Annotated in this window: 52 protein-coding genes, 1 tRNA gene and 1 pseudogene (1 of these 54 cut by a window edge); 16 read left to right on the forward strand and 38 right to left on the reverse strand. The window is 63.4% G+C overall.

The annotated features are described in order from the left end of the window. The 3 genes in view from ACHIRB_RS07850 to purS are tightly spaced (at most 19 nt apart) and all read right to left on the reverse strand, a layout consistent with a single transcriptional unit that may run on beyond the window. Nucleotides 1–142 carry the start of an MFS transporter gene (locus ACHIRB_RS07850; protein ID WP_395124654.1) on the reverse strand. 1,076 nt of this gene lie to the left of the window's left edge, so the window shows 142 of its 1,218 coding nt (coding positions 1–142); its start codon is at nt 140–142; its stop codon lies off the left edge, out of view. A 19-nt stretch (nt 143–161) separates the two neighbouring features. Continuing rightward, a complete protein-coding gene (purQ, locus tag ACHIRB_RS07855; protein ID WP_199705175.1) occupies nt 162–839 on the reverse strand; it encodes a phosphoribosylformylglycinamidine synthase subunit PurQ in 678 nt (225 codons plus the stop codon). Then, nucleotides 836–1,072, reverse strand: coding sequence for a phosphoribosylformylglycinamidine synthase subunit PurS (purS, locus tag ACHIRB_RS07860; RefSeq protein WP_199705173.1), 237 nt, complete (start codon nt 1,070–1,072; stop codon nt 836–838). Before purS ends, purQ begins: the two co-directional genes overlap by 4 nt. Nucleotides 1,073–1,186: 114 nt before the next feature. Between purS and ACHIRB_RS07865 the strand changes: the two genes are divergently transcribed. Further along, nucleotides 1,187–1,834 carry an MBL fold metallo-hydrolase gene (locus tag ACHIRB_RS07865; RefSeq protein WP_395112413.1) on the forward strand — a complete coding sequence of 216 codons (648 nt, stop codon included), beginning with the start codon at nt 1,187–1,189 and terminating at the stop codon, nt 1,832–1,834. A 7-nt stretch (nt 1,835–1,841) separates the two neighbouring features. Here ACHIRB_RS07865 and ACHIRB_RS07870 read toward each other — a convergent pair whose 3' ends face one another. Together ACHIRB_RS07870 and ACHIRB_RS07875 are read right to left on the reverse strand one after the other, a co-directional pair. Continuing rightward, on the reverse strand, nt 1,842–2,543 hold the full coding sequence (locus tag ACHIRB_RS07870; protein ID WP_395112411.1) for a DUF2334 domain-containing protein: 702 nt from the start codon (nt 2,541–2,543) through the stop codon (nt 1,842–1,844). A 136-nt stretch (nt 2,544–2,679) separates the two neighbouring features. Beyond that, nucleotides 2,680–4,083 carry a cation:dicarboxylate symporter family transporter gene (locus tag ACHIRB_RS07875; protein WP_395112410.1) on the reverse strand — a complete coding sequence of 468 codons (1,404 nt, stop codon included), beginning with the start codon at nt 4,081–4,083 and terminating at the stop codon, nt 2,680–2,682. 172 nt (nt 4,084–4,255) lie between these two features. Here ACHIRB_RS07875 and ACHIRB_RS07880 point away from each other — a divergent pair. Both ACHIRB_RS07880 and ACHIRB_RS07885 read left to right on the forward strand, forming a co-directional pair. Further along, nucleotides 4,256–5,849 (forward strand): annotated as a pseudogene (locus tag ACHIRB_RS07880) (ATP-binding protein). Then, nucleotides 5,846–6,550: a response regulator gene (locus ACHIRB_RS07885; protein WP_395112409.1), complete on the forward strand. Its 705-nt coding sequence runs from the start codon at nt 5,846–5,848 to the stop codon at nt 6,548–6,550. The pseudogene ACHIRB_RS07880 and the gene ACHIRB_RS07885 overlap by 4 nt, the downstream one beginning before the upstream one ends. A gap of 32 nt (nt 6,551–6,582) precedes the next feature. Here ACHIRB_RS07885 and ACHIRB_RS07890 read toward each other — a convergent pair whose 3' ends face one another. The 3 genes from ACHIRB_RS07890 to ACHIRB_RS07900 are packed head-to-tail and all read right to left on the reverse strand — an operon-like array spanning nt 6,583 to nt 9,416. Then, nucleotides 6,583–7,533, reverse strand: a complete 951-nt coding sequence (locus ACHIRB_RS07890) for an NAD-dependent epimerase/dehydratase family protein (RefSeq protein ID WP_395112408.1) — start codon at nt 7,531–7,533, stop codon at nt 6,583–6,585. Further along, nucleotides 7,530–8,603, reverse strand: coding sequence for an NAD(P)H-dependent amine dehydrogenase family protein (locus tag ACHIRB_RS07895; protein WP_395112407.1), 1,074 nt, complete (start codon nt 8,601–8,603; stop codon nt 7,530–7,532). The genes ACHIRB_RS07890 and ACHIRB_RS07895 overlap by 4 nt, the downstream gene beginning before the upstream one ends. Before the next feature lie 30 nt (nt 8,604–8,633). Next, on the reverse strand, nt 8,634–9,416 hold the full coding sequence (locus tag ACHIRB_RS07900; RefSeq protein WP_395112406.1) for an SDR family oxidoreductase: 783 nt from the start codon (nt 9,414–9,416) through the stop codon (nt 8,634–8,636). A 92-nt stretch (nt 9,417–9,508) separates the two neighbouring features. Between ACHIRB_RS07900 and ACHIRB_RS07905 the strand changes: the two genes are divergently transcribed. Then, entirely contained in the window at nt 9,509–10,105 is a 597-nt protein-coding gene (locus tag ACHIRB_RS07905) for a TetR/AcrR family transcriptional regulator (RefSeq protein WP_395124653.1), read from the forward strand. Between the two features lie 22 nt (nt 10,106–10,127). On the opposite strand, the gene ACHIRB_RS07910 is transcribed toward ACHIRB_RS07905, so the two are convergent. Continuing rightward, on the reverse strand, nt 10,128–12,275 hold the full coding sequence (locus ACHIRB_RS07910) for a S9 family peptidase (RefSeq protein ID WP_395124652.1): 2,148 nt from the start codon (nt 12,273–12,275) through the stop codon (nt 10,128–10,130). Nucleotides 12,276–12,298: 23 nt separating this feature from the next. Continuing rightward, complete coding sequence (locus tag ACHIRB_RS07915) at nt 12,299–13,183, reverse strand: phosphoribosylaminoimidazolesuccinocarboxamide synthase (RefSeq protein ID WP_395112402.1); 885 nt, start codon at nt 13,181–13,183, stop codon at nt 12,299–12,301. A gap of 132 nt (nt 13,184–13,315) precedes the next feature. Between ACHIRB_RS07915 and ACHIRB_RS07920 the strand changes: the two genes are divergently transcribed. Beyond that, nucleotides 13,316–14,389, forward strand: a complete 1,074-nt coding sequence (locus ACHIRB_RS07920; protein WP_395124651.1) for a DUF2330 domain-containing protein — start codon at nt 13,316–13,318, stop codon at nt 14,387–14,389. A gap of 32 nt (nt 14,390–14,421) precedes the next feature. Here ACHIRB_RS07920 and ACHIRB_RS07925 read toward each other — a convergent pair whose 3' ends face one another. The 4 genes from ACHIRB_RS07925 to ACHIRB_RS07940 form a co-directional block, all read right to left on the reverse strand. After that, nucleotides 14,422–14,838, reverse strand: a complete 417-nt coding sequence (locus ACHIRB_RS07925; protein ID WP_395112401.1) for an HIT family protein — start codon at nt 14,836–14,838, stop codon at nt 14,422–14,424. A gap of 6 nt (nt 14,839–14,844) precedes the next feature. Further along, nucleotides 14,845–16,266 carry an adenylosuccinate lyase gene (gene purB, locus ACHIRB_RS07930; protein WP_395124650.1) on the reverse strand — a complete coding sequence of 474 codons (1,422 nt, stop codon included), beginning with the start codon at nt 16,264–16,266 and terminating at the stop codon, nt 14,845–14,847. Between the two features lie 42 nt (nt 16,267–16,308). After that, nucleotides 16,309–16,920 (reverse strand): TetR/AcrR family transcriptional regulator, encoded by a 612-nt coding sequence (locus ACHIRB_RS07935; RefSeq protein WP_395112398.1) that lies wholly within the window; start codon nt 16,918–16,920, stop codon nt 16,309–16,311. Nucleotides 16,921–16,994: 74 nt separating this feature from the next. Beyond that, complete coding sequence (locus ACHIRB_RS07940; RefSeq protein ID WP_395112397.1) at nt 16,995–18,146, reverse strand: pyridoxal phosphate-dependent aminotransferase; 1,152 nt, start codon at nt 18,144–18,146, stop codon at nt 16,995–16,997. A 153-nt stretch (nt 18,147–18,299) separates the two neighbouring features. Between ACHIRB_RS07940 and ACHIRB_RS07945 the strand changes: the two genes are divergently transcribed. Continuing rightward, nucleotides 18,300–19,073: a M23 family metallopeptidase gene (locus tag ACHIRB_RS07945; protein ID WP_395112396.1), complete on the forward strand. Its 774-nt coding sequence runs from the start codon at nt 18,300–18,302 to the stop codon at nt 19,071–19,073. A 65-nt stretch (nt 19,074–19,138) separates the two neighbouring features. On the opposite strand, the gene purD is transcribed toward ACHIRB_RS07945, so the two are convergent. Genes purD through ACHIRB_RS07960 form a run of 3 tightly spaced genes read right to left on the reverse strand, consistent with a single transcriptional unit; the run spans nt 19,139 to nt 23,646 of the window. Next, the gene (gene purD / locus ACHIRB_RS07950) at nt 19,139–20,392 is read right to left on the reverse strand and encodes a phosphoribosylamine--glycine ligase (RefSeq protein ID WP_395124649.1); all 1,254 of its coding nucleotides are present in this window, start codon (nt 20,390–20,392) and stop codon (nt 19,139–19,141) included. A gap of 51 nt (nt 20,393–20,443) precedes the next feature. Further along, nucleotides 20,444–22,423: a glycosyltransferase family 39 protein gene (locus tag ACHIRB_RS07955; RefSeq protein WP_395124648.1), complete on the reverse strand. Its 1,980-nt coding sequence runs from the start codon at nt 22,421–22,423 to the stop codon at nt 20,444–20,446. After that, nucleotides 22,420–23,646, reverse strand: a complete 1,227-nt coding sequence (locus tag ACHIRB_RS07960; protein WP_395124647.1) for a bifunctional glycosyltransferase family 2/GtrA family protein — start codon at nt 23,644–23,646, stop codon at nt 22,420–22,422. The genes ACHIRB_RS07955 and ACHIRB_RS07960 overlap by 4 nt, the downstream gene beginning before the upstream one ends. Nucleotides 23,647–23,725: 79 nt before the next feature. Between ACHIRB_RS07960 and ACHIRB_RS07965 the strand changes: the two genes are divergently transcribed. Beyond that, complete coding sequence (locus ACHIRB_RS07965) at nt 23,726–24,151, forward strand: HIT family protein (protein ID WP_395124646.1); 426 nt, start codon at nt 23,726–23,728, stop codon at nt 24,149–24,151. Here ACHIRB_RS07965 and ACHIRB_RS07970 read toward each other — a convergent pair. Together ACHIRB_RS07970 and ACHIRB_RS07975 are read right to left on the reverse strand one after the other, a co-directional pair. Continuing rightward, the gene (locus ACHIRB_RS07970; protein WP_395124682.1) at nt 24,127–25,485 is read right to left on the reverse strand and encodes a sensor histidine kinase; all 1,359 of its coding nucleotides are present in this window, start codon (nt 25,483–25,485) and stop codon (nt 24,127–24,129) included. The two genes, ACHIRB_RS07965 and ACHIRB_RS07970, sit on opposite strands and share 25 nt — an antisense overlap. Nucleotides 25,486–25,538: 53 nt before the next feature. Beyond that, nucleotides 25,539–26,258 (reverse strand): response regulator transcription factor, encoded by a 720-nt coding sequence (locus ACHIRB_RS07975; RefSeq protein WP_307829670.1) that lies wholly within the window; start codon nt 26,256–26,258, stop codon nt 25,539–25,541. A gap of 144 nt (nt 26,259–26,402) precedes the next feature. Between ACHIRB_RS07975 and ACHIRB_RS07980 the strand changes: the two genes are divergently transcribed. Beyond that, the gene (locus ACHIRB_RS07980; protein WP_199705155.1) at nt 26,403–27,116 is read left to right on the forward strand and encodes an ABC transporter; all 714 of its coding nucleotides are present in this window, start codon (nt 26,403–26,405) and stop codon (nt 27,114–27,116) included. On the opposite strand, the gene ACHIRB_RS07985 is transcribed toward ACHIRB_RS07980, so the two are convergent. The 5 genes from ACHIRB_RS07985 to ACHIRB_RS08005 all read right to left on the reverse strand — a co-directional run bounded on the left by ACHIRB_RS07985 (nt 27,107) and on the right by ACHIRB_RS08005 (nt 29,281). Beyond that, nucleotides 27,107–27,808 (reverse strand): dienelactone hydrolase family protein, encoded by a 702-nt coding sequence (locus ACHIRB_RS07985; RefSeq protein ID WP_395112387.1) that lies wholly within the window; start codon nt 27,806–27,808, stop codon nt 27,107–27,109. The genes ACHIRB_RS07980 and ACHIRB_RS07985 overlap by 10 nt on opposite strands. Nucleotides 27,809–27,811: 3 nt before the next feature. Further along, entirely contained in the window at nt 27,812–28,399 is a 588-nt protein-coding gene (locus ACHIRB_RS07990) for a LemA family protein (RefSeq protein WP_395124645.1), read from the reverse strand. Nucleotides 28,400–28,512: 113 nt separating this feature from the next. Continuing rightward, entirely contained in the window at nt 28,513–28,671 is a 159-nt protein-coding gene (locus ACHIRB_RS07995) for a hypothetical protein (protein ID WP_395124644.1), read from the reverse strand. 124 nt (nt 28,672–28,795) lie between these two features. Then, nucleotides 28,796–28,990 (reverse strand): hypothetical protein, encoded by a 195-nt coding sequence (locus tag ACHIRB_RS08000; RefSeq protein WP_395112384.1) that lies wholly within the window; start codon nt 28,988–28,990, stop codon nt 28,796–28,798. Nucleotides 28,991–29,206: 216 nt separating this feature from the next. Next, nucleotides 29,207–29,281, reverse strand: a tRNA-Thr gene (locus ACHIRB_RS08005). A gap of 58 nt (nt 29,282–29,339) precedes the next feature. On the opposite strand from ACHIRB_RS08005, the gene ACHIRB_RS08010 reads away from it, so the two are divergent. Continuing rightward, complete coding sequence (locus ACHIRB_RS08010) at nt 29,340–29,717, forward strand: nuclear transport factor 2 family protein (protein WP_395124643.1); 378 nt, start codon at nt 29,340–29,342, stop codon at nt 29,715–29,717. A gap of 56 nt (nt 29,718–29,773) precedes the next feature. On the opposite strand, the gene ACHIRB_RS08015 is transcribed toward ACHIRB_RS08010, so the two are convergent. Further along, nucleotides 29,774–30,013, reverse strand: a complete 240-nt coding sequence (locus tag ACHIRB_RS08015) for an MbtH family protein (protein ID WP_199705149.1) — start codon at nt 30,011–30,013, stop codon at nt 29,774–29,776. Nucleotides 30,014–30,144: 131 nt separating this feature from the next. Here ACHIRB_RS08015 and ACHIRB_RS08020 point away from each other — a divergent pair, with 131 nt between their 5' ends. Together ACHIRB_RS08020 and ACHIRB_RS08025 are read left to right on the forward strand one after the other, a co-directional pair. Next, nucleotides 30,145–30,936: an alpha/beta fold hydrolase gene (locus ACHIRB_RS08020; RefSeq protein WP_395124642.1), complete on the forward strand. Its 792-nt coding sequence runs from the start codon at nt 30,145–30,147 to the stop codon at nt 30,934–30,936. A gap of 119 nt (nt 30,937–31,055) precedes the next feature. Next, nucleotides 31,056–31,844, forward strand: a complete 789-nt coding sequence (locus ACHIRB_RS08025) for a GGDEF domain-containing protein (RefSeq protein ID WP_395127658.1) — start codon at nt 31,056–31,058, stop codon at nt 31,842–31,844. A 31-nt stretch (nt 31,845–31,875) separates the two neighbouring features. Here ACHIRB_RS08025 and ACHIRB_RS08030 read toward each other — a convergent pair whose 3' ends face one another. Next, nucleotides 31,876–32,679, reverse strand: coding sequence for an alpha/beta fold hydrolase (locus ACHIRB_RS08030; protein WP_395127659.1), 804 nt, complete (start codon nt 32,677–32,679; stop codon nt 31,876–31,878). Nucleotides 32,680–32,839: 160 nt separating this feature from the next. Here ACHIRB_RS08030 and ACHIRB_RS08035 point away from each other — a divergent pair, with 160 nt between their 5' ends. Both ACHIRB_RS08035 and ACHIRB_RS08040 read left to right on the forward strand, forming a co-directional pair. Continuing rightward, complete coding sequence (locus tag ACHIRB_RS08035) at nt 32,840–33,007, forward strand: hypothetical protein (protein ID WP_395112380.1); 168 nt, start codon at nt 32,840–32,842, stop codon at nt 33,005–33,007. Nucleotides 33,008–33,158: 151 nt separating this feature from the next. Then, nucleotides 33,159–34,610, forward strand: a complete 1,452-nt coding sequence (locus ACHIRB_RS08040) for an alpha,alpha-trehalose-phosphate synthase (UDP-forming) (RefSeq protein ID WP_395124640.1) — start codon at nt 33,159–33,161, stop codon at nt 34,608–34,610. On the opposite strand, the gene ACHIRB_RS08045 is transcribed toward ACHIRB_RS08040, so the two are convergent. From ACHIRB_RS08045 to ACHIRB_RS08100, 12 genes are all read right to left on the reverse strand, one after another. Next, entirely contained in the window at nt 34,607–35,113 is a 507-nt protein-coding gene (locus ACHIRB_RS08045; protein WP_395124639.1) for a h domain protein, read from the reverse strand. The genes ACHIRB_RS08040 and ACHIRB_RS08045 overlap by 4 nt on opposite strands. Then, entirely contained in the window at nt 35,110–35,871 is a 762-nt protein-coding gene (locus tag ACHIRB_RS08050; RefSeq protein WP_395124638.1) for a hypothetical protein, read from the reverse strand. The genes ACHIRB_RS08045 and ACHIRB_RS08050 overlap by 4 nt, the downstream gene beginning before the upstream one ends. Next, nucleotides 35,868–37,280, reverse strand: a complete 1,413-nt coding sequence (locus tag ACHIRB_RS08055; protein ID WP_395124637.1) for an MCE family protein — start codon at nt 37,278–37,280, stop codon at nt 35,868–35,870. Before ACHIRB_RS08055 ends, ACHIRB_RS08050 begins: the two co-directional genes overlap by 4 nt. After that, complete coding sequence (locus ACHIRB_RS08060) at nt 37,277–38,500, reverse strand: MCE family protein (RefSeq protein WP_395124636.1); 1,224 nt, start codon at nt 38,498–38,500, stop codon at nt 37,277–37,279. Before ACHIRB_RS08060 ends, ACHIRB_RS08055 begins: the two co-directional genes overlap by 4 nt. Further along, entirely contained in the window at nt 38,497–39,762 is a 1,266-nt protein-coding gene (locus tag ACHIRB_RS08065) for an MCE family protein (RefSeq protein WP_395124635.1), read from the reverse strand. The genes ACHIRB_RS08060 and ACHIRB_RS08065 overlap by 4 nt, the downstream gene beginning before the upstream one ends. Next, complete coding sequence (locus ACHIRB_RS08070) at nt 39,759–40,817, reverse strand: MCE family protein (protein ID WP_395124634.1); 1,059 nt, start codon at nt 40,815–40,817, stop codon at nt 39,759–39,761. The genes ACHIRB_RS08065 and ACHIRB_RS08070 overlap by 4 nt, the downstream gene beginning before the upstream one ends. After that, nucleotides 40,814–41,857, reverse strand: a complete 1,044-nt coding sequence (locus ACHIRB_RS08075; protein WP_395124633.1) for an MCE family protein — start codon at nt 41,855–41,857, stop codon at nt 40,814–40,816. The genes ACHIRB_RS08070 and ACHIRB_RS08075 overlap by 4 nt, the downstream gene beginning before the upstream one ends. Beyond that, nucleotides 41,857–43,023, reverse strand: a complete 1,167-nt coding sequence (locus ACHIRB_RS08080; RefSeq protein ID WP_395112369.1) for an MCE family protein — start codon at nt 43,021–43,023, stop codon at nt 41,857–41,859. Before ACHIRB_RS08080 ends, ACHIRB_RS08075 begins: the two co-directional genes overlap by 1 nt. A 9-nt stretch (nt 43,024–43,032) precedes the next feature. Further along, a complete protein-coding gene (locus ACHIRB_RS08085; protein ID WP_199705137.1) occupies nt 43,033–43,887 on the reverse strand; it encodes an MlaE family ABC transporter permease in 855 nt (284 codons plus the stop codon). Between the two features lies 1 nt (nt 43,888). Next, nucleotides 43,889–44,653, reverse strand: a complete 765-nt coding sequence (locus ACHIRB_RS08090; RefSeq protein ID WP_199705136.1) for an MlaE family ABC transporter permease — start codon at nt 44,651–44,653, stop codon at nt 43,889–43,891. A 480-nt stretch (nt 44,654–45,133) separates the two neighbouring features. Continuing rightward, nucleotides 45,134–46,054: a 3-oxoacyl-ACP reductase gene (locus ACHIRB_RS08095; RefSeq protein WP_395112368.1), complete on the reverse strand. Its 921-nt coding sequence runs from the start codon at nt 46,052–46,054 to the stop codon at nt 45,134–45,136. Between the two features lie 43 nt (nt 46,055–46,097). Further along, nucleotides 46,098–46,289 carry a ferredoxin gene (locus tag ACHIRB_RS08100; RefSeq protein WP_199705134.1) on the reverse strand — a complete coding sequence of 64 codons (192 nt, stop codon included), beginning with the start codon at nt 46,287–46,289 and terminating at the stop codon, nt 46,098–46,100. Between the two features lie 143 nt (nt 46,290–46,432). Here ACHIRB_RS08100 and ACHIRB_RS08105 point away from each other — a divergent pair, with 143 nt between their 5' ends. The 3 genes from ACHIRB_RS08105 to ACHIRB_RS08115 all read left to right on the forward strand — a co-directional run. Then, entirely contained in the window at nt 46,433–47,614 is a 1,182-nt protein-coding gene (locus ACHIRB_RS08105) for an acyl-CoA dehydrogenase family protein (protein ID WP_395112367.1), read from the forward strand. A gap of 28 nt (nt 47,615–47,642) precedes the next feature. Next, nucleotides 47,643–48,761, forward strand: coding sequence for an acyl-CoA dehydrogenase family protein (locus tag ACHIRB_RS08110; RefSeq protein WP_395124632.1), 1,119 nt, complete (start codon nt 47,643–47,645; stop codon nt 48,759–48,761). 186 nt (nt 48,762–48,947) lie between these two features. Beyond that, a partial coding sequence (locus ACHIRB_RS08115; RefSeq protein WP_395127663.1) for a transposase family protein occupies nt 48,948–49,331 on the forward strand: 384 nt, incomplete at its 3' end.

Below are 49,331 nucleotides of genomic sequence, written 5' to 3' on the forward strand. Positions count from 1 at the left end.
ATGTGCCCTCCAGGTGCACGAGCAGCGCAACCAGACCGAGCGATTCACCGAGATACGACGTCGCGCGTGACGACCACAGCAAACGGAACGACGCGTTCCGTCGAAGCAACGAGCCGCGGGCGGGCGGCGTCGACTCAGTCAATCCGCGACACGACCATCTGTTATGCGGACACCAGCGAGTCGAGCACCGAAAGGAACAACCCGAGCCCGTCGTCGCTCGGTCCGGTCAATGCTTCGGTTGCATGTTCCGGGTGCGGCATCAGTCCGACGATCCGACCGTTCGCCGAGGCGATACCGGCGATTCCGCGCTGCGAGCCGTTCGGGTTGTCGCCCGAGTACCGGAATACGACGCGACCTTCGCCCTCCAACTCGTCCAGCACCTGCTCGGATGCCTGGAAGCGGCCTTCGCCCGACTTGAGTGGCACCAGGATCTCGGCACCGACCTCGTACCGCGACGACCAGGCCGTCGAGTTCGAGTCGACGCGCAGCCATTGGTCACGGCAGATGAAGTGCAGACCTTCGTTGCGGGTCAATGCGCCTGGCAGCAATCCGGCTTCGCAGAGCACCTGGAAGCCGTTGCAGATTCCCAACACCGGCAGGCCCGTGCCTGCCGCCCGGATCACTTCGCCCATCACCGGGGCGAAGCGTGCAATTGCTCCCGCGCGGAGGTAGTCACCGTAGGAGAAGCCACCCGGCACGACAACTGCGTCGACACCCTTGAGGTCGGCGTCCGCGTGCCACAGTGCGACGGGTTCGGCACCGGCGAGCGTGACAGCGCGTGCTGCATCGACGTCGTCCAGGGTTCCCGGAAATGTGATGACACCGATCTTGGCGGTCATGGCAGACGTGTCACTTTCCAGTCCTCGATCACCGTGTTGCACAGCAGTGATTCGGCGATCTTCTCCAACTCGGTGTCGTCGACATTGTCGTCGACTTCGAGTTCGAAACGTTTGCCCTGACGCACGTCGGACACACCATCGAATCCGAGGCGTGGCAGTGCGCCGACTATGGCCTGCCCCTGCGGATCCAGGATCTCAGCCTTCGGCATGACATCGACCACGACTCGGGCCACGTGAAACTCCTCGCTCGATATTGCGGTTCTTCGGCGCTGGAGAACCTTGAAAGGTTCGACGACCATGGAGTTTACCGGTCCACCACAGCGACGATCCGGCGCATACTCGTACGTATGCGAATGAGTCACTTCAGGCACTCCTGCATCCTCGTCGAGGACAACGACACGAAGATCCTCTTCGACCCCGGATCGTTCTCTCACGGTTTCGAAGGCATCGACGGCCTCGACGCCATCCTCATCACCCACCAGCACGCCGATCACGCCGACACCGATCGACTGCCCGCGCTTGTCGAGGCGAATCCCGGCGCCAAGTTGTACGCCGATCCGCAGACCGCGGCGAAACTCGGTCCGGCGTGGACAGCCGTGCGTGCGGGAGACGTCTTCGACATCGGCGGCATCCAAGTCACGGGGGCGGGCGGAACTCACGCCGTCATCCATCCGGACATCCCGTTGGTCGACAACATCGCGTATCTGCTCGGCACGAAGGACGAACCCGGCAGGTTGCTGCATCCAGGGGATTCACTGTTCGTCCCGAACGTCGCAGTCGACATCCTCGCGCTCCCCGCTGCGGCTCCGTGGATGAAGCTCAGCGAGACGATCGACTACCTCCGTGCTGTCGCACCACGTTTCGCGTTTCCGATCCACCAGGAGGTCGTCTCCGACGCCGGCCGCGGCATCTACTACGCGCGGCTGAAGGAAATGGCCTCCGAGGGCACGGAATTCCGGGTACTACCGGAAGAGGAAGCACTGCAATTGCGCTGATGTCAGGTCAGGCAGCGCGGGACTGCGGCTCCGACATCGACCGGTAGACCTCGGAATTCGCGCCGTGGTACAACCCGAGATCGACCGCGTCCAGCAATGCTTGGCGCGGTCCCGATCGCCCGAGCTGCTTCGCCGAGATCGCAAGCCGGAGTGTGCCTTCCTTTCGCGCAATCCGGCCGGCACCCATGACCAACGCTCGGCACCACCACGGCTCCGCTCGAAACCCCTCACCGATTCCGAGAACCCGCGCGCGCACGGAGTCGCCGCGGTCCAGGTCGTGGATCGCACTCAGACCGGCAGCGACGCGGAAACCCGCACCGGGTAGCGCTGCCATCGCTCCGTCCGATGCGGACCACTGTGGTGCAGCGAAAATCCTTGTCCGCAAACCGGTTTCTTCGAGGACACGGTCAGCGGCGATGAGCCGTAGCCGAGCCTCGTGCGCGGGCAGTGCCGCGAACTCCGCTCGACGGCGCTTCGTCGCTGCCTGGTCGTAGCCGTGCAACACGATGGCGTCGCCACCATCACGCCTGGCGCGCAACCAGTCCTGCGTGTGCTCGTCACGCACGAGCCTGTACTTGTCGGGCAGCCGCGGCGCGACCAGGAGGGAAAGCCGAACACCGCGACCATCCATCGCATCGGCGAAGTCGGTCGCGGCGGAAAGGGTTTCGGTCCTGATACCGGAGATCGAAACGATCAGTTCACCGCTCATGGGTTTCACTGTCGCAGCCGAAGGTGTACAGGTCGTTCCCCGAGAATGAACTCGGCCCTACAAACTGGCCGTACACACGAGTGAGTCCTTCCGGAGGACTGGACACCCCGGAAGGACTCACGTGTAGCGCGGGACCCTATACCAGCGCTTTCTCTTTCGCTGGTCCCTCGTTCGAGGGCCTCGCGTCATCCTCGGGGGTCGGACCGTGGTCGTCGACCATGGTCTCCTCGTCGAATGGATCGTTGCCAGCGAAGACTTCCTTGACCTTGTCGTTGTCGATCGTCTTCGTCCAGGTGCCGACCAACATCGTGGCGACTGCGTTGCCCGAGAAGTTGGTCACTGCACGAGCTTCCGACATGAACCGGTCGATTCCGACGATCAGGCCGACACCGTCGAGGAGTTCCGGACGGTGGCTCTGCAGTCCGCCTGCGAGTGTCGCAAGGCCTGCACCGCTGACGCCGGCGGCGCCCTTGGAGGCGATGATCATAAAGGCGAGCAACCCGAGCTGCTCAGACAGTGCAAGCGGCTGTCCCATGGCGTCGGCGATGAAGATCGACGCCATCGTGAGGTAGATCGCGGTGCCGTCGAGGTTGAACGAATATCCGGTCGGGACAACAACTCCGACGGTGGTGCGCTCCACGCCGAGGTGCTCCATCTTGGCGATCAAGCGGGGCAGCGCAGACTCCGACGACGAAGTGGCGACGATGAGCAGGTACTCCCTCGCCAAGTAGCGAACCAGGCGGAAGATCGAGAAGCCGGACACGAACTTCAGGATGAGGCCGAGGATGCCGAAGACGAAGATTGCACAGGTGATGTAGAACGCCAGCATCAAGGTGCCGAGTTGGACGACCGCGTCGAGTCCGGTTTGGCCGACGACGTTCGCAATGGCACCGAAGGCGCCGATCGGTGCGAGCCACAGGATCATCGCAAGGATGCGGAAGACCAGCTTCTGCAGATGGCCGACGCCACGGACGATCGGCTCGCCTGCCTTACCCATCGCCTGCAGACCGAAGCCGACGAGGAGGGCAACGAAGAGGGTTTGCAGCACACTGCCTGCCGTGAGCGAGGACAGCAGCGACGTCGGAATGATGCTCTGGAAGAAGTCCATCGTTCCGCCCGCGCCGTGCGCTGTCTCGGCGTAGTCGGCGCCGGCCCCTGCATTTTCGGGGATGTCGAGACCGCTGCCCGGCTGCAGGAGGTTGCCGACCAGAAGGCCGATTCCAAGTGCGGCGGTCGACATGGCGATGAAGTAGGCGAGTGCAAGGCCACCGACCTTGCCGACGCTTGCCGCGGCCTTCACCGATCCGATGCCGAGCACGATCGTGCAGAAGATCACCGGGCTGATAATCATTTTGATCAGGCTGATGAACATCGTGCCGAGCACGCCGAAGGATTTGCCGGTGTCGGGCGCTAGCCAGCCGACCAGGATGCCCGCGAACACGGCGACGATGACCGCCATGTAGAGCCAGTGGGTCTTGTCCCTCTTCTTGGGCTTCTCAGTTACTGGGTTGTCATCAGGGCGAATATTGCGAGTAGTCATCTGGTGTCCACTCCCGTGTCGGGTGGTGAAGTGAGGTGAATCACTTCGCCTCAGTAAGAATGTTGGCCTGCGGACGTGATGTGAGTCACGATTGCGTTCATTACGTTCACAAAGGCTCGGTTACTCGAACCGGAACCAGCGTGTCGAAGGAGGCCGAGTGACCCGAGGACGTGTGACGGCGGGGCGCGTTTCGCTCGCGCGACAGGTCCTCGTCCTGCAGCTTTTGGTCCTGACGATCGTCATCGCCGCAGGTACCGTCCTTGCGATCGTCGACGCCCGGCGTGACAGCGACTCGGCAACGAGGGAAGAGGTCGTCGGGATCGCCGTGAGCTTGGCGCAGGCACGCTCGACCGCGGACGCGTTGCGTTCACCGGACCCGACCGCGATATTGCAACCGGAGACCGAACGCATCCGACTCGCGACGGGAATGGACTTCATCGTCGTCATGGCGCCGGATGGCACGCGCTACACGCACGCGAACCCCGAGCTGATCGGCCAACTCTTCTCCGGCAACATCGACCAGGCACTCGCGGGTGAAACCTTCACCGAGACGTACGCGGGTTCGCTCGGTCCATCCATTCGGTCCGTCACGCCCGTGTACGACGATGCAGGCACTGTCGTCGGATTGGTGTCGGCGGGCGTGACGCGGGCGCGTATCGGCGGGCGTGACGCGGGCGCGTATCGGCGAGCAGGTGACGCGTGGCCTGCCGATCATTCTCGGCATCACGGCAGCCGGCCTCGCGATGGCCGTTGTCAGTTCGTGGTTGCTGAGTCGCCGGCTGCGACGCCAAACGCACGGTATGGCGCCGGACGAACTTCGCACCATGTACGAGCACAACGACGCCGTACTGCATTCGATTCACGAGGGCCTTGTTGTGTTCGGCGTCGACTCGCCCGATGTCGCCGACGTCGTCAACGACGAGGCACGACGGTTGCTCGACCTGCCCGCCGGTCCGGTGCACCGCACCGACCTGCCCGAATCCATGCGGGACCTGTCACCATTGTCGGTGCACGACGAGATGCACGTGACGACCAACCGAGTGCTCGTCGTCAACACCGACCCGGTCGAATTCGACGGCCGAGTCGTCGCGACTGTGTTGACAATCCGCGATCACACCGAATTACAAAGTGTCATGGGCGAATTGGACTCGGTCCGCGGGTTCGCCGAATCGTTGCGATCCCAGGCCCACGAGTCGGCCAATCGGTTACATACCGTCATCACCATGGTCGAACTCGGCCGCTACGACGATGCCGTTCAGTTCGCCACGTCGGAACTTGCACTGTCGCAACACCTCATCGACCGGTTGATGGGGTCGGTACACGAACCTGCACTGGCGGCACTGTTGCTCGGCAAGATCGGCCAGGCCGCCGAACGCGGAGTCGAATTGTCGGTCAGCGAGGAGACGGCCTTGGCGTCGTCTGCTCCCCTATCGACCACCGAGGCGGTCACCTTGATCGGCAACCTGACCGACAACGCGATCGACGCCGCCCTCTCCTCCGCCGATGCCTGGGTCGAAGTGACTGTCCACGAGGTAGATTCGCAACTCGTGGTCAGAGTCGCCGACAATGGTCCGGGCCTGAGCACCGAACAGTTCGCCAAGGCGACCGGTCGCGGATATTCGACCAAGGACGATCACCGAGGGTTGGGGCTTGCCCTGGTCAGCCAGTTGGTCGTTCGGCACGGCGGCACGATAGTTGCCGAGCAGGAGCCCGAAGCAGCTGTCGTGGTGTCGATTCCACGCGCCGGAACACGAGGCCGACGATGATTCGAGTGCTCATCGTCGAAGACGAAATCTTGATCGCCGAAGCACACCGAACGTACGTGGATCGCGTCGCCGGATTCGAGGTCGCCGGCGTCGCCCACACGGGTCGCGATGCGATGCGCGCAGCAGCCTCAGCCGCGGCGGCAGGTACCCCGATCGATCTGGTGCTTATGGACATCGGTCTTCCTGACATCAGTGGACTCGATGTTGCTGCAGCACTTACCAGTACCCGGCCGAGCCCCGATGTCATTGCAATAACGTCCGCGCGCGACCTCGCGATGGTGCGGTCGGCGGTCGCGCACGGAGTTGTGCTCTATCTGCTCAAGCCGTTCACGTTCTCCGCGTTCCGAGACAAACTCGATCGCTACGTCGAGTATCGAAAAGCGTTGACAGCGGGCGAATCCGCTGTCAGTCAACGCGACATCGACCGTGCGATGGGCGTCTTGCGATCGCCGGAAGAGCGCTCGGCATCACCTAAAGGTGTTGCACCACAGACCCTGGACGAAATCGCCCGAGCGGTACGGGATTCGACGGACGGACTCGGTGCGGCTGAGGTCGGGGCGGCGGTCGGGGTATCGAGAGTGACCGCGTGGCGGTACCTCGAAAAGCTCGCCGACGACAGCATCGTCGAGAGGCAGACCGAATACGGTCGGGCAGGTCGTCCGCAGGTTCGATATATCTGGAAGGCCGCAAGCGGCTCGTGAGTCTTTTCGGAGGGCCTACGCACCAAAAGGACTCACGAGGCCGAAGGCCAATAGGGCGACATTTTCAACATCGAGCGCCGCGCCAGCGGGCGGGCGACGGGCATCAGATACCGCTTCCACCCCAATGTCGCGGCGATGTCGGCCGTGATCGAGTCGAAGTCGTAACGCTGATAGCGCAACAGCCGCTGACTCTCGTCGGTGTCGACCCAATCGGTCGCGTAGGCCTTGTCACTGAACGCCTTCGCCGGCAACGGTGACAGCCCCATAGCGGTGAGAATCCGCGTCAGAAACTCCTGGTAGGTGACCTGACAACTCGCACCACCACCGATGAACAGCGTTGTGCCCCAGACTTCGTCGGTCTCCAGCGCGTTCGCCATGGCCAGTGCAGCATCGCGTGGATGCAGGACTTCGATTCGGTTGTGCAGTCCGATCTCGAACATGATCGGTTCGGCGGGCCTGATCCCGATGATCGGCACATCGACGAAGCGTGGGATGAACCAGTCCAGACCCGAATTCCGCACCAGCGCTTCGCATTCGATCTTGTGGCCGCTGTAGCTGTCGATGGCCTGCAGTGGATCGGCGACTCGTCGCGGGGTCGGCTTGTCGAGGGTGTTGCCGTGGACGTCGAAGGTCGACGCGAAGATCAGTCTGGGCGGCGTGGCCTGACGCTGACACGCAGCGATGACGTTGGCGGTGCCGTCGACGTTGATCTGCCGAGCGAGGGTCGGTGCCGCTTCGCTGGCGGGCGGAATCATCGCGGCGAAATGCAGCACCACGTCGACGCCCGCCACTGCACCCGCCACCGCATCGGGATCACGGATGTCTGCCCATCGAACATCGTCGACGGACGAAAAGGCCCTGGCTCGCTTCCTGTCGGCACGAGTGTCTTTGGCAAAGCACCGAACCCGGTGACCGCGAGACAACAGTTCCGCAAGTACGGCGGATCCGATGTTGCCGAATGCGCCGGTCAACAGAATGTTCACGAGCGTGCCCTGATGGTGCCGCGGCCTGGGATCAGCGGAAGATCCAGTGCCGAAACGAGTCCCGGTGCGATGCCGTCGAGGGCCGGTATCGCATTGATCGCCCGCATTCCCGTTGCGAGGCAGCCGCCGGCGATCGGATCGTTGTCGGGGCCACCCCGAAAAGCGGTCTCCTGCGTGATGTTCGGACTTCCTTCGATGATGACGCGGTAGACGTCGTTCTCGACCGAGGTCGCGCGCGGCCAATGCGGCGCCGCGGCATTGGTGATTCGGTTGACGTGTTCGATCACGATCTTCGCCTCGCCAGCGACCCAACCACGAATCTCGAATCGAACGGCCGCCGTCTGCCCCGGCTCGATGACCCCGTACGGATAGACGATCGCCTCCGTCGCAGGCCATTTTTCGTAGACGGTGTCGATTCGGTCCAGCTCAACTCCGACCGCGTCGGCGATCATCGGAATCGTGTGGCCCCACGCGAAGATCAGGATCTCTGGAATCTGCAATATCGCCTGCGTCTCGACCGGCGCACCGATACCCATCGTGGCCTTGTAGTCACCTGCGTAGTTGGCATAGTCGAGCAGTTCCTGAACCCGCACACTGTCGACCCGACCGCACACGCCGAGCAGCGTCATCGGGAACAGGTCGTTCGCGAAGCCCGGATCGATTCCTGTTGTGAAACAGGCTTTTCCGCTCTCGACGCAGGCTTGCTCCAACGCCGACCTCAACTCGCGCGGGCACGGCTTCGGATACACGAGCGGTGTCATCGAGGTCGATACGACGTGCTTGCCCGACCGCAGCGATCGACACATGTTGTCGATGTTCTGGACCGCATATGCGGCTGTCGGACCGAAGTACGCAACCGCATCCGCGTCGATTGCCAACGCAGCATCGATGTCGGTTGTTGCCCTCAGTCCGCACTTCTCGGCTCCGACGAGTTCGCCGACGTCGACGCCGTACTTCACAGTGTCGTGCACGATCACGGCGACAAGTTCGAACTCGGGGTGGTCGAGAAGTTCGCGTATCACCAGCTTGCCTACAACTCCGGTCCCCCACACGATCACTTTGTGCGACACAGTAAGTCAGCCTCTCTGGAGTCTGCCTGGCTAGCGGAAGTACTCGCCTGCGTTGACGAAGATCGTCTGACCGGTGACCATGCGCGCGTAGTCGGATGCGAAGAAGACGGCCGCGTTTGCGACGTCGCCGTCTTCGGGAATTTCACCGAGCGGCATGTTCTTGGTGATCTTCGCCTTGACGTCGGCTTCGGGCACCTTGCGATGTTTCGCCGTCATCTGCACGTACAACTCGACGTTGGGACCCCACATCCACGTCGGCACAACCATGTTCACGCGAATCTTCTTCGGGCCGAGCTCACGGGCGAGTGAGAACATCGCCGCGTGCAGCGCGCCCTTGGATGTTGCGTAGGCCGCCTGTGGGATCTGCGGATGAAACGACGATTGCGTACCGATGAATACCACCGATCCGCCACCCTGTTCGAGTGCGGGCAGCGCCTCCTGAACAAGCTGCAGCGTTCCGATCACGTTGGCGTCCAACATGGCTCGCCACCCTTCGAGGTCGGCACCGGCGAGACCGCCGAACACGTCCTCCTTGGCGGCAACGTTGAAAAGTGCATCCACGCCACCGAATTCGTCGACGGCTTTGGCAATCAGAGCCGCGCAGGCCTGTCGATCCATGATGTCGGTGACGACGTACCGAACGTGCGTGCCGCTCGGATCCAACTCGTCGGCGACGGCCGCCAAGTTGGCTTCGGTGCGTGCGCCGAGCACGACGTTGGCGCCGTCGCGGCGCGCAGCGACAGCAATTTCGCGGCCGAGTCCGGTACCGACGCCGGAGACGACAACCGTCTTGCCTTCGAGCAGGTGGGACATACGATTCTCTTCTGTCGAGGTGCGGTCGGAGACCATAACGTAACGCGATGTAACGATACATTCAACGTAACGCCGCGTTACGATATTCGGCAATGGTCGACTCACTTTCTCCCGACGACACTTCCCGCGACCGCCGCCCCGGACGGCCGCGCGACACCGCCATCGACGACGCCGCGCTCGCCGCTGCCCGCACGCTCCTGGCGGAGGTCGGTTGGGATAGGACGACCATGGTCGCGATCGCCGAACGCGCCGACGTCGGCAAACCCGCCCTCTACCGGCGCTGGCCGTCCAAGACGCATCTGATCTTCGAAGCCGTCTTCGGCTGGGTACCCGACCACGTACCCGTCGCCGAGGCACAGAGCGCCGACGACTGGGTCGAGAGGTCGTTCGACTACACCCTCGACATGTTCGGACGTCCCGACGTGCGAGCGGCACTGCCCGGACTGCTCGCGACCTTGCGCGACAACCCCGACCTACAGTCGAATCTGTGGCGGCAGTTCGGCTCACCAGCGGTCGACATGCTGTCCGACACGCTCGACAACGACGGTGCGACAACGGATTCCGCGCTCGACGCGCAGGCGACCATGCTGCTGATCATCGGGTCGAGCATGCTGGTTCGACTCTTGCTCAGAGGTGACGCCGCCGACGCGGTCTCTGCCCGGCTACCCGGCATCCTTCGCGCCAGGTAGCCGTCGGACCCAAACCCCGAAACTACTTCGCCGCACCCGACGTCGTCAGGATCCACGCGTACTCGAAGGCTGCTTCCTTCCACCGCGCATACCGACCGCTGACTCCCCCGTGCCCCGCCGTCATCTCGGTCTTCAGCAGCAGCGGCGAATCTCCGGTCTTGGTGGCGCGCAGCTTCGCGACCCACTTCGCGGGCTCGACGTAGAGCACCCGGGTGTCGTTGATGCTGGTGATCGCCAGGATTGCGGGATAGTCCTTGGCTTCCACATTTTCGTATGGGCTGTAGGACTTCATGTAGTCGTAGACCTCTTTGTCCGCCAACGGGTTTCCCCACTCGTCCCATTCGATGACGGTCAGCGGCAACGACGGATCGAGGATCGACGTCAGCGGATCCACGAACGGCACGTTGGCGAGGACACCGGCGAACAACTCGGGTGCGAGGTTGGTGATGGCACCCATCAGCAGTCCGCCTGCACTGCCACCGGTCGCGACCATACGGTCCGGCGTCGTTGCGCCGGAGTCGACGAGATGCTGTGCGCAATCGACGAAGTCGGTGAACGTATTTCGCTTGGTGAGCTTCTTGCCGTTCTCGTACCAGAGTCGACCCATCTCGCCGCCGCCGCGAACATGGGCGATCGCAATCACCATGCCGCGGTCGAGCAGCGACAATCGCGCCACCGAGAAACCTGGGTCCTGACTTGCCTCGTAGGAGCCGTAGCCGCCCAACAGCAGTGGCGCCACGCCCGAACCTACGATGCCCTTGCGCGCGACCAGGGAGATGGGGATCTTCGTCCCATCGGCAGCCGTCGCCCAATCACGATGCTGCTCATAGTCGTTCCTGTCGAACTCACCGAGAACCGGCTGCTCCTTGAGGAGTACGAGCTCGCCGGTTGCGAGGGTGTAATCGAACACCTGCGTGGGCGTGATGAACGACGTCAACCCGATGCGCAGGGTCGGCTGCACCCATTCCGGATTGCTCGACAGCCCGACCGAGTACAGCTCGAGCGGGAACTCCAACTCGCGCCGCTCGCCGTAGCCATCGGCGGTCAGCGGCCAAATGGCAAGTCGGGTAAGCGCTTCCCTGCGGTAGCTCAGAACGAGGTGCCCTTCGAACGCGTCGACTTCTTCGAGCCTGACGTCGTCGCGATGAGAAATCAACATCGTCGTGTTCGCCACGTCGTCGACGGGCGCCTCGACCAAGACGAAGTTCTCGGCTTTGACGCCGTCGACAACATCGTTGTGCAGGATCAGGAAACGATCCCGACCTCCTACGACGGCATGCTCGACGCTGTATTCGACACCCTCGCGACGGGGCATGATGACGGTGAATTCGCCTTCGGGATCGGCGGATTCGAGCACCCACCCCTCCGTGGTGATCTTCGATCCGACCCAGATCATCAGATACTTCTCGCTGCGAGTCGAACCGATGCCGACCCAAAAGCGTTCGTCGGGTTCGTGAAACACCTTGACGTCGCTGGCTTTTTCGGTGCCGAGCTTGTGCCGCCACACCGTGTCGGGACGCCACGCATCGTCGACCGTCATATAAAAGACGTGCGCTCGGTCGAGCGACCACGTCGCACCCGGAGCAGCACCACTCACCTCGTCGGGCAACAACTCGCCGGTGGTGAGGTCGAGGAAACGCAGGGTGTATCGCTCGTCGCCGACGATGTCGAAGGAGTAGGCGAGCAGCGTGCCGTCATGACTGATCGAGAACGCACCCAACGCGAAGAACTCGTGGCCCTCCGCGAGGACATTGCTGTCGAGCAGGACCTGCTCGTTCGGCACAGCCACCGAGGCCGTCAGCTGCGGTGGCGTCCAGTCGTCCGGACCGGAGATCGGGCACCGGCAATGCACGCCGTACTGCTTGCCCGCGAAGCTACGCGAGTAGTACCAAAAATCGCCCATCCGCGTCGGCACCGACAGGTCGGTCTCCTGGGTGCGCGACTTGATCTCACCGAAGATGGCGTCGCGCAGCGGTTGCAGCTGACGCGTCTCCTGATCGGTGTACGCATTCTCCGCCTCGAGATAGGCGACTAACTCGGCGTTCTCCTTCTCGCGCAGCCACTCGTACTCGTCGACGAACACGTCGCCGTGATGGACGCGCTCCTTGGGCACCTTCTTGGCGATCGGCGGGTCGAGAGCGAATTCTCCTTGTGAAGCATCTGCGGACATGGCGTCAACCGTAGCGGACGACCTCAGTGCACCCAGTCGGCGAACGAGAGTCCGGAGATCCGCTCGTAAGCCTCGATGTACCGGGTGCGCGTCGCCGCGACGATGTCGTCGGGAAGCGGTGGCGGCGGTCCGTCGGCTGCACGATCCCAGCCGGAATCGGCACTGGTCAGCCAGTTGCGTACGAACTGCTTGTCGAAGCTGGCCTGTCCCTTGCCCTCCGCGTAACCGTCAGCAGGCCAGTAGCGCGACGAATCCGGCGTGAGAACCTCGTCGGCAAGGATCAGGTTGTTGTTCTTGTCGAGGCCGAATTCGAACTTCGTGTCCGCAAGGATCAATCCCGTGCCCTCCGCGTAGTTCGACGCCCGGAAGTAGATGTCCAGAGTGTCTTCACGCAGTTTGAACGCCAGCTCCGGGCCGAGCTGATCGACGACGGTCTGGAAGTCGATGTTCATATCGTGCTGACCGAGGTCGGCCTTGGTGGCCGGTGTGAAAATGGGGTCGTCGAGTTTGCTGCCCTCGACCAGGCCCTTCGGCAACGGGATCCCGCATACGCCGCCCGTCTTCTGGTAGTCGACCAAGCCGGACCCGACCAGATATCCGCGGGCGACGCATTCGATCTCGATCATTTTCAGCCGCTTGACCACCATGGCCTGACCGACCAGCTCGGCCGGGATGCGCTGATCCTCCGGATCGCCCGCAAGATGATTCGCCGCGCCGAGTAGATCGAAGAAGAAGAAACTCATCGCGGTCAGCACGCGTCCCTTGTCGGGAATCGGCGTGGTCAAGACATGGTCGTAGGCAGATATGCGGTCGGTCGCGACGAGCAACATGTAGTCGTCGTCGATGGCGTAGAGCTCGCGGACCTTCCCACGAGAGAGGTACTTGTACGAAGACAATGATGGGCGCACGAAGGCACCCTATCGGGATCACGTGCGTCCGCGGTGATTAGTGAGAACTTCACCGGTCTTCGACACGGTGTTGTCGGAATCCGTACCACTTTCTCGGCCGTCGACGAGGCTCGCGATCGCTAATGTCGTCCCATGCGTGTCCTCGCCCTGCTCGGTCGACCTGCGACAGTCCTAGCCATCGTGCTTGCCGGCTTCTTTGTGACCACTGCTGCACCGGCGTCGGCGTGTGCTTGCGGCGGCGTCGTGAGCACCGACCCTGCCGCTGCAGTGAACGGCGAAGCGGCGCTTGTGCATTGGGACGGTTCGATCGAGACCATCGTCATGCGTCTGACGCTGCAATCCAGTGGCGACAACGCCGCCCTCGTCATCCCGACGCCTGCGCCGGCCATGGTGACCGCTGGAAAGGCGTCGACTTTCGACGAATTGGAAGAACTGACCGCGACGCGCGTCCGAACCGAGTTGCAGTGGTGGGAAAGTCGCGAAACAAGCGGCGGGAGTGGCGAATACGACACCGCAGGCGCAAGTCCACCCGGCGGCGGACCCACGGTCCTGACGCAGGTGCAACTCGGTCCGCTCGAAGCAACGACACTTGCGGGCGGCGATGCGCCCGGCCTACAGAGCTGGCTGGCCACGAACGGTTACACGATGAAGCCCGAGGTGACGGCCTCGCTTGCGCCGTACATCGAGGAAGGCTGGGCTTTCGTCGCGATGCGGCTCACGAGCGACGTCCCGCTCGCCGGTGGCCTCGACCCCGTCACCTTGACGTTTCCGTCGACGCGCATGGTCTATCCGATGCGAATGTCCGTCGCGGCAGGCCGATCTCAGGAAGTCACCGTCTACACACTGTCCGAGCACCGTCAGCGGCGCAGCGACGCCGACGCTGACACCCAGAGTGTCGACACCGAGTTCGCCGGCCGAGTCGATGGCGTAAGCGATCCTGGGCTCGCCGAACTCGTCGGATCGGGTGCGTATTTGACCCGGTTGTCAACGTTCATCGGAGACCCGAAGCGGATCAGCTCCGATTTCGAGTTCTCGAACGCTGCGAGCGACGATGAATACGTTCGCTACCGCTACATCTCGCAGGACGTGCGGATATTCGGGTTCATGGGCGGACCGTTCCTGGTCGCGGTCGGCACGTTCGTCCTGGTCGGTCTCGCGGTTCTCGGGTTCGCGCTCGTGCGAACAGGCCGGCTACGCCGGTCGTGAGTCCTTTCGGAGGGTGGAACCTCCGAAAGGACTCACGAGGCGCGCAGCGCCCTACTGATCGACCCGGCGAGATAGTCCAGATCGGCACGACGCGGACTCGTCGGGCGGCCCCGCAGACCGAACCCGTCGCCACCTGTGCGGGGTATGACGTGCAGATGTACGTGAAATACCTCTTGACCTGCGGCGACCCCATCGGCGAGGAAGAAGTTGACGCCGTCACATGCGACTTCACTGGCCCGTAACGCAGCCGCCAGCCGCTGACCCACCTGAAACAGCTTGCCGCCGACCGCAGGATCGAGCTCTGCGAGGCTGCGCGCGGGCACCTTCGGGATCACCAGCAGATGGCCGGGTGTGAACGGCCGGATGTCCATAAACGCGAAGACGTCGTCGTCCTCGTACAGCGGACTCACCGGCGCTCGACCAGCGAGGATGTCGTCGAATACGGTCACTGTCGCCTACAGAATCGGACTCGGCACGTATGCCGCTGCCGCCGGGTACTGCTCGGCCAGCTTCTGCACCGCCGCGACAACGGCCGAGACCTGCGCATCTGCCCCGCCGATGAACGCCGACTTGTCGGCCAGCGCGGCGTCGAGCCCGGCGCGGTCGAGCGGCAAACGATCGTCGCCGGCCAACCTGTCGAGTAGATCGGGTTCCCTACCCTGCTCACGCATCGCAAGCGCGACCGCGACGGCGTGTTCCTTGATCACTTCGTGCGCGGTCTCTCGACCGACACCGGTGCGGACCGCTGCCATGAGGATCCGGGTCGTTGCAAGGAACGGCAGGTACCGGTCCAGCTCACGCGAGATCACCGCGGGGTAGGCACCGAATTCGGCAAGGACGGTCAGGAACGTCTCCATCAGACCGTCGATCGCGAAGAACGAGTCCGGCAGCGCAACCCGCCGCACGACCGAGCAAAATACGTCGCCTTCGTTCCACTGCGCGCCTGCGAGTTCGGCTGCCATCGAGCCGTAACCGCGCAGAATTACCTGCAGACCGTTGACGCGCTCGCACGAACGGGTGTTCATCTTGTGCGGCATCGCCGACGACCCGACCTGACCCGGCTGGAAGCCTTCGGTCACCAGCTCGTGGCCTGCCATCAGGCGAATCGTGTGTGCAAGCGACGACGGACCCGCGGCGACCTGAACCAGCGCGGAGACGACGTCATGATCGAGCGAGCGCGGATAGACCTGTCCGACGCTGGTGAACACGTGGGAGAACCCGAGGTGCGTCGCAATCTTCTGCTCCAGCGCATCCAGTTTCGCGGCGTCGCCTCCGACGAGGTCGAGCATGTCTTGCGAGGTACCCATCGGGCCCTTGATGCCACGAAGCGGGTACCGAGCGATGAGCTCTTCCAACCGCGTCAACGCGACCAGCAATTCGTCGGCAGCGGATGCGAAGCGCTTACCGAGTGTGGTCGCCTGGGCAGCGACGTTGTGCGAGCGGCCAGCCATGACGAGCGGCGAATACTCGGCCGCACGTTCGGCCAGACGCGCTGCAACGGCGACACCGTGCGCGTGGACATGCTCGAGCGAGAGCCGAATTTGGAGTTGCTCGACGTTCTCTGTCAGGTCGCGGCTGGTCATGCCTTTGTGGACCTGCTCGTGTCCGGCGAGAGCGTTGAACTCCTCGATCCGCGCCTTCACATCGTGGCGCGTCACCCGCTCGCGCGCGGCGATGGACGCGAGGTCGACATTTTCGAGCACCCGTTCGTAATCCGCGATCGCGTCGGCAGGCACATCGACGCCGAGGTCGGCCTGCGCGCGCAGAACTTCGAGCCAGAGGCGACGCTCCAGAACGATTTTGTATTCGGGCGACCACAGCCGCACCAATTCGGGGCTGGCGTACCGGTTGGCTAAAACGTTCGGGATGTTGCTCACGAAAGGCCAGTCTACGGACTCGCAGCCGACGCTCGACGCGCTCTACCGCTGTACAGGCGGCGCGACGATATCGATCACGTCGAGGAGCGCGCTCCGAGCCATCACACGCGGGTCCGGGTCGGGTTCGCTGAACGCACAGACAACAGCGCCGTCGACGATGGCGACCAGTCGCCGCAACTGCTCCTGCCGACACGCGCGCCCGGACCGGCGGAGAACGTCGGCGAGCAGATCGTCGAGTTGCGCACGTAGCCGAACCTGAACGTCGCGCACCTCGGGATGACGTGCCGATGCCACGGATCGTTCGTATCGAACGATCAACTGTTCGCGCGAGCTCGGATCGGGCCCCTCCGGGCCGACGAGCAGGTCGACGATCAGATCAACGGTCGATTCGGCTCCCCTGCGACGATGGGAAACCTCGGCGACTCGGTCGCGCATCAGCGACAACTCGGCGCTACCGGTGTGTTCCACCGCCCGCGCGATGAGGTCTTCGAGCGATGCGAAGTAGTACGTCGTCGATGCGAGCGGGAGGTCGGCGCGCGTGGCTACCGATCGGTGCCTGACCGCATCGAAACCACCCTCGAGCAAAAGCTCAGCAGCGGCCGCGACCAACGCCTGGCGACGACGTTCGCCTTTGGGTGTCGTCGCTGTGGTCACCTGGCTATGGTGCCAGCACGGCACGTTCCATCCATACGAAATGAGCAAGGCCGACTGGAACGCGTTCTGCGTTTCTACAGGCTCTGCAACCGCTGCAACGCTTCCGCTATCTCCGCCGTCGCGCCTGCAAACGAAAACCGAACGGTACGAGTACCTCTCGCTGTGTCGAAGTCGACGCCGGGGGCCAGCGCAACGCCGGTTTCGGCGAGCACGTCGCGACACCACGTCGTCGAATCGTCGGTGAGATGGCCGATGTGGGCGTAGACGTAGAACGCGCCGTCGGCCGGTGCCAGTTCGGTGATGCCGAGCTGTGGCAATCCGGTCAGAAGGAGCTCACGGTTGACGCTGTAGCGCCGCACGTGGGAGTCCAACTCCGCCTTCGATTCTGCAGTGAAGGCCGGTATGGCCGCGTACTGCGATATCGCGGGCGGGCAGACGGTCATGTTCGACGCCAATCGCTGCAACGCGCGGCGCAGACCCGGCGGCACCAACATCCAGCCGAGCCGCCAGCCCGTCATCGAGAAGTACTTCGACACCGATCCGATAACCACCGATTCGCGCGAGGTCTCCCATGCCGACGACGTCGTCACGTCGTCGCCGTAGGTGATGCCGTGGTAGATCTCGTCGGAAATCAGCAGGGTGCCGTGTTCATCGCACCAGCGGGCGATCAGAGCGAGTTCGAGCGGATCGATCACGGTGCCGGTCGGATTCGCTGGACTCGCGACGATCAGACCGGCGGGCGGTGACGGGAGCGCCTCGAGCATCGCCACCGTCGGCTGGAATCTCACTTCGGGTCCGCAGTCGAGTTCGACAACTCGACAGCCAAGTGCGGCAAGGGTATTCCGATACGCGGGGTAACCAGGACTGGCTACGACGACGGTGTCGCCGAGGTCGAAGGCAGCGAGAAAGATGAGCGTGAACGCGCCCGACGATCCGGTTGTCACCACGACGTCCTCTGCGTCGACGGTGACGCCGGAAACCTGACGATGGTGTGCGGCGATGGCGGATCGAAGCGGCTCGATGCCGAATGTCTCGGTGTAGCCGAGCAACTCGGCGTCCAACGCCGCGCGAGTCGCGCGCAACACCGGCGCAGGAGCCGACGTGGACGGTTGTCCCGCGGCAAGCGATAGCACATCGCCGTGAGTCCGAGCCCGTTCGGTCGCGGCCTTCAAGACATCCATGACGTGAAACGGTTCGACTTGGGACCGCAGCGATTCGGAGCGCACCTCCACGACGCTAGCTGGCCTTGCACTACAACCCGGTATCGACTTGGACCGAACCTCTCTTGGGGTATTTCACGACTGTTATGGTCGCGTACAGATGCCCGGGTCGGTCAAAGCCGCACGGGCACACGAACACGTACGACCGAAGGACGATGGTTGCTGGGCTTGGTGGGCCGAACCCGCGCGCTTGTCGTGGTATTGGCTGCCGCGGCACTATTCGTCGCCTCCGATACGTCCCATCTCGACGTCACCCCCCGCTCCACGACCTCGCCCGATGTGGCACCTGCGGTGTTTGCGCGTAGCGCCGAGGTCGAACCACTCGACCTCGATCACGACATCGAATTGCTGTCCACACCAGGCTCCGACCTGTCGTACCTGAAGCAGATCGCAAAAGGTGAACGGATCCGCGAGCAGAAGGTTGTCGCCATCGCAGCGGCGGCAACGCTCGAACGAGCAAAGCGTGAAGCAGCTGCTGCAGTTGCAGGCGAATACCAGCCGTGGATGTCCGGTTCGGGTGGAACCGGTTCGGTACTGCCCGGCGTCGGTGGGTACACCCTGCCTGCGCGTGGGGTGTTCACATCGGGATTCGGCGCCCGCTGGGGCGCCATGCACGCAGGCATCGACATCGCCGGACCGATCGGCACGCCGATCTACTCGGTCTCCAACGGCACGGTCATCGACGCAGGTCCGGCCGCGGGATTCGGGCTGTGGGTGCGCATTCGCCACGACGACGGTGCCGTCACCGTCTACGGCCACCTGTACGACTTCTTCGTGTCCGTCGGCGAGCGGGTGCCCGCCGGGATGCAGATCGCGCGGATGGGCAACCGCGGCGATTCGACCGGGCCGCACCTGCACTTCGAAGTGATCATGGACGGCCAACACGTGGACCCGCAGCGCTGGTTGGCCTTGCACGGGATGCGGGTCGGCTAGCAGGTACGGCGTCAGGGGCACCCTGACCTCGCTCGACGGTGTGAGTGGACCACCCACACCACGGATCAGATGCTGATGCGGCCCTCGACGGCAGCCAAACCGATGTCGGTCCGGAAATGCCCGCCCGCCAGCCTGATGGCTGCCAACGTCTCGTAAGCATAAGCACGCGCGCCTGCAAGGTCGGTCCCGACACCGACAACACTGAGCACCCGGCCACCCGACGAAATCAACGCACCGTCGTCCCGCTTGGCAGTCCCTGCATGCAGCACCTCGTCGCCGTCGGCGCCGGTGATCACGTCGCCGGAGCGTGGGCGCCCCGGATAGTTCTCTGCCGCAAGCACAACCGTCACCGCGGCCCCGTCCCGCCACTGCAGCGGACCGACAGAATCCAACGTTCCCGTCGCGGTCGCCTTCAGCAACTCACCGAACGGACTTTCCAGTAGTGCCAGCACGGCCTGCGTTTCCGGATCGCCGAAGCGGCAGTTGAATTCGATCACGGTCGGGCCTTCGGAATCGATCGCAAGACCCGCGTAGAGCAGCCCGGAGAACGGGCAGCCGCGCCGCACCATTTCCGAGGCGACCGGACGAGCGACCTCGTCGACGATGCGCGCGACCATCGCTGCGGGCAACCACGGCAGGGGTGTGTAGGCGCCCATACCGCCGGTGTTGGGCCCGGTATCGCCGTCGCCGACGCGTTTGTGGTCTTGCGCGGGTAGCAACGGGACGACGGTCTCCCCGTCGACCAGGCAGAACAGCGACACCTCGGGGCCGGACAGAAACGATTCGAGCAGTACCGGATGCCCACGCTCGAGGAGTTCGGCGGCGTGATCCCGTGCGGCGCGGCGGTCGGCGGTGACGACGACACCCTTGCCAGCGGCGAGGCCGTCGTCCTTCACGACCCACGTCGGCCCGAACCGGTCGAGGGCAGCGTCGAGCTCCGCCGGGGTGTCGACGATCTCGCTGAGGGCGGTCCGCACGCCGGCCGCGGCCATCACGTCCTTGGCAAATGCCTTCGAACCTTCGATACGAGCGGCCGCTGCCGATGGTCCGAAGGTTGCAATACCAGCAGCACGGACGGCATCCGCAACGCCGAGCACAAGGGGAACCTCGGGACCGATGACGACGAGGTCCGCAGCGATCTTCGTTACCAGCGCAACGACGTCCTCCGCGGACGACGCGTTCACCTGATGCAGGGTCGCGGCAGACGCGATACCAGCGTTGCCGGGTGCACAGTGGACCTCGGACACACCAGGGTCGCGCCCGAGGGCAAGTGCCAAGGCATGTTCACGAGCTCCGGAGCCGATGACGAGTACGCGCACGATCAGTCAGCCTAATCTGCGCGCACCCGGTGCGTCGAAACGCTCGGATCGTCAGCTGCCCGCTTTGGGCTTGGTCAGGTCGTAGACGGTCACGCCGTCCACCTGTGCCGAGGCGAAGTTCGATTCGACCCAGTCCGAGATCAGCGCCGATCCGCCGGACCCCGACCCACGCATTCTCTCCATGCCGCTCGCGATGAAGTAGTGCACTTTCCCGTCGGTCACGTCCCGCTCGAACTGCTGCAAGGTCGGCGAAGGATCCGTCCCGTTGAAACCACCGATCGGCATGACAGGAAAGCCCGTTGCCAGTTGATATCCCGCGGCACTGTTGGCACCGATGGTCGCGGCCATCCAGGTGTAGGACTCCGCTCCCCGTTCCAGCAGTTCGACCACCTCGGGGCCGGGCGTGCTGCCCTTCAACAGACCACCGCCAGGTCCGCCTCCCATCGCCTCGACAGCGTTGGCCAGCCATTCGGGTATCCCTCCGCCGAGTTGCCCCGCTTCGCCCGGCCCCTGACCACGATGGCGGCCACCGAACATGTCGCCCCCACTCGGTGACGGGCCCGCGGATACCAGCGAACCCACCCTCGGCCGCGATATCGTCTCCGCCGCATACGCCGCCGGACCCGCAAGAGCGACGAACAACGCTGCGACGACGCCGACGACCGCAATCCGACGCGACAGCGCGATCGGGACGAGCAGCGCGACGGCCGCAAGAATCGCAGTGGCGGCAATCGCCCAACGCAGCCACGGTAGGAAATCCTCTGTACGGCCGAGCAAGATCCAGGCCGTGACCGCCGTAGCCACGACCACGATTCCGAGAGCTGTTCGTACCCAGATCTTTTCACGACTTCGCCAGGCAACCACCGCTCCCGACCCGACCAAGGCGGCAACCGCAGGTGCTAGCGCGACCGTGTAGTACGAGTGGAAGATCCCCGCCATATAGCTGAAGACACCACCCGTCACCACAAGCCAGCCACCCCAGACGATGAACGACGCGCGCTGCGGATCCATCCGAGCTGCTCTGCCCCGCAGTGCAATTCCCACGACGAGCAGCAATAGGGCGGCGGGGAGCAACCAGGCGATCTGGCCACCCTGAGCGGGACCGAACATCCGAGTCAACCCGGACGAGCCCCACATCTTGCCGCCACCGTGCTCGGCGAATTCCTCGGCGAACTGCCCGCCGGCCGGGCCGCCGCCGACGCTGCCACGCTCGTTGCCGTCGATCCGGCCGAGGCCGTTGTAGCCGAGCGTCAACTCGACGATCGAATTGTTCTGCGAGCCACCGATCCACGGTCGCGACGAAGCAGGCCACAATTCGACAAGTAACAACCATGACCCAGCCGTGGCAACCAACGCTCCACCCGCAGCGAGCAAGTGAACGATCCGTTTGCCGAGCTTCGGCGGCCCTGCGAGCAAGTACGTCAACGCAAGTGGCGGCACCACCAACATCACCGCCAACTGCTTCGTCAAAAAGCCGAGGCCGACCAACACTCCCGTCGCAACGAGCCACCGCATCCTGCCGTCTTCGACTCCACGCAGCAATGCCCACACCGCTGCGATCATCAGGAACACCAGCAGCGCATCGGGATTGTTGAAGCGGAACATCAGCACGACAACCGGTGTCACCGCTAGTACCAACCCGGCAAGCAGGCCTGCCGCAGCGCCGAAATACTTGCGCACGGTCGCCCACAACAGCGCGACCGAGGCGACGCCGAGAAGGGCCTGTGGCACCAGGATCGACCAGCTACTCAACCCGAAGATGCGGATCGACAACGCCATCAACCACAGCGACGCAGGCGGTTTGTCGACGGTGATCGAGTTCGCCGCATCCGACGATCCGAACAGAAATGCCTTCCACGACACCGAGCCTGCTTGCGCCGCAGCAGAATAGAAGGAGTTCGCCCAGCCTGCAGCCCCGAGCCCCCACACGTAGGCGATCAGGGTGGCCACCAGTAGCGCAGCGAGTGCCCCTAGCTCCCAAGGCTTCCGAGAGTCCGGCTGCGCGACGGGACTAGTTTCAGTCGCTCTCATCGAACCTGCTCTACACCGGCGCGGAACACCCACCGCAGCCCGACGAACCGCACGACGGTCGCGACCAGATTCGCTGCCACCAACACCGCCAGATCAACGTGTTTGGTTGCGGCAGGAGCCCATTCGTGCAGCAGGAACAGCGAACCACTTGTCAGGGCGAGCGCGAGACCGAAAACGACGAGGCCCTGCACCTGCTGCTTGGCCGCACCGCCCGACCCGCGAACACCGAAGGTGAAGGCGCGGTTGGCGGCGGTGTTCGCGATCGCGGTGATCAGCAATGCGGTGAAGTTGGCAGCCTGAGCACCCATCACAGGGTGCAGCAGGAGGTACAGCAGCGCGTAAGCGAGAGTGCTTGCCACACCGACGATTCCGAATCGCACGAGCTGACCGACCATTCCCCTCGGCACGCCATGCACCAGCGGCTCACGACCGAGGCTACGTCGCAGTTCGTTCACCGGAAGCGTTCCAACGAACAGGGCCCGGCTCAACCGAGCGACGCCGAGCAGATCCTTGCGGATGGTATCGACGATGTCGACGCGCGAATCCGGATCGTCGACCCAGTCGACAGGCACCTCGTGGATCCGCAGACCGATGCGTTCGGCAAGCACGAGCAGTTCGGTATCGAAGAACCACTCGCCATCTTCGATCAGCGGAAGTAACTGCTGCGCCACAGTTCTCCGCATCGCCTTGAAGCCGCACTGGGCATCGGAGAACTTCGCGTGCAGCGACGCACGAAGCACGAGGTTGTACCCGCGGGAGATGAGCTCGCGCTTCGGTCCGCGGACGACGCGCGCCGACCTGTTCAGCCGAGAGCCGATCGCAACATCCGAGTGTCCGGATACCAGCGGCGCAACCAGCGGCATCAGCGCATTCAGATCGGTCGACAGGTCGACGTCCATGTACGCGACGACCTCGGCGTCCGATGCGGTCCACACCGACCGCAGGGCGCGACCGCGTCCTTTCGCATCCAGATGCACCACCCGGACCCCGTCCAACTCCAACGCGACACGATAGGCGACGGACAGCGTCTCGTCGGTGCTCGCGTTGTCGGCAATGGTGATGCGGGCCGTGTACGGCACTTCGCTCTTCAGATACCGATGCAGCCTTCGCACACACCGCTCGAGGTCGGCCTCCTCGTTGTACACGGGCACAACGATGTCGAGCGTTGGGGCGCCGATCGTGCGGGTCGAAGCTCGCTCGGGCCGCGTCAGTGGTTCGGTCATGAGGTGAACTCTTGTGCTGCAAGCTTCGCCGATCCTGGGTCGAGGCTGTGAGTTACCTGGCAGCGCTAGGGTCGAACCCATGCCTTCCGTTTTTTCCATGATCATCGCCGGCGACATACCTGGACGATTCGTCTGGGAAGACGACGACGTCGTCGCATTCCTCACGATTGCCCCGGTCACTCCCGGCCACACGCTTGTGGTGCCACGCAAAGAGATCGACCAGTGGCAGGACGTCTCCCCCGCCGAATTCGCGCAGCTGACGACCGTCGCGCAGAAGATCGGGCAGGCGGTTCGCAAAGGCTGGGATGCTCCCCGCGCCGGTCTCCTGATTGCCGGTCTCGAAGTACCGCACCTGCATCTGCACGTCTTCCCGGCATTCGACATGGGCAACTTCGACATCTCGAGTGCTGACACCGAAGCGTCGGGCGAGTCGCTCGACGAGGCAGCGGCGACCATCAAAGCCGCACTTCGCGACCTCGGCTACGGCGGAAACGTCCCGGACTGACGCGGCAGGGCGACGGTGAAGGTCGCGCCTTCGCCTGCGATGCTGTCGACCTGCACAGTGCCGCCGTGTGCCGCCACCAGCGCGGCCACGATCGACAGCCCGAGTCCGGTGCCGCCACTACCGCGGGTTCGGGACGAGTCGGTTCGATAGAAGCGCTCGAAGACCTTGTCGACGTCGGCCTCGGGCAGACCGCGTCCGGTGTCGGCGACCTGCAGGATCGCGTCGTTCTCGGTCGTCGTCACCCGCACGGTGACAGTCGCTTCTGGCGGAGTGTGGGTGAGCGCGTTGCCCACCAGGTTCGACAACACCTGTCGCAGCCGTGCCGAGTCGCCGATCGTTTCCGGCGTCCCGGGTCCGTCGAGTACCACCAGATCGATCGTGCGTCCCGGAGCAATCGCTCGGGCATCGTGGACGGCGTCACTTGCCAACGCGAGTAGGTCGACCGGCTTGCGCTCGAGTGGGCGCTGCGCGTCGAGCCGAGCGAGCAGCAGCAGATCCTCGACGAGGAGACCCATACGTGACGATTCGCTCTCGATTCGATTCATCAACATTTTTGTGTCGGTGGCAGCGCCCTGACGGAACAGTTCGGCGAAACCGCGAATCGTCGTCAGCGGCGTCCGCAATTCATGACTCGCATCGGCGACGAATCTGCGCATCTTCTCCTCTGAGCGCTTCGCCGCAGCTTCGGACGCCGCGGATACGGCAAACGCGTGCTGAATCTGCGACAGCATTCCGTTCAGCGCAACCGACAGCCGATCCACCTCGGTGTTGTTGCCCTGCACGGGCACTCGACGATGCAGGTCGCCTGCCGCGATGGCCGCGGCGGTGCCCTCGACAGCGACGAGCGGACGCAGACTACGCCGGATGACGAAGTAGGCGCCGACCCCCAGCAGGAGCAACACCGCGGCGCCGATGCCTACTTGTAGCCCGATCAGCCGGTCGACGGTCTCCTGATTTTCGTCCAGTTTGATCGCGACGGTGGTTGTCCCCTCCGGCGACGTGGTGCTGAGAACTCGCCACTGGACCGACGAGTCGCCGACGGACCCGACAGTCACCGGAACTCGGGTCGGTGAACCCGGCAACGCGGGTTCGACCGGGCCGTCGTTGATCGTCAACACCCGCTGATCCGCGGTCTGCAACCGTACGTAGAACAGGCTCGGCGGCCGGCCTGGACTTGGCATACCGGGCGGACCCGGTGGGGACGCACGAATCATGCGTGGCTTCGCCCAACCGTCGGCTGCTTCACGCAGTTGCTGATCGGTCCGATGCAGCAGCGAGTTCTCGATTGCCGACGTCACCGCGATTCCCGACGCAACGAGCCCGAGCGCAGCCATGACAACCAGCGCGGCAACCAGCGTGACGCGCAGCGGGATGCCGGCAAGTCGTCTCACCGTGGTTCGCGCATCACATAACCCACACCGCGGAGCGTGTGGATCAGCCGCCGATCGCCGGTGTCGACCTTGCGTCGCAGATAGGAGACGTAGGACTCGACGACGCCGACCTCGCCACCGAAGTCGTAGCGCCACACGTGATCCAGAATCCGCGGCTTGCTCAGCACCGTTCCGGCGTTGACCATGAAGTACCGCAGCAAGGTGAATTCGGTCGGCGAGAGCGCAACCGGCTCACCGTCTTTCCACACCTCGTGGGTGTCGTCGTCCAGTTCGATGTCGGCGAACGTCAGTCGTGACGACCGCACCTCCCCGGCGCCCTTGCCTGCTCTGCGCAGAATGACTCGAAGCCTGGCGACCACTTCTTCGAGGCTGAACGGCTTGGTGACGTAGTCGTCGGCACCGAGCGTGAGTCCCGTTATCTTGTCGTCGAGTTCGTCTCGCGCAGTCAGGAACAGGACGGGAGCATCGATACCGTCGGCGTGCAGTCTGCGGAGCAGCCCGAAACCGTCCATCCCCGGCATCATCACGTCGAGGATCATCGCGTCGGGCCGAAACGACCGAGCCTTGTCGAGCCCCTCGGCACCGTTCGCCGCCGACGACACCTCGAAGCCCTGGAAGCGCAAGCTCACCGACAGCAACTCGACGATCATCGGTTCGTCGTCGACGACCAGCACACGCGCCTCGGCGTTCTTCGGTGTTGGAGTCGAAAGGGTCACCCATACAGCTTTACCCCCATCGCTAGGCCCGACCTGGGTGATTCCTGCGAATTCCCTGTGAATGCCGTCGCACGGCGGGTGGGACTTTTCACATGCAGGTCGTCGGACCGAGCAGATCGACCGACGCGCCCATAGGGTTGGGGCGTGGATGTCGGTTCGTTCGTGCTTTTCCCGGTGAAAGTGACGCTCGCAGCGGCAGACTCGGCGTTGGTGGTTGCCGAGGGATCGATCGGCGTCGCGCGGTCAGCGCTGGCCACACCGTTCGGTAAGCCCGCGGTCGCCGATCAGCTCGAATTCGCAGGCCGGATGGCATCGCTGCTGGAAGACGACCGAGCACTCGGCCAGACCCTGCGACCAGGCGGACCGGTCGATCGCTTTCTGCAGCGCGGTGGCGTCGCCGATCGGTTGACCGTCCGCGACGGCCCGCTCGACAGGTTGCTCGCCGAGGGCGGCGCCGTCGAGCGATTGTTCGAACCCGGCGGGATCCTCGATCGGGCGCTCGAACCGGGTGGGCTCATAGACCGACTCGTTGCACCCGACGGTCCACTGGAACGGGTGACTGCCAAGGGCGGCATTGCCGAGCGCCTGCTCGAAGAGGGTGGCTTGCTCGACACCCTTGTCGCTGAGGAGAGCGCTATCGAGCGGCTCGTGACCCCTGGCGGTGCGCTCGATCAGCTTGCGACGGTTTCCTCTGCGCTGTCGTCGTTGGCACCGAATCTGGACCAACTCGGCCGCAGCATCGACCTGCTGCAGGACACGACGAACCGGCTCGGATCGGCGGTCGGGTCGCTCACCGATCTCGCCGCGCGGCTACCCGGACGCTGGCGTCGGCGCCCTGCGGTCGACGATCAGGTCTGATCCGCGGTGAGATGGGTGCCGAAGAATGCGAAAACTCGACGCCACGCGTCTTCGGTCGCCGCATCGTCGTAACCGAAACCGACGATGCGCAGTAGCGGGGCGGCCGGGTACTTGTTTGCGAAACTGTGCCCCGCGCCCTGATAAACCTTGACATCGTGTGGAATGTTCTTGCGCTGCAACGCTTTTTCCATCTTGGGACCGGCCCCGATGTTCACGACGTCACGGCTGCCGAGACTCGCAACGACGGGGCAGGCGCCCTCGAACACCTTCTCGTAGCTCTGGGCGAGGGACGGATAGAACGGCGCGGAAGCGTCGAATCCCTGCGATGCCATCACCAGTGCGAATCCGCCGCCCATGCAGAACCCGGCGATGCCGACCGATCCCGTGCAGTCCTCCCGGGCGATCAGATGATCTTTCGCCGCCTGCAGGTCGTCGATCGCTCGGCCTTTGTGGGCGTACAGGTCCGACATCACCTGCTTCACACAACGGACGACGCCGCCGCGTGAGTAGAGGTTCGGAGCGATCGCGATAAATCCCGCGTCGGCAATCCGGCGGGCGATCTCTTTGATGTCACTGCCGTAGGTCGCCATGTCGTGAACGACGACGACACCCGGCCACGGGCCGGCGCCCTCAGGGATTTCGAGCACGCCGTCGATCGGGCCGGCCGGGGTTTCGATCGTGATCTCGCTCATGGTTCACGAATGTAGCGGTTCGGGCTGCCCGGCTCCCGGTCTGGCTCGATCGGGCACCTCGAACAGCTCGACACGCGTGAATCCGAAGGCGTGGGCCAGCAGGTTCCTCGGCGCGGACGCTATCGAGCGGTTGTATGCCTGGGCAGCGCTGTTGAAGGTCTGGCGTGAATACGCGATTCGATTCTCGGTGGCGATGAGTTCGGTCTGCAGCTCGGCGAAACGGCGATTCGATCGGGACTGCGGGCTTCCTTCCGCGGAGGCCATCACGTGGCGAAGCGCGAGCGTCAGCTGTTCTTCGATCTCGGCCTGCACGCCGGGTTCACTCGGGGCGTCGGCACTTGCACGGGCTGCCTCGACCACGTCGAGAAGTCGCGTTCGGTCTTCGTCGAGCCCGTCGACAGCTCGAACGAGACCCGGCACGATTCCGTACCGTCGACGTAAGACCACGCCAACCTGAGACCACATGTCCGAGACTGACTTTCGTTGTCTCTCCAGTGCATTGCGAACTGCGAACACAAGTCCCGCGACGACGACGATCGCCACGACCGGCCCGAGTACGGCGAGAACGCCCACTACTACCCCTACCTGCATTCGCCAGCCACGTTTTGGATCGGCCAGACAAGTGTCGAGGTAGGACGCACAGCAAAGTAGCCACCCTCGGGTGGCAAATACCCACCCTAGGTGTCTGGAATCCGAGAGCCGGTTCAGTCTCGGTTGGGAGGCCGCAGTATTCGCAGCAGTAATCGGGTCATCATGCGGGTGTCGGCGTTCCCGAGTTCGATTCGGCGACGCAGTTCGGCGAGCTCGACGTCGTTGCTGATCAGCCGCTCGTCTGCTTCGGAAAACTTCGAACGGGCGATCATCTCGACCTCCTGCCAACCCGCAGCGTGTGTGTCATCTCAAGGTAGGCAGGGCTGCGGACGAGTACACGAGTAGTCAGCTACCTGTATCGCCGGTCACTACTACTTTCGGCGGGCCGTAGTTCCTTCAGGGCGTCGATCCGGCAGCAACGAGCAATCCCGTCGCAATCGTCGCGACGACGGTCAAGTAAGGCGAGGCCGCGGCGATCGCGCGATAGCCGCGGCGGCCGAGCGTTGCCAATGCTGCAGCGCGGATCGGGCGGGCACGAAAGTGCGGCACGGTCGAGCGAGCGGACAGCTCACCTGCAGTGATTGTGGCCATCGGTGAGAACCTTCTACTGGATCGGGTTGGCCTGTTCGGCTGATCGAGTAATCATTACTCATGCGAAGCACTCTGCGGAAGTCTCATGAGATGGACGACACAGTAAACATCCAGCAAACAGGAGATATCGACGTCGCGATTCCAACGAACGGGCTGTCAGTGTCCAGTTTCGGCGCGAAATGTGGCACTGGTGGCCCGTTCGCGGACGAATCGAAGTGGAGCCTCCTAACGGGATTGAACCGTTGACCGCTCGCTTACAAGGCGAGTGCTCTACCGCTGAGCTAAGGAGGCGGGAAGCGTTGCAATCATACCGGCAGCACGGATGCGACCGAACACGTAGGTTTCAAGTGTGAGCACATCGGAGATCGCGACGGTCTTGGCGTGGCATGACGCACTCAACTCTTCCGACGTGGAAACACTTCTGGATTTGTCGAGTGACGACATCGAAATCGGCGGCCCGAGGGGCGCTACGCAGGGGTTGAATGCCTTGCGGGACTGGGCAACCACTGCGGGGATCACCTTGGAACCACAGCGGATGTATGCCCACGACGGCATCGTCGTCGTCGAGCAGACTGCGGCTTGGGCGTCGGATCCGGGAAACACCTCGACGGTCGCGACAGCGTTTCACGTTTCGCGCGATCGGGTCGTGTCGGTGTTCCGACACGGCGATCTCGAAACGGCGCTCGGGGCGACCGATCTCAGCGAAGCCGACCTGGTCGACTCCTAGAACCGATTCACGCCGCCGCCGACCGAAGTCGACGGCGTCGCAATTCGACGTGACTCTCAGGCGTTCTTCGCGCGTGCAGCTTCGTCGGCAGCCATCGCTTCGCGAAGGCTCTTCGGACGCATGTCGGTCCAGTTCTGCTCGACGTACTCGACGCACGCCGGACGGCTTTCCTCACCGAAGACAACCCGCCAACCAGCGGGAACCTCTGCGAAGGTCGGCCAAATGGAATGCTGGTCCTCATCGTTCACCAGAACGTAGAACCGGCCGTCTTCGTCATCGAAAGGATTGGTGCTCATCTCACCTCATTGGTTGCAAACGCTGTGTTGTTCGAGTCTTTCACCCCGCACGGACGACCCTAGCAAGGATGCCCTGATCACCGCGACGAGCTGCCGATCTGCACTACTTCGCCGAGCGAGGAGCTGACCTGTTGGACATTGTCGAAGGAACGCTCGAACACGATCTTCCTTACTACGCATTCGGAGCCGGTGAGCCTCTGGTGGTGTTGCGCTGGTTCACACCCGACCATGCCAATCCGACGGGGCTGGAACGCCGTAGCGAACTGAAGGCTCTCGAAGACCTCGGGAAATCGTTCCGTGTCTACGCCGTCAACCGGGCACCGCACATGCCAGCGGGTACCACGATGGCCGATATCGCCAACGATCATGCCGATGCCATCCGCACGCAGTTCGGCGAGGCCGTGTTCGTGCTCGGCATGTCATCGGGCGGGTCGCTTGCTCTGCAACTTGCCGTCGACCACCCCGACGTCGTCCGCAAACTTGTGATCGCGGGCTCTGCCTACACACTCACCGAGAAAACGCGCGCGGTGCAGCGCGACTACACCGAAGCCGTCGCGGCAGGCAAGCGCGGCGCGCATCTGCAGGCGCCCGTCACCGTCGGCTCGAAGCTCGAGCAGGCTCTGCTGGTTCCGGTGTTGTGGCTCACCGACCCCTTCCTACGCCCCGAGGACCCTCAGGACATGCTGCATTTCGCACAGGCCGAGGATTCGTTCGACGTCGGAGATCGCCTCGGCGACATATCGATGCCGACCCTTGTCATCGGCGGCGATCGAGATCTCGCGTATTCGACCGAGCTTTTCCGCGCGACCGCGGCGGGCATCCCTGGCGCCGAACTGATCATCTACCCGAAGGCCGGGCACATCGGAACCTTCACAAACAAGCGCTACGTCGACGACGTGACGACCTTCTTGCGTGCGGGCTGAAAGTTATGCCGGCGGGCTTCCACTCCGGCGTCCCTGCATCGGTCTTGCATCGCGCGTACCTTGAAGCCCGAGGGAACCATACTTTTGTTATGTAGCCACCAACTTTTCCGGGGTCTGAGATGGATTCACCTGACGAGCCGGCTCGGCAGCGCAAGCACAACCCCAGCCTCACCTCGCGCGAACGCCCTGGTGATGTACGCGATGCTGCGGCCGCCGAGCTTGATGCGCAGGCCACCTCCGGGGACATGGCTGCTATCGAACGCGACGCCGCTGCTGTCGCGCGCGATGACGTCGGTATCGCTCGCGAAGTGGACGGTGGTGGCGTTGAAGCTGTGGCGGCACACGCTAGGTATTGGGCATTGCGAGATCGCCTCGGCGCCGCTTCTGATCGACTTTTCGCAGCCAACATGCGTAGCCATGCTCAAACAGATCGCTCGAACGCTGCCGAGGACCGACACGACACATCGATCGATGAACTCACTGGCTCGTACCGGCGAGATTCTGGCCTGATCGAGATTGCGCGCGACCTCGGCGCCGCGCGACGTACCGGCCAATCCATGGTGCTCGGATTCCTCGACGTCGATGGCCTCAAACAAGTCAACGATCGACATGGGCACGCGGCCGGCGACAATACGTTGCAGGCTGTTTCGGTAACACTGAGGTCGATGCTGCGTGAGTACGATCTGACGGTTCGCTACGGAGGCGACGAGTTCCTCTTTTCCGTCGTCGGCGCGACCGAACAGGATGCTCGCATGCGAATCGAGGCGGTGAACGCTGCTCTGTCCGCGGCGGGACAAAACTCCGTCACCTGCGGCCTTGTCACCATCGGCGTCGACGAGACCCTTGCCGCTGCCATCGACCGAGCAGACCACCTGCTCTACGAAGGCCGGCCCCACGATGGACCATGAGTAGTGCAGCCGCGCTTCACATTTCAGTGCTTCAGCTGGCGAAGAAGTCGATCAGCGCCTTGTTTACGGCATCCGGCTGCTCGAGGTAGCCGAAATGCCCCGCATCCGGAATCTCTTTGTAGACACCACCGGGGATCACGTCGGCGACCTCGCGCGACAAGTAGGGCGGAATCATCCGATCGTCGGCGAAGCCGATGGACAGACACGGCACCCGGATAGCTCGGTACGCCTCGACCCGGTTGAAGTCGTGATCCATCTTACGTTGCGCCCGAATACCCGGCGACACAGCACCGCCGGTGAACTCGAAAAGGTCTAGCCAGTCGGCCGCCGACCGCGGATCTGCCAGCGTTGCCGGTGAGAGGTTCATCACGGCGGTCAGGGCAGCTTCGTACTTCGCCGGCAGTGTCACGCCGCTTGCATCGAGTTCGTGTTCGCCGAGCGAGAGAGTCTTCTGAAACTGATCCAACCTGCCGTGCCCGGCCATGAAGACCGCCTTCCGGACCAGTTCCGGCCTGGCGAGGGCCAATTCCTGAGCGACTCGCGAGCCCATCGACGTGCCTGCGACGAACGCCGGACCCTCGTTCAAGTGCGTGATGAGGCCGGCCGTATCTGCAACCAAGTCGCTGATCTGCATGCCGTTGGCGCTCTCGGTCGAGGGAGCAATGCCACGGTTGTCGAACGTGCACACGCGATAACCGGCACTGACCAGCGCGGGCACCTGATGCAGACCCCACACGCGGCCAGGGCTTCCGGTCCCCATGATGAGGACGACCAGTTGCCCGGTCCCTTTGACCTGATAGTTCAGCGAAATACCGTTTACAGACGCCGCCGGCATCGACTCACCCTCCTGAAAGATCTTGGACGCACGCGAGCGCAGTCCGCAGGCAACGGTAATGCAAGTGCGCAGCAAGTGGCGTCGAGGCAACCAGTTCTCCTAGAGTCGTCTGCAAAGAAGCTGCGGCCCCTGATCGGGCCGCTATCCGGGAGGAGCCACGATGGCCACCAAAACTGCAGCCGAAATCGCCGAAGAAGATCTCGAGCCCGTCGCCGACGAGACCGCGCGTCAGGCACAGCGTGTCGTCGCTGCCTACGCAACCGACGCCGACGAATGCCGCATGCTGCTGTCGATGCTCGGAATCGTCGCCAGCGGTCGCACCGAGTAGTCGAGCCGCCCTTACGACCGGTGACCAGGCGATGGTTGGGCACCGCTCGTAACGGGAATAGCCGACATAACGCGCACACTCGAGGGAACATGGTCTCGAACACCGGCGCGTACAACAGCGTCTACAAAGAGCGCATACCAACAGGAGAAACGTGACAGGGTCGGATTTTGTCGTTGTCGCGAACCGACTTCCGGTAGATCTCGAAACCCTTCCTGACGGCAGTACCCGGTGGAAACGCAGTCCCGGTGGACTTGTCACCGCCCTCGAGCCCATCCTTCGCGGAACACAAGGTGCGTGGGTCGGGTGGCCGGGTGTTCCCGATGTGGAACCAGAGCCGCTCATCGAGGACGGCGTCGAACTGCATTCCGTGCCGTTGAGCGCGAAAGAGGTCTCCGACTACTACGAGGGCTTCTCGAACGCCACACTGTGGCCGCTTTACCACGATGTCATCGTCAAACCCGAGTACGACCGCAAGTGGTGGAGCGCGTACGTCGAGGTCAATCGCCGATTTGCCGAGGCGACCGCCAAGGTTGCCGCCGACGGTGCGACTGTCTGGATCCAGGACTACCAGCTACAACTGGTGCCGAAGATGCTGCGGATGCTGCGCCCCGACCTCACCATCGGCTTCTTCCTGCACATTCCGTTCCCACCGGTCGAGCTTTTTATGCAGATGCCGTGGCGGACCGAGATAGTCGAGGGTCTCCTCGGCGCCGACCTGATCGGCTTCCATCTGCCCGGCGGCGCGCAGAACTTCCTGTATCTGGCGAGACGCCTTGCGGGACAATCGACATCCCGCGGCAGCATCGGTGTGCGCTCGAAACTCGGTGTCGTTCAAGTGGGTTTCCGTACGGTTCGCGTCGGCGCATTCCCGATTTCGATCGATTCCGGACAACTCGACGAGGCATCGAAGAGCAAGTCGATTCGCGACCGCGCCAAGCAGATTCGCAAAGACCTCGGCAGCCCGAAGCACATCATGCTCGGCGTCGACCGACTCGATTACACGAAGGGCATCGACGTTCGGCTCAACGCCCTGCGCGAACTGCTCGACGAGGGACGTGTCGATCCTGAGGAGACCGCGCTCGTCCAGCTCGCTACGCCAAGCCGCGAACGTGTCGACAGCTACGTCAAGATGCGCGGTGATATCGAGCAGCAGGTCGGCAGGATCAACGGCGAGTACGCCAGAGTCGGCCATCCCGTCGTGCACTACTTGCATCGGCCAGTCCCCCGCGACGAACTGATCGCCTTCTTCGTCGCCGCCGACGTCATGCTGGTGACACCGCTGCGCGACGGTATGAACCTGGTCGCCAAGGAGTACATCGCGTGTCACAGCGATCTCGACGGCGCCCTCGTCCTGAGCGAGTTCACCGGTGCCGCAGCCGAATTGCGCCAGGCGTACCTGTGCAATCCGCACGATCTCGACAGCGTGAAGGACGCGATGATGTCTGCGATCGATCAGGATCGTGAGACGCGTCGACGCCTCATGCGAGCGCTACGCCGCCAGGTTCTGACACACGACGTCGATCGCTGGGCCAAGTCGTTCCTCAGCGCGCTCGGCAACGGCGAAGTCGGCGGGTCGGCCTTGATGTCGAACGACGAGAGTTAGATCTTTTCCAGTCCCGAGATGAGCCACTCGCCGTCGGAGCGGTCGAGGCTGACCCGCAGGCGGCTCGCTGTGATCGGGTTGTTCGGGAACTCCGGACCGGTCGTCAGTTGGTTGAGATAGACGAGCACTACAGCGTCGTCTTCACCCGCTGACGTCACACCCGCGGCCTCGACCGTTGCAGAGACGTTGACCTGCTTACCCTTGACCGCAGGGATGATCGCGGTCTCGATGACGGTCTTGTACTGCTCCTTGAAATCGCCCGTCAACCTGTTGAGCGCATCGTGCAGCTTGGCGTCGGCCGTATCGCCGTCGTAGGCGAACATCTGGACGACGAGTTCCCTTGCCGCGGTTGTCGCGTCGGCTCTTGTTTGTTCGATCTGCGCGTCTTCGCGGTGATCCATGAAGAGTCGGACAACCGCGAAGGTCAGTGCGACAATCACGACGACCGTTACGGACGCGACCGCAATCCTGACGTAATTCCGCTGTGCATCGGTATTGGTCATGGCACGAACTCCACCTTCGATGCTGTCATTCGGCCGTCTGCGTCGGTCACTGTCACACGAAGTCGGAACGTGCGGTTCTGCATCTCGGTCGTCCCCGCGTTGGTGAATTGCATGCCTGCGACGACGAGCACGGTAGCGGTGTCGCCGTCGTCGCTCTCCAGCGCGGATTCGATGATGTCGCCCTCCGCGTCGATCTGCAGACGTTGGACGATATCGGCGAGCGGGTCAGATTTGCTCCCGAAGTCCTGCATGAACTCGCCGCTCGATTGATCGAGCAGCGCCTTGACGTCGTCGCTCGCCGAATCCTTCTTGAAACTCGTCATATTGAGGACGACTTGGCGAGCCGTCTTCACAAACTCGCCGCGCCGCGCGTCGCGCGAATCGTCGTTGCGCTTGGCGATCGCGAGAACGACCGTCGCAGCGACGAGTGCGACGATCACGAGTGCGGCGGCGCCCGCCAGCACCATGCTGCGCACACTCCGCTTGGTCCGCGGCTGCTTCGACTCGGCCTCGGCGGGGGTGGAAACCACAGCTGTCGGGGTCGGCGCCGGGGCACTTTTGGTACTCGAATCAGACTTTGCAGCAACGGGTTTGCTCAGTTCGACAGGCTTGCTCGTTGTCGACTTCGTCACCAGCGTTGCGTGGGCTTCACCGGGCGGCGGGCCCGCCGGCCGACTCGACCGACGGCGACCGCGGGGCGCGGCGCCTACTGCTTCGTCCGGCTTTTTCTCTGCGTCCTGCTCGTTATCGCTACTCATAATCCCAATTGCTCGGTCATCACTGTTTGCCATCCGGTCGATGGCTTCTCTCCACTATCCTGCGCCAGGCTGGGTTCTTGATAGGTCTGGCCATCCGGACCGATGAAGATTCCATTCTGCGGATCGTATGGCCGCGCGGTCGCACCGGGTGCAGGAGCACCCTGCTCATAGCTGCTCGGCGTGAAGCCCTCGTAAGGTTGCGGCGGTCCGATCGCCGGGTTGTTGCCGAGTGGGACGTATCCCTCGGCGCTGCGGCATATTTCGGGGCTCGGCGCGCGCTTCCCTGGAACTTCCATACAAGGGGTGTTGCGCGCACCACGGACTGCCTCAGGACCTTCCGGGGCAACCTTGCAGAACAATCCGGGCGGCGTCGGCGGCACGCTGTAATCGGTGAAGGCGCGACGCTGATCGGGCGGCAGAAAGCCGGTTGTGCATGCCGGTGGATCGTTGAGTTCCAGATGGAAGTCCACCAGCGCGCCTTCGTCGAGCGGCCCGCTCGTCACCGCTGTGTAGAGCGCGGCGATGAGCGGCGGATAAACCACGAGGATCTGTTCGATGCCCGAGTGATAGATCGCGCTAACCTCACCAACGCTCACCAGGTTGGCGAGGAAGATCGGCAATGTCGGCCGCAGGTCCTGGAACAGCTGGTTCGCCTCGTTCGCGGCGCCGGGGCCACGTTCGATCACCGATCGAAGAACAGGATCGCTCACGCGCAGTTGATCGGTGAACGTCATCAGATCTTGGGTCCAGCTGCGGATCGCGTCGCTCGTATCGACCTGGGTGTCCAACAGCGGACCGACCTGGTCGATGAGGGTCTTCGTCTGTTCCGAGTTCGCGTCCGCTTCCTGGATGAAGAGGTAGGCGGAATCGAGGAATTTCTGCAGGTCCGGCCCTGCACCGTTGAACGCTTTGAACGCCTCGTCGACGACGGTCGCAAGGCGCGTATCGGCGATACCGCGGAGCAGTCGGTCCATCTGATCGAGCATCGGACCGACGTCCTGCGGGAGGGCGGTATTGCTGACCGCGACCGTGTCGCCGTCGCGGAAGTCGGGCCCCTCGTCGGAATTGGGAATCAGGTCGACGTACTGCTCGCCGACCGCCGAGACGCTTTTGACGACGGCTCGCGAATCCGCGGGGATCTTGTAGTCGCTGCCGATCGACAGTTCCGCGTCGACACCCGTCGGGGTCAGCCGAACAGCTTCTACCTCACCGACATTCGTGCCGCGGTAGGACACGTTGGCGTGCGAGTACAGACCGCCGGTCGACTCGAGCTGCACGGTGATCTTGTAGCGTCCGATGCCGAGCATCGCAGGCGCCTTGACGTAGATCGTCGCCATGGCGACGACGCCTATCACGGTCAGTACCGAGAAGATGATCAATTGCCAGCGAACGAATCTCGAAAGCATCATGGTGTCGGCACCCCCGGCAACGGAACCGTGATGCCCGGGATCGCAGGCAACCCGGGGATCGGTGGGAGACCAGGGATCGTCGGCGCCGCCGCCGGACCGGCGGGTGGCGGCGGTCGGAGCGGATCCGCATACGGATCACCCTGTTGCGCTGCGGTTCCCGCACTCGTACCCAATACTCCCTCAGGGCCACCGAGCGAGCCACCGAGCGGTGTGCCGGTGAGGAAGTTCGCGTCCAGGCGCGGGCCAGTGAGGTCGAGCATCATCATCAGGTTCGCGTAGTCGCCCTTGATCGCGTGATCCATGGTCTTCATCGGGAACGGGAAAGTGATGAGCAGGCTGAGCACATTTGTAAGGTCGTCACCGGTGTCGGCAAGCGATTTGAGCACTGGTGCAAGACTTTTGAGATTCGCCTTGAGATCTTCCCCGCTGCTGTCGATCAACCGTGTTGCCGTGTCGCTCAATACACCGAGGGCGACGAGAGCATTCGTGAGGTTCGGTCGCTGTTCGACGAGAACCTGTAGCGCAGGGTGGATCTGCTCGAGCGCTGCGGCGAGCGTGTCCTTCTCCTGGGCAAAGGTGACGGCCACCCGGTCGAGGCCTGACAGCGCGGCAACGATGTCGCCCTTCTGCGCATCGAGCTTCGTCACCAGCTCGGTGATCTGTGGGAGCAGATCGTGCACCGCTCCCTCGCGTCCGTCCAGCGCAATGTTCAGTTCGCGTGTGATGTCCTGCAGCTGAGCCAATCCGCCACCGTTGAGCACGACCGACAGCGACGACAGCGTCTGCTCCGTTGTCGGGTACGCGCCTGCCCGATCGAGCGGTATGACGTCGCCGCCCTTCAGTACACCCTCGGGCTTCTGATCCGTCGGTGGCGCAAGCTCCAAGTGGTTGGAGCCGAGCAGGCTGGTCTGCCCGATCTTCGCCACAGCGTTGGCGGGCAATTCGACACCGGGATTGATCGACACCGTCACCAGCGCGTGCCAACCTTCGACCGTGATGTCCTGCACCGACCCGACCGTCACGTCGTCCACTCGCACAGGCGAATTAGGCGACAGAGTCGTCACGTTCGGCATCTGGATTCGGACTTGGTACGACCCGTCACCTGTTCCTTCGGCGCCCGGCAGCGGCAGCGAGTTCAAGCTTTCCCAGCCGCATCCGGACGCTCCGATGCCTACGGTCGCGACAACTGTCGCAATGATCAACCGCTGACGACGCTTCACCGGCCACCACCAGGCAGCAGTAGCGAGCCGAGGTCGAGCGGCGCGGGCGCGGTCACGGGACCGACAGGAGGTCCGCGCTTGGGAATCTCCGCTTCGAGTGACGGCGGGCTGTATTCGATCTGATTCGGGAACGCGTGCACGCCGGACGCCGGATTCAGCAGCAGCGGTGGGTAATTCAGCGCCAACGTATTCATCACCGGCGCAAGCAGCTGTGCACAGAGGTCGGCGCTGCGCTGCGACTCGTTGCTTTCCAAGCTCTGGATGGAGCCGCAGATGAAATTGATCGGATTCGCGAAGTTGCCCAAAGCGATTGCGCCGGTGAGTGTTCCCTGGGCCGGCTTGTAGATCTGATAGAAATTCGCCAGCGCCGTCGGGCCGACGTGGAGGACCTGTTCGAGTTCCGGGCGCTTCTCGGCAAGCACAGCCGTCGCATCCGCGAGCCTGCCGACGCTCTCGCTCAGCGATTCCCGGTTGTCGGTGACGAACCGCTGCACATCGCCGAGCGCCGCATCGAGATCGCTCAGGGCAGTGCCGAGTGCATCCGAACTCGACGCAAGCACGTCGGACACCGAGGCGAGCCGATTGCCGAATTGGACAATCTCCACATTGCTGTTGGACAGCGCGGATACAAACGCCTGCAGATTCCGAACGGTGGCGAAGAGGTCGGTCCGGCCGTCGGACAGGATCCTGATCGTGTCCGACAACTCGTGCAGCGTCTCCCGCAACTTCTGGCCGTTGCCGTCCAAGTTGTCCGCCGCTGTGTTCACGAAGCGGCCGAACGAGCCCTGTTCGTCGTTTTCTACCGGGCCCAAAGCTGTGGACAGTTTGGTCAGTTCGGCTTTGATGTCGTCCCATTCGACAGGCACGGCAACGCGATCCAACGGTATGACCCCGTCGTCCGACATGGCCGGACCGCCGTCGTACACCGGCGTCAGCTGGACGAACCTGGCCGAAACCAGCGACGCCGCGATGATGACGGCACGAGCGTCTGCAGGTATCTCGACGGCGGAGTCGACCGACATCGTCACTTTCGCGGAGTCGGCGCCCGGTTCGATCGAGTCGATTTTTCCGACGTTCACGCCGAGAACGCGTACATCGTCGCCCGCGTACAGACCAGTCGTTGACGGGAAGTACGCGACGATCCTGGTCTTGCTCACGCGGGTCAGGTAGACGTAGGCGGCGACGGCAACGAGGGCAAGTACCAATGCCGCAGCAGTGGCGATGAGCCACTTGCGATTGGGGCGCGTAGCTGTCGTGGTCATCGGTTCGGATCCCTCAGCTCGATGGACGGCAACGGATCGAGGTACGCCCGCAGATCGTCCGGCACGTGCTGCGGCCACACCAACGCGTCGACCATCGTGCGAATCACTTCGCCCGATCCGAAGTTCGACACGTAGGCCTGGAAGTACGGACCGCTGCCGACCTGCTCACCGAGCGCGAGCGCATAGGGACCGAGCCCTTCGAGTGCCTGCGCGAGGTTGTCCTTGTTCTGCTGCAGCAGTGCGAGGACCGAATTCAGCTTGTCGAGGGTCGGCTTCATCTGCGCTTCGTTGTCCGCGACCAGACCCGTCAGCTGTTGCGAAACCGCCGAAATGTTGGTGATCAGTTCGCTGATCGCCGTGCGACGCAAATCGAGCTCGCCGAGCAGTTGATTGCCGTCGACGAGCAACGCGTTGACCTGCTCGCCACGGTCGGCGAGTACCTGGGTGACGCCCTTCGCCTTGGTGAGCAGCTCGCGCAAGCTCTCGTCGCGCGCGTTGATGCTCTGCGAAAGCCGGGTGACGCCGTCGAGCGCTTCGCGCAGCGGCGCCGGGGTGTCCTTGAACGCCGCGGTGAGGGTGTCGAGTGTGGTGTTCAGCTGATCGGTGTCGAGATCGCGAATCGTGTTGCTGAGATCGCCGAGGGCATCGTTGAGCGAGTACGGCGACGTCGTCCGATCGAGCGGAATCGTGTCGTCCGCGTCGATCGCACCGGAACCGTCCGGCGTCACGAACAGCGATTTGCGGCCGAGCACGGTGTTGGTCTTGATTGCCGCGGTCGTCCGATCGCCGAGCTCGATGCCTTCCGAGACGGTGAATTCGACGAGCACCGCGGTGCCGTCGAGTTCGATGTTCTCCACCTTGCCGACGTTCACGCCTGCAACTTCCACCTGATCACCGGTGACCAGACCGCCGGCATCGGCGAAGTTCGCGGTGTAGGCGATTCCGGAGTGGATGAACGGCAGCTTCTCGTACTGCAGCGTCGCAACGACGATCGCGAGACCGACGACTATGCCGACGATTCCGCTCTGCACGAGGCGCGAGGGTTGTGTGTTCACGATGGCGCACACCTACCGTTCGTCTGACCGTCTGGCAGGTTGATGACGAGGTCCTTACCGTCGGGTCCGGTGACTTTCAACTTCGTCGAGCAGACATAGAGCTGCAGGAACGAGCCGTAGGTGCCGAGCCGGATCAACTTCCGATAGGTGTCGGGGAGTCGTTCGAGCACCCATTGAATGTCGTCGCGGCCCAGGTCGAGCTGATTCGCTGTGCGTCCGGTCTGCTCGATCGTGGCCTGCAGATCGGGTCGGGCCGCTTCGAGCAACTCGGCGAGATCCCCTGTCGCGCCAGCGATTCGAGGAATAGCGTCGCCGATCGGTTCACGATCCTGCGCCAGCCCACTGATCAGCTGCTGCAATTTGTCGATCGTCGTCGAGAACTGATCCCCTCGATCGTCGATCGTCTTCAACACGATGTTGAGATTGGTGATCACGCTGCCGATCAAATCGTCGCGATCGGCAAGTGTTTTGGTGAACGATCCGGCCCCACCGAGCAGTGCGACAAGCGTCTGACCCTGACCCTGGAACACCTGAATCAGCGCGGCTGTCAGATCGTTGACCTGATCGGGATCCAGTGCACGCAGTAGCGGTTTGAAGCCACCGAGCAGCATGTCGAGATCGAGAGCGGGCGCCGTCTGTTCCTTCGGAATCGTCGCGCCCTCCGGCAGTTCCTCCCCGGATCCCGGCGCGTCGAGCAATTCGAGATAGCGATCGCCGACGAGGTTCTCGTATCGCACAGTCGCTTTGGTGCTGCGCAGCAGCGGGTACTTCGATTCGACGTCGAATTCGACGTGAGCAAGGTTGTCCCGCCCGACCTCGACGCTGCTCACCGAGCCGACCGGCACACCTGCGATCCGGACCTTGTCACCCGACCCCAGACCCGACGCGTTGACGAAAGTCGCGTGATAGTCCTTGGTACTCGCAAACCGAACCTGGCTGAAAACGATTGCGAGACCGGCGAAGATGAGCGCCATCACGAGAGCGAAGATGGTGAGTTTGACAGTGGTCGCCCGCTGGCCGCGCCTTCTCCTACCTTTCATCAGTTCACCCCCGGCATTCCACCGAAGAGAATCTGAAACACTTTGGGCGCGTTGACCGTCAGTCGACTGTTTGGCACGTATGGGGTCTCGCCCGTATCCAGGACGACGTAGGGCGCGTGTTCGCCGGGCACGGGGTGCGGCAGTCCGTAACAATTCGGTCCGCCGGTCGCGTTCACCACGGGGAGATCACGCGGGTAGACGTAGGGGTCCACGCCGTACATGAAGCTCGAATTCAGTGCGATGCCTTCTTGATTGCCGCCGAACACAGCTTCGGCCAACGGCAGGGCGTCGCTGATTCCGACGATCAGGCAGTTGAGCACGGGCGCGTACATCTCCAACAGTCCGGTGGTCGGTCGCAGCAGATCGAGCGCGGATACCAGGCTCGCCTCGTTCTCGGTCAGCACCCCGTTCGCCGTATCCGACAGTCCGATCACGCTGAGCAGCAACGAATCCAGGTTGCGTTCCTCGGCGACGATGGTGTCGCTGGTGCCGGTGACGTTGGAGAGGGTCTTCAGCAGTTCGGGCGAAACGTCCGCGTAGAGATTGGTGACCTCGGCCGCCGCTGCGAAATCTCGTTGCAGCGCAGGCAAACTCGGATTCATCTTCTTCAGATACGAATCCGTCTGCGCGAGCAGCTCACCGACCTTTTCACCGCGCCCCTGCAGAGCAGTCGCCAACGCGCCGAGGGTTGCGTTGAGCTTCTCCGGCTCGAGGGTGCGCAGCACATCGGACAGGTGCTGGAACAGCGTGTTGAACTCGACGGTCACCGAATCCGCGGCGATGGTAGTGCCCGCCTTCAATGGCGTCGACGACGGATCCTGTGGCACAACGAAGTTGACGTACTTCGCGCCGAACACAGTTGTCGATTTGATATCGACCGTCGCATTCGACGGGATCATCTTCAGCATGTCCGGCCTGATGTCGAGCGTCAGCTCGGAGCCGTCGGCGGTCAGATCGATCGAGGCGACCCGACCGACTTCGACGCCGCGCATCTTGACCTTGGCATCGGGATCCATGACCAACCCGGAGCGTGGTGCGGTGACCTTGACGGGAACGGTTTCGGTGAATCCGCCCGCGAACATCACCATGGAGACGACGACGATCACCGCGAGTGCGGCGACCATGCCGAACCCGACAAGCTTCTTGAACCATCCCGATTCCAGCATCGCCATCACCTAACCCGACAGGTTGAAATTGCCGGAGGAACCGTAAATGGCGAGCGAGATGAGCAGGGTGACGGTGACGACCGCAATCAGCGACGTTCTGACGGCGTTGCCGACCGCCACGCCGACGCCGACCGGACCGCCCGATGCGTTGTAGCCGTAGTAGGTGTGGATCATCATCACGGCAATGGCCATCACGATGGCTTGCGCGAACGACCACAGAATGTCGGTCGGTATCAGGAACGTCGAGAAGTAGTGGTCGTACACACCCGGCGACTGCCCGTAGATGAAGACAGTCGCGAACCTGCTCGCGAGGAACGACGCGATGACAGCCAGTGAATACAGCGGGATGATCGCAATCATTCCGGCCATCACCCGGGTGCTGACGAGATACGGGATCGACGGCACGGCCATCACCTCGAGCGCGTCGATCTCCTCGGAGACCCGCATGGCGCCGAGTTGCGCGGTGGATCCCGCCCCGATCGTGGCTGCCAAGCCGATGCCCGCGATGACGGGGGCTGCGATTCGGACGTTGATGAAGGCCGCGAAGAAGCCCGTCAGAGCTTCGACGCCGATATTGCCGAGCGAGCTGTAGCCCTGCACCGCAATTGTTCCGCCCGCAAACAGCGTCAGGAATCCGACGATCACTACGGTGCCGCCGATGACGGCCAGTGCGCCGCTGCCCATGCTGATCTCGGCGATCAGGCGGATCGTTTCGCGGCGATAATGGGTGAGCGCCATCGGTGCGTAGGCAATGGCCTTGCCGTAGAAGATCGCGTGTTCGCCGAGTGAATCCAACGATTTCGATGCGCGTTTCGCGCGGATCTTCGTCCGCGGAAACCGCTGGGAGAGAACAACTACGGCCATGTCAGCCCGCCGTCAATTTGATGCCGACGGCGGTGACGACAACGTTGACGACGAACAACGCCATAAACGCGAACACGACTGTCTGGTTGACCGCGTCGCCGACGCTCTTGGGTCCACCTTTGACGCCGAGTCCGAGGTAACACGCCATCAGCCCGGCGATCATGCCGAACAGTCCCGCCTTGACTTGAGAAATGATCAGTTCGCCGAACCCGGTGAGCAGCGTGATCCCGTTGACGAAGGCGCCGGGATTGACGTCCTGCAGAAATACGGAGAAGAGGAAGCCGCCAAGGATGCCGATCGTGCAGACCAGACCGTTGAGGAGCAGGGCGACGAACGTCGACGCAAGCACTCGCGGCACAACGAGGCGCTGAATGGGATCGATGCCGAGTACGCGCATCGCGTCGATCTCTTCGCGGATCGTGCGGGCGGCGAGGTCGGCACAGACAGCGGTAGCGCCCGCACCCGCGACGATCAGAACGGTGACGATCGGTCCGACCTGTGTGATCGAGCCGAGGGCAGCGCCGGCGCCACTGAGGTCGGCGGCGCCGATCTCGCGCAGCAGAATGTTGATCGTGAAGCTGACGAGCACGGTGAAAGGGACTGCAACCAGGATCGTCGGAATGATCGACACCCTGGCGATGAACCAGGACTGGTCGATGAATTCGCGGGTTTGAAACGGCCGACGGACAGACGCTCGGGCCGTATTGGCGACAAGTTCGAAGAATCCGCCGACGGCGCGCAAGGGCACAGTAAGGAGGTCGTTCAACACAGCACCTCGACTCACTCCTGTCGTCCCGAACTCGGGTTAGCGTAACTAGAACGTGTTCACGTGTCAAAGCCCTGACCAGCATCGACGCTTACTTGCAATATATACACACTCGGTTCGGCGAACTGCCGAATACTTCCACAGTCCCGAGTCCGTTCACAACTCACCCCGCACGAAGGCCGCCATACCGATCGGCGATCTCCGACTTCGACTGAACAGTACTGCGCTGCAACACAATTGCTGCATCGATTCCTGCGTCCCAACCGGCTGGTGACCTCGGGCCGCGACCAAACCAAGACCACGCGCCCTTGCTGCGATCGGGAAGAAATCCAGGCGACGAGCAATGGGTACAGAGAGATCGCCGTGTCCAGATTTACACCGTATATTGAAACACGTTGCACCTAAGTTCCCACTTGCGCCTAGCCCCTCTGCGCACCCCTCAGCCCATCTTGACCCCCCAGCCGAGGAAATGGGCCGGATTCAGACCTTAATCTTCGGCTCCAGTCGCAGCGCCTGCGACGCCGAGAAGGTCAGCGTTGCGTCCCGATCGGCAAAGTAGTCACCGAGGCCGCCTGCAAGTTCGCCCGCCGACCAAGCCGACCCGACCGCATCGAAGCGTTGCTCGACGGTCGGAGCAGCCATCAGCGCAACCATCGGACCGTACACAACGAACACCTGCCCACTGATCGCGGCTGCGGCCGGCGATGCCAGATAGGCGACGAGTTCCGCGACATGTTCGGGCGATAGCGGATCGTCACCGCCGTCGGGTGCCGCACCGAACACACCTTCGGTCATCGAGGTCCGCGCTCGAGGGCAGATCGCATTCGCTCGGACCCCGTACCGCGACAATCCGCGGGCAGCAGAAAGGGTCAATGCCGTGATGCCCGCCTTGGCCGCACCGTAGTTCGCCTGACCCTCCGGACCGAGTAGACCCGCTTCGGACGAGGTGTTGACCAGACGTCCGTAGATCGGCGCTCCGGCATCCTTCGACTTCGCGCGCCAGTACTGAGCAGCATTGCGACTCAGCAGAAAGTGGCCACGCAGGTGCACCTTGAGAACAAGATCCCAGTCGTCGTCGGACATGTTGAACAACATCCGATCACGCACGACACCCGCGTTGTTGACGACGATGTCGACGCTGCCGAACCGCTCCTGCGCGGTGGACATCAAGGCATCGGCCGTCACCCGCTCGCTGACGTCACCACCGACGAATGCCGCGTCCGCCCCCACCGCCCGTAACTGATCGAGGGTGTCGTCGACCGCGTCGCTTGGTCCGAGGTCGTTGATCACCACCGCGGCACCTGCACGCGCAAGTGCGATCGCCTCCGAACGTCCGAGACCCGCACCCGCTCCGGTCACGATCGCCACCAGGCCTTCGAGACTCACTTCCGATTCGCTCACACGCCGAACTTTAGAACGTGTTCTCGTTCCGAGCAACCATGGGTCATGGCTGCTCGCGCAACGCGACCTTCGGGCACTGCGCTATCGCATCGCGGACATCTTCTTCACGACCGGCAGGCACAGGTCCACTAGCCACCTGAAGCTCGTCGTTATCGTCGAGATCGAAGATATCGGGCGCGATTCCAACGCAAATGCCGTTCGCCTCGCATTGATCGAAGTCGACCTTGATCTCCATGACAGCACCCCTCAGCGAATCGGAAAGCGACGACGAAGGGCGTCGAAACCGGGCTGCGGTTACTCGCCTTCGAGGTTCAACACTAGAACCTGTTCCACCTCCTGTGCAATGATTCGAACAAGTGGGATGAGAGGCAAAGAGACGTGCGAATCGCGTACACCGCGGAGCAACAGCAGCTGCGCGACGAATTGCGGGAATACTTCGCTCGATTGGTCACGCCGGAGCGCCGCGAGGCACTGAGCTCGCAATCAGGCGAAGTCGGCTCGGGCACCGTCTACCGCGACATCGTCGCGCAGATGGGCCACGACGGTTGGCTCACGCTCGGCTGGCCCAAGGAATACGGCGGCCAGGAACGCTCGATGATCGACCAACTCATCTTCACCGACGAGGCCGCGATCGCGGGCGCGCCAGTCCCGTTCCTCACGATCAACTCCGTCGCGCCGACGATCATGCACTACGGCTCCGAGGAACAGAAGAACTACTTCCTGCCGAAGATCTCGGCCGGTGAACTGCACTTCTCGATCGGCTACTCCGAACCCGGCGCCGGCACCGACCTCGCAAGCCTGCGAACGACGGCCGTCCGCGACGGTGACGACTGGATCATCAACGGCCAGAAGATGTGGACGAGCCTCATCGCCTACGCCGACTACGTCTGGCTGGCCTGTCGGACCGATCAGGACGCCAAGAAGCACAAGGGCATCAGCATGTTCATCGTGCCGACCGATGCCGAAGGCTTCTCGTGGACTCCGGTCCACACGATGGCAGGTCCAGACACCAGCGCCACCTACTACCAGGACGTTCGAGTGCCTGCCACTGCGTTGGTCGGCGAGGTCAACGGCGGCTGGCCGCTCATGACCAATCAGCTGAACCACGAGCGTGTGGCCCTCACGTCCGCCGCCCCGCTGCAGACCTCGCTGGCCGAGGTCCTCGAGTGGGCGCAGAACACCAAGGCCACCGACGGTTCCCGCATCATCGACCGCGAATGGGTTCAGATCAATCTCGCCCGAGTCCACGCCAAGGTCGAGTACCTCAAGCTGATGAACTGGGAGATCGCCTGGACGGTCGGCGCTGCGCCGAACAAGTACGACGCGTCGGCGTGCAAGGTCTACGGCACAGAACTCGCGACCGAGGCCTACCGACTGCTGATGGAAGTGCTCGGCGCGTCCGCGTATCTGCGCCAGGGCTCCCCCGGCGCCGCGATCCGCGGTCGCATCGAACGATGGCACCGGTCGGCGTTGATTCTCACGTTCGGCGGCGGGACCAACGAGGTCCAGCGCGACATCATTGCAATGACAGCCCTCCGCCAGCCACCTGCGAAGCGTTGAAGGCTTCGTCGTAGATATAGAGGCAACAATGGATTTCACTCGCACCGAGGCACAGGACGACCTCGGACAGCTCACCCGCAGCATCACCGAGAAGCTCGTTACGTCGGATCGACTACGCGCGCTCGATGGAGCCGAGGACCGCTTCGACGACGTCACCTGGCGTTCGCTTGCCGAATCCGGTGTGCTGTCGGCGGCACTTCCCGAGACGGTCGGCGGTAGCGGCTTCGGCATCCTCGAACAATGCAGCGTGCTGCAAGAGCTCGGGCGGACCCTCGCGGCAGTCCCCTACCTGCCATCGATCACGCTCGCGGCAAGCGCACTCGCCCAATTCGGCTCCGCTGAGCAGCGCGACTTGGCACGCAAAGCCGCACTGGGCGAGACGATTCTGACCGTTGCTCTGGCCGAGGAATACAACGACGAGCCTGCGCGACCGGCAACTCGAGCAGAGCCGGACGGTGCAGGCTGGGTGCTGTCGGGAACGAAAACGACTGTGCCCGTTGCGACATTGGCCGCTCGCCTCCTGATTCCCGCGTCGACCCCCAACGGGACGGCGGTGTTTCTCATCGATCCGGCGGCGCCCGGTGTGACGATCACCCGCCAGCAGGTCGTTGATCTGAGTGCCGAAGCGATCGTCGAGTTGGACGACGTACGCGTCGCTGCCTCCGATCTTGTTGGCACCGAAGAACGCGGACCCGAGATCATCGACTGGCTGCTGACCCGAGCAGCCGTCGGTATCAGCGCACTACAGCTGGGCTCGCTGGAGCGAGCGCTGGAAATGGTGAGCGACTACGCCCGTGAGCGCACCCAGTTCGATCGCCCGATCGGCAGCTTTCAGGCTGTCGCACAACGCCTTTCCGATGCCTACATCGACGTGAAGGGCGTGCGGCTAGCGGTCACACAAGCGGCGTGGCAACTCGACGACGGATCGGCAACCGAGGCGTCGATCAGGACCGCGAAGTTCTGGGCCGCCGATGCCGGCCATCGCGTAGCGCATACGGTCATCCACGTGCACGGCGGCGTAGGCCTCGACCGCGATCATCCGGTGCACCGCTACTTCCTTGCCGCGAAGCACAACGAGTTCGCACTCGGGTCCGCGACGGATCAGCTGCGCAGGCTCGGGCGCCACCTCATGCTCGTCCGCAGCTAATGGAACTCCCGCCGAGCGCAGAGGCGGCTTCGCCGCTCGTGAGTCTTTTCGGAGGGCGGGACCACCGAAAAGAGGCTCTTGTGCTCTATCCGTGGGTGGTTGTGGTGCTGATGTGAGCGCACGCCGTTGTCCCAGTAGCGTTCTGGCTTGTCTAAGGTCGGTCGGCTACTTGTGCGGGAGAACGGCGTGCGCGATTCCAGGATATGGCGTCTGGTGTTGGGTGTCCAAGACACGGTGATCGAACGAGTTGTCTTCGATGAGGACGCCGGTGCGGTGATCGTGTCGGTGCGTCCGCAGGCGAAGGCAAAGTATCGGTGCGGTCTGTGTCGGGCACGGTGTCCGCGCTACGACGGTGGGGTGGGTCGGCGCCGGTGGCGCTCGACGGACTGGGGCGAGGTCGCGGTCTACCTCGAGGCGCCGGCGCCGCGGGTGTCGTGTCGCGAGCATGCGGTGGTGGTGGCGGCAGTGCCGTGGGCCCGCCATGGTGCTGGTCATACCCGCAGCTTCGACGACACCGTGACGTGGATGGCGACGCAGATGTCGCAGAGCGCCACGCGTGAATTGATGCGC

The organism is Antrihabitans spumae, assembly GCF_043944905.1.
GTDB lineage: Bacteria > Actinomycetota > Actinomycetes > Mycobacteriales > Mycobacteriaceae > Antrihabitans > Antrihabitans spumae.

Coding starts and splice junctions, on each gene's coding strand:
- ACHIRB_RS07970 (WP_395124682.1), bottom strand. CDS start 25,485: ATGGCTGCGCTCGGGCTCGTTGCGTCGGGAATCGCGGTGACGTCGGCA.
- ACHIRB_RS07865 (WP_395112413.1), top strand. CDS start 1,187: ATGCGAATGAGTCACTTCAGGCACTCCTGCATCCTCGTCGAGGACAAC.
- ACHIRB_RS08050 (WP_395124638.1), bottom strand. CDS start 35,871: ATGAGTAGCGATAACGAGCAGGACGCAGAGAAAAAGCCGGACGAAGCA.
- ACHIRB_RS08030 (WP_395127659.1), bottom strand. CDS start 32,679: ATGCCGGCGGCGTCTGTAAACGGTATTTCGCTGAACTATCAGGTCAAA.
- ACHIRB_RS07955 (WP_395124648.1), bottom strand. CDS start 22,423: ATGAGAGCGACTGAAACTAGTCCCGTCGCGCAGCCGGACTCTCGGAAG.
- ACHIRB_RS07920 (WP_395124651.1), top strand. CDS start 13,316: ATGCGTGTCCTCGCCCTGCTCGGTCGACCTGCGACAGTCCTAGCCATC.
- ACHIRB_RS07960 (WP_395124647.1), bottom strand. CDS start 23,646: ATGACCGAACCACTGACGCGGCCCGAGCGAGCTTCGACCCGCACGATC.
- ACHIRB_RS07905 (WP_395124653.1), top strand. CDS start 9,509: ATGGTCGACTCACTTTCTCCCGACGACACTTCCCGCGACCGCCGCCCC.
- ACHIRB_RS07870 (WP_395112411.1), bottom strand. CDS start 2,543: ATGAGCGGTGAACTGATCGTTTCGATCTCCGGTATCAGGACCGAAACC.
- ACHIRB_RS07885 (WP_395112409.1), top strand. CDS start 5,846: ATGATTCGAGTGCTCATCGTCGAAGACGAAATCTTGATCGCCGAAGCA.
- ACHIRB_RS07990 (WP_395124645.1), bottom strand. CDS start 28,399: ATGCAGGTAGGGGTAGTAGTGGGCGTTCTCGCCGTACTCGGGCCGGTC.
- ACHIRB_RS08075 (WP_395124633.1), bottom strand. CDS start 41,857: ATGAAAGGTAGGAGAAGGCGCGGCCAGCGGGCGACCACTGTCAAACTC.
- ACHIRB_RS07900 (WP_395112406.1), bottom strand. CDS start 9,416: ATGTCCCACCTGCTCGAAGGCAAGACGGTTGTCGTCTCCGGCGTCGGT.
- ACHIRB_RS07985 (WP_395112387.1), bottom strand. CDS start 27,808: ATGAGCGAGATCACGATCGAAACCCCGGCCGGCCCGATCGACGGCGTG.
- ACHIRB_RS08055 (WP_395124637.1), bottom strand. CDS start 37,280: ATGATGCTTTCGAGATTCGTTCGCTGGCAATTGATCATCTTCTCGGTA.
- ACHIRB_RS08080 (WP_395112369.1), bottom strand. CDS start 43,023: ATGCTGGAATCGGGATGGTTCAAGAAGCTTGTCGGGTTCGGCATGGTC.
- ACHIRB_RS07875 (WP_395112410.1), bottom strand. CDS start 4,083: ATGACTACTCGCAATATTCGCCCTGATGACAACCCAGTAACTGAGAAG.
- ACHIRB_RS08015 (WP_199705149.1), bottom strand. CDS start 30,013: ATGAGCACCAATCCTTTCGATGACGAAGACGGCCGGTTCTACGTTCTG.
- ACHIRB_RS08045 (WP_395124639.1), bottom strand. CDS start 35,113: ATGACCAATACCGATGCACAGCGGAATTACGTCAGGATTGCGGTCGCG.
- ACHIRB_RS08110 (WP_395124632.1), top strand. CDS start 47,643: ATGGATTTCACTCGCACCGAGGCACAGGACGACCTCGGACAGCTCACC.
- ACHIRB_RS07965 (WP_395124646.1), top strand. CDS start 23,726: ATGCCTTCCGTTTTTTCCATGATCATCGCCGGCGACATACCTGGACGA.
- ACHIRB_RS07910 (WP_395124652.1), bottom strand. CDS start 12,275: ATGTCCGCAGATGCTTCACAAGGAGAATTCGCTCTCGACCCGCCGATC.
- ACHIRB_RS08100 (WP_199705134.1), bottom strand. CDS start 46,289: ATGGAGATCAAGGTCGACTTCGATCAATGCGAGGCGAACGGCATTTGC.
- purQ (WP_199705175.1), bottom strand. CDS start 839: ATGACCGCCAAGATCGGTGTCATCACATTTCCGGGAACCCTGGACGAC.
- ACHIRB_RS08065 (WP_395124635.1), bottom strand. CDS start 39,762: ATGACCACGACAGCTACGCGCCCCAATCGCAAGTGGCTCATCGCCACT.
- ACHIRB_RS08000 (WP_395112384.1), bottom strand. CDS start 28,990: ATGGCCACAATCACTGCAGGTGAGCTGTCCGCTCGCTCGACCGTGCCG.
- ACHIRB_RS07995 (WP_395124644.1), bottom strand. CDS start 28,671: ATGATCGCCCGTTCGAAGTTTTCCGAAGCAGACGAGCGGCTGATCAGC.
- ACHIRB_RS08035 (WP_395112380.1), top strand. CDS start 32,840: ATGGCCACCAAAACTGCAGCCGAAATCGCCGAAGAAGATCTCGAGCCC.
- ACHIRB_RS08085 (WP_199705137.1), bottom strand. CDS start 43,887: ATGGCCGTAGTTGTTCTCTCCCAGCGGTTTCCGCGGACGAAGATCCGC.
- ACHIRB_RS08025 (WP_395127658.1), top strand. CDS start 31,056: ATGGATTCACCTGACGAGCCGGCTCGGCAGCGCAAGCACAACCCCAGC.